Below are 55,451 nucleotides of genomic sequence, written 5' to 3' on the forward strand. Positions count from 1 at the left end.
AACGGGACCATGACCATCGCCAGGAACGACCAGAACATCACCTCCTTGCCCGCGAAGCGCTTCTTGGCGAAGGCGTATCCGGCGAGCGCCGACAGGAACAGCACCGCCACCACGGACACGAGCGAGTAGACGAGGGTGTTGCCGAGCCAGCCGATGAGGTTCTGCCCGCTGAGCACCTGCGCGTACGAGTCGAAGGACAGGTCCCAGGGCAGCAGCGAGCCCGGCAGCTCCACGACCTTCCCCGGCTTCAGGCTCAGCACGACCATGGCGTAGAACGGGAAGAAGCTGAGCACGGCCGCCAGCCCCAGCCAGATCCAGCGCAGGACCACGCCGATCCCGGTCGGCTCCAGGGCGCGGTACGAGCGCGAGCGCACGGGCGCCGGACGGCGGCGCCCGCGGGGCGTCTCGGTGAGGATCTGCTCGGTCGCGGTGGTCATTTCTGCCTTCCGATCACCAGGCGCTGGATGAGCGCGACGACGAGGGTCATGACGAACAGCGCGACGCCGACGGCCGCGGCGTAGCCGTAGTCGAAGTACTTGAAGCCCTGGTCGTACAGGAGGTAGACGAGGGAGTAGCTGGCGTTGGCGGGGCCGCCCTGCGTCATCACGTAGATCACGTCGAAGACCTGGAAGGCGGCCGTGGTCTCGATCACGGCGAGGAAGAAGATCGTGGGCCGAAGGTACGGGAGGATGATCCACCGGAACCGCTGCCAGGCGTTCGCGCCGTCCATCAGCGCGGCCTCCTCCAGCTCCCGCGGGACGTCCTGCATCGCCGCGATCATGATCATCATCCCGTAGCCGAAGCGGGACCAGACGCCCACGACGACGATGGCCGGGAGGACGAGGACCGTGCTGCCGAGCCAGGATCCGCCGAGTCCGAGCGGGGTCATCAGCGCCGACCACGGGCCGTTCGCGGAGAAGATCCACACGAAGATCGATCCGGCCAGGACCAGCGAGGTGATGACGGGGAGGAAGAAGACCGAGCGGAAGAAGCGCGAGCCGCGGAAGCTGCGGCGCACGCCGAGCGCCATCACGGTGGAGAGCACGAGGGCGATCGGGACCGCGAAGACCGTGTAGAGGACGGTCGTGCTGAGCGCCCGCCAGAACAGGGGGTCCGCGACGAGGCGCTGGAAGTTCTCCAGCCCCTTCCACGCGATCTCCCCGGAGATGTCGTACTCGAACAGGCTCAGGGCCACGCCGACGATGGTGGGGCCGAAGCGGAACGCGAGGAACAGCAGGAAGGCCGGCAGCACGAACAGCAGCGCGATGCGCGCCTCGCGGCGGGCGAGCACGCGGGTCACCGCGCCGGCCGGGCGGTCCGTCGCGACGGGCTTCTTCGCGGTCGTCAGCGTCGTCATGGGCACCTCTTCGTCCGTGGTCCGTTCGGGAGGAGGGCGGGGGCGCACGGTCGCGCCCCCGCCCCGGTGACTACTTGATGAGGGGCGCCGCCGCCGCCGCGGCCGCCTTCAGGGCGTCCTCGGGGCTCTTCTGCCCGAGCAGCGCCGCCTGGATCTCCGGGGACAGCACGCCCATGAGCGCGCGCGAGCTCGTCGCGAGCTGGCCGACCGTCGTGTCCGGCACGTACTTCTCCACCTCGCCGAGCAGCGGGTCGTCGGCGTAGATCGGGTCCGTCGTGCTGAGCGCGGAGAAGAAGCCGGACATCTTCAGGTACGGCTGGATCACCTCGGCGCCGGTCGCGTACTCCGCGAACGCGGCGGCGGCCTCGGGGGCCTTGGAGCCCTTCAGCACCGAGAGCGATCCGACCGTGCCGTAGGCGACCGGCTTCTCGTCCTTCAGCGGCGGGAGCACCTTCACGTTCTCGGCGCCCCAGAAGGGCTCGAGCTCGGTGACGGAGTTGTTGAACGTGCACGCGACCTTGCCCTGCGCGACCGCGGTCTGCTCGAGCGGGACGGTGGTGGTCAGCGCCTCGGGGTCGAGCGCCTTCTGCTCGGCCAGGTCCGTGAGGAAGGTCAGCGCCTTCTCGCCCGCCGCGCTGTCGAAGCCGACCTTGCCCTCCTTGTCGTAGACCTCGCCGCCCGCCTGCCACAGCAGCGGGTAGAAGGTGAGGTTGAGGGTGTTCTCCGCCGAGGCGGGGTAGTTCATCAGGTACATCCCCTTCTCCGCGAAGACGGGGGCCAGCTTCTCCATGTCGTCCCAGGTCTCCGGGTACTCCGTGACCCCGGCCTGCTCGAAGACGGAGGCGTTGCACAGCAGCGTCATGGCGCTGGTGAGCAGCGGGGCGCCGAGGATGTCGCCGTCGATCGTGACGGAATCCTTGACGTTGGGCAGCAGGTCCTTCTGCCGCTCGGCGCTGAGCAGATCGTTCAGCGGGGCGATGGACTTCTGGTAGGCGGCGAGCTGGTCCGGGATGAGGTAGACGAGGTCGGGTCCCTTGCCGGCGGCGATCGCCGTCTGGAGGGCCTCGTCGCGGTTCGCCCACGGGAAGATCTCGTAGTCGACCGTGATGTCCTCGTGATCCTTCTCGAACGCCTCGATGGTGTCGTCCCAGAAGCTCTTGTTCGCGGCCTCATCGGCGACGACCGGGTACAGCCACAGGGTGACGTGCTTGTCTCCGCCGGCGGCCTGGCCGCCTCCCGCCGAACATCCGGCCAGGAGGGCCAGGGCGGCGACGCCCGCGGCCACTCCGGTGAACGTGCTGACGCGCATGGTGCTCCTTTGCTTGAACCGTGCAGGGTAGAGCCCATTATGACACCACGGTGTGATAATGAGTCAAGCCCCGATTTCCGATGAACGTCAAGCACAGGTTCGGGATCCGCTCCATGGATCCCCTGACGCTCGCGAATTACGTGAGGTTGCTGTGCTATTTTGAACGCCAACCGGCGACGGCGTCGAAAGGAGCGAAGATGCCCGAGAGGACACCCCCGCCGATCATCGCGCGCTGCGCCGTGCACCTGCGGGACGCGGGCGATGCGACGGTCAACGAGATCGCCCGCACGCTGGAGCTGTCCCGCACCTCCGTCGAGAACGCCGTCTCCGCGCTGACCGACGCGGGAATCGTCGCCGAAGCGGCGGGCGGCGGTTCCGCCGGACGGGCCGGACGCCCGGCCCGTCGCTACGCCTTCGTCGCCGACGCCGGAGCCGTCGTGGGCGTCGACATCGGCGTGGCCAGCGTCCGGGTGCTCGTCGCCGACCTCACCGGCAGGGTGATCCGCCAGCACCGCTTCGAGGGCATCGCCCAGCAGCCCGACGGCGCCGCCAAGCTCGCGGTGGTGATCGCCGACATCCGTGCGGCGCTCGCCGAGGCCGCGGTCCCCGCCTCACGGGTCCGCGCCATCGGCGTCTCCCTCCCCGGCCTCGTCGAGGACTCGGGCCGGGTGATCGCCTCCGTGGTCATCCCCGACTGGTCCGGGGTCGACATCGGCGCCCAGCTGCACCAGGCGTTCGGGTGCCCGGTGTCCGTCGACAACGGCGTCCGTCTGGCGGCCGTCGCGGAGCACCATCTGGGGGTCGCGCAGCTGGTCGACGACGTCGTCTACCTCTCCGTGGGCAACCGCATCGCCATGGGGCTGATCCTCGCCGGGCGACCGCGCCGGGGCGTCCACAACGCCGCCGGCGACATCGGCCGCCTCGCCTTCCGCGGCATCGACGCCGACACCGGGCAGATCCGCTGGCGCACCGCCGACACGGCGGCCGGCGTCTTCGCGCTCGCCCGCGAGGGGCACTCCGGCGCGCAGGAGGAGATCGCCGCGTTCGTCGACGAGCTGGCGCACGGCATCGCGACCCTCGTCATGACCATCGACCCGGCGATGGTCGTGATCGGCGGCGGCCTGTCCGGAGCGCACGGCGCCCTGCTGGATCCGTTGCGCGCCGCCCTGCCCCGCCACATCGGACTGCCCTTCGAGGTCCCGCTCGTGGAGGCCCGGCTCGGCGCCGACGCCGCCGCCCACGGGGCCCTCGTGCACGCCTTCCGCCGGCACGCCGACGCCGTGTACGGCATCGAGGGGATGCCGGTCCCGCCCGTGACGCCGCAGCGCCGCCCCGGCACGTCGTCCGCACCCGCCCCGACCACCGATCCCGTCCCCGTCGCAGAGGAGCATCCATGACCACGTTGACCGTCGGCCTGATCGGCGCGGGAGGGATCTCCCGCGTGCACGCGGACGCCTGGCGCGCCCTCGGCGCGACCGGGTACGTGACGTCCCTCCAGGGTGCGGAGGCGATCGCCGAGGAGTACGGCTTCACCGTGGTCTCCGACGTCGACGCGCTGATCGATCTCGTCGACATCGTGGACATCGTCACGCCCAGCAGCACCCACGCCGACCTGGCGCTGCGGGCGATCGCGCGGGGCCGCGACGTGGTGTGCGAGAAGCCGCTGGCGGCGACGGCGGAGCAGGCGCAGCGGATCGCCCTGGCGGCGGAGCAGGCGGGGGTGCGGCTCTTCCCGGCGCACGTCGTGCGGTACTTCGGCGAGTACGCGGCGATCAAGGCCGCGATCGACGCCGGACGCCTCGGGACGGTCGCCGTGCAGCGGTTCAGCCGCGCCGGGTCCGCGCCGCGGACCCCCTGGTTCTTCGCCGAGAGCACGGGCGGGGGCGTGATCCGCGATCTGATGATCCACGACATCGACCAGGCGATCTGGTTCGCCGGCCCGGTCACGTCGGTGTACGCGGTGCAGAATCCGCCGACGGTGGACGACCGGGTGCCGACGCCGGTCACCGCGCACCTCGTGCTGACGCACCGCAGCGGCGTGATCAGCCACCTGCACGCCAGCTGGGTCGCCGAGGGCATGCCGTTCCGGACCAGCGTCGAGGTCGCAGGATCCGAGGGGCGCATGCGCCATGACAGCGCCGAGGACGCCGCCGTGCGCACGGACGCCGTCCTCGCCGAGGGGAGCACGGACTATCTGCCTCCGATGTCGCCGCAGGAGAGCCCCTACTACGCCGAGATCGCCGACTTCGTCGCCGCGCGGCGGGAGGGGCGCGACGCGCGGATCACCCCCGCCGACGGGATCGAGGCCGTGGCCGTCGCCGAGGCGGCCTACGCCTCGATCGCCGCGGGCGCCCCGGTCGCGCTCGCATCCGCGCCGGCCCCCGCATCCGCCCGTGAGACCGAGGAGGTCGCCCGATGACCACCGCCCCCGCCCCGCTGCGCGTCGCCGTCCTGTCCTTCGCGCACACCCACGCGATCAGCTACGTGCACGCCCTGAAGGCGATGCCCGGCATCGAGCTGATCGCCGCCGACCCGGACGGCGCCGCGGCCCCGGACGACGCGCCCCGGGGCGCGGAGCTGGCCGCGCAGCTCGGCGTCGCCTACGTGGACACCTACGACGAGGCGTTCGCGTGGAAGCCGGACGCCGTGGTCGTCGCCTCCGAGAACTCCCGGCATCGCGCCCTCGTCGAGCGGGCGGCGGCCGCGGGCGCGCACGTGCTGTGCGAGAAGCCCCTCGCGACCACCCCCGCCGACGCCGCCGCGATGCAGGAGGCGTGCGAGCGGGCCGGGGTGATCCTCATGGTCGCCTATCCGGTGCGGTTCGCGCCCGCGTTCCGCGACGTGCTCGCCCGGCTCCGCAGCGGGCGGCTCGGCGCCGTCCTCGGGGTGACCGGGACGAACAACGGCAAGCTGCCGCAGGACCGGGCCTGGTTCACGGATCCGGAGCTCTCCGGCGGCGGCGCCCTCGTCGACCACGTCGTGCACTGCGCCGATCTGCTCGACGAGCTCCTCGGCGAGCGCGTGGCGACCGTGCGGGCGGTCTCGAACCGCATCCTGCACGGTCAGCGGGACCTGACCGTGGAGACCGGCGGGCTCGTCACGCTGCGGTACCCGAGCGGCGTCGTCGCGACGATCGACTGCTCCTGGAGCCAGCCGATGAGCGCCGCCACGTGGGGCGGGCTGACCCTGCAGATCGTCGCCGAGCGCGGCACCGTCACGGTCGCGCCGTTCGCCAAGGGCGTGGCCGGGCACGACGCGCACGGCGAGACCTGGGACCCGGTCGGCGCGGATCTCGACGCGCTGCTCCTCGCGGAGTTCGTCGCCGCGGTGCGCGAGGGCCGCCGGCCGCAGCCCGACGCCGGGGTCGGCGTGCGGACGGTCGAGATCGTCGCCGCGGCCCAGGCCTCCGCCGCCCGCGGCGGCGAGGTCACCCCCCTCCCCTCCCTCTGACCCCCTGCCCTCTCTCCCCTGCCCTCCCCGGTTTGGGGTCCGAATCGGGGCGATCCACCCCCGATCCGGGCCCCGATCCACCGGAACCCGCCCCAAACCCGAGATCAGGAGCACACGATGACGGACCCCGCCGGCAGCGTCGCCGGACACCGCCCCGGCTGGCGCGAGCGCGCGCTCGCGGTGATGCCCGTGGGATCGAGCACGAACTCCAAGGCGCCGCAGCTGCTCCCCGAGGAACCCGAGGTGATCGTGCGCGGCGAGGGCTGCCGGGTCTGGGACGACCGCGGGCGGGTGTTCATCGACTACCGGTGCGCCCTAGGTCCGGTGATCCTCGGCTACGCGGATCCGCGCGTGGACGACGCGATCCGGGCGCAGCTCGCCGACGGCATCCTCTTCGGCCATCCGCATCCGCTGGAGACGACGACGGCCGAGCTCCTGTGCTCGCTCGTCCCCGGCGCGGAGGCGGCGCGGTTCCTCAAGAGCGGCGGCGAGGCGTTGGCCGCCGTGATCCGGATCGCCCGCGCCGCGACCGGCCGCGACCGGGTCGTGCAGATCGGCTACAACGGCTGGCTGAACTCCCTCGCCCCGGGCGCGCGGATCCTCCCCGGCGCCTCGTCCGCCGCGGTCCCCGGCGTCCCGGCCGCGCTGGCCGCCCTGCACCACGCGGTCGAGTGGGAGGACCGCGACGCCCTCACCTCCTTGTTCGCGGAGCACGGGGACGAGATCGCGCTCGTCCTCGTCGCCGCCGACTATCCCGGGCTCCCGGACGCCGCCCGCTTCGCCGCGTTCCTCCGCGGGCTCGCGGACCGGCACGGGGCCCTCCTCGGCTACGACGAGATGGTGACCGGGTTCCGGGTCGCGCTCGGCGGCATGGCGGCGTACACCGGGGTCGTCCCTGACCTCGCCGTGTTCGGCAAGGCGGTGGCGAACGGCATGCCGCTGTCCGTCTACACCGGCCGCCGCGACGTGCTCTCCGTCCTCGACCGCGGCGAGGTGGTCGTCACGTCCACGTACGGCGGCGAGACCCTGTCGCTCGCCGCGGCCACCGCCACCATGACCGCCCTGCGCGACGACGACGTGCTCTCCCGCATCCACCGCCGCGGCGCGCGCCTGCGGGACGGGATCGAGGCGATCCTCACGGGCGCCGGGCTCGACGCCCACCTGCGCGGACACCCCGCCTGTCCGCAGTTCGTCGGGGACGACGAGCATCTCCGCGCGTTCCTGCGCGCGGCCTTCGCCCACGGCGTCTCCCTCTACCGCGTGGTGTACGTGAACGACGCCCACTCCGACGCCGACATCGACGAGACCCTCGCCCGCCTCGCCGACGCCGCCACGGACGCCGCCCGCACGCTCCGCATCCGGGACCACGCATGAGCACGCTCGCGGCGGAGCTTCCGGGGATCGACGCGCACACGCACCTCGACGGCGGCCGCTTCGATCCGGCCGTCCTGGAGCTGGGCGAGCGGCTCGGGATCGGACTGTTCCTGTGCAGCAACCTCGGCGCGTTCCAGCCCCACCCCGGGATGGACGAGGTGAGGGAGATGAACAGCGTCCTGGCCGGGGAGCTGCGCCGGCACCCGGAACGCCTGCGCGGCTACTGCTACGTCAACCCGCGCTTCGGGCGGGAGGCGCTCGACGACCTCCGCCGCAACGTCGAGGAGCGGGGGATGATCGGCGTGAAGCTGTGGATCGCGACCCTCGCCGACGACCCGCTGACGGATCCGATCCTCGAGTACGCCGCGGCGCATCGCCTGATCGTGCTCGCCCACGCCTGGCGCAAGACCGTGCAGCGCTTCCCGTACGAGTCGACCGCCGTCCACATCGCCCGGGCGGCGGCCCGCCACCCCGAGGTGCGGTTCGTGATGGCGCACCTGGGCGGTCAGCCCGAGACCGCGGCGGACGTGGTCCGTCCGCACGCCAACGTGGCCGTGGACACGTCCGGCACCATCATCGGCGCGGGGGAGGTGGCGCTGGCCGTCCGCCGGCTCGGCGCGGACCGCGTCGTCTTCGGATCCGACCTGCACCACATCGACCTCGCCGCGAACGTCGGGAAGGTGCTCGGCGCCGGGCTCGACGCCGAGCAGGAGGAGCGGGTGTTCGGCGGGAACCTGCGGCGCTGGCTCGCGGAGGTCAGGTCGTGACCGCCCGGAGCCGCGCGCTCCTCGACTCCTTCGCGGCGCTCGGGGCCGTGGACACGACCTGCCACCTGGGCGCCTGGCCGTCCCGGCTCGCCGCGTCCGCCGATCCGGACGAGCTCCGCGCGTACGCCGCCCGCCACGGGCTGCGCGCGCTGTGGGTCGGCCACCTCGCGTCCCTGTTCGGGTTCGACACCCGCTCCGGCAACGAGGCGCTGATCGACGCCTGCGGGGCCGATCCCCTGTTCGTCCCGTTCGCGGTGCTCGACGCGGGCTCGCCGACGTGGGCCGCCGAGCTGGACGGGGCGGTCACGGCGGGCTTCCGGGGGATCCGCGTGGCCCCCGCGCACCACGGCACCCCGGTCGGCGCCGTGATCCCGGTGCTGCAGGCGGCGGCGGAGCACGGGCTTCCCGTGCAGCTGCTCGTTCGACTCGACGACGCCCGCGTCCGTCATCCCCTCTCCCCGGTCACGGATCCCGAGCTGCACCGCATCGCCGACCTCATCCGGGCGGCTCCCGTCGCGCCGCTCGTGCTGAGCGGCCTGAACCGCGGCGAGGAGCGCGAGCTGCGCCGGCACTTCGGCGACGATCTTCCCGCGCACGTGCACCTGGACCTGTGGCACGTCAACGGACCGACCTTCGTCGCGGACGCCCTGGCGGAGGAACCCGGTCGCTGGGTGTTCGGGAGCGGCTTCCCGATCCAGACCCCGGAGGCGACGATGCTGCAGCTCGCCGCCGCGGCACTGCCCCCGGAGGACCTGCGCCGGATCACGTCCGGCACCGCGACCTCCCTCCTCCCCTGACGCGTTCGGGGTCCGAAACGGGGTGATTCCACCCCATCCCGGACCCCGAACGACCGGATCCCGCCCCGAACGGCGGGAACACCGATCGGAGCGCGGGAACGCCGATCAGAGCGCGGTCAGCAGATCACGCATCTCCTGGATCTCGGCGGTCTGGGCGTCGACGATCGCCTGCGCGAGCGCGAGCGCCTCGGGACTCTCGCCCTTCGCGAGCTGGTCCTCGGCCATCGCGACCGCGCCTTCGTGATGCACGATCATCTGCTCCAGGAACAGCCGGCTCGCCTCGGGACCCGCGGCGGCCTCGAGCGCGGCCAGGTCGTCCTCGCTCATCATGCCGTCGCCGTGGTCCATCGGGCCGGAGGGCTCCGCCACGCCCCAGTCGGCGAGCCAGCCGCGCAGCTGCTCGATCTCCGGGGCCTGAGCGGCCTTGATCCGTGTCGCGAGGTCGACGACGCGCGGATCGGCGCCGTCTTTGCCGAGCACCAGGTCGCTCATCTCGATGGCCTGCTCGTGGTGGCCGATCATCATGCCGGCGAACATCGCGTCGGCGTCGTTCGCCTCCGTCTCGGACGCCCCGGGGCTCGCCGTGGTCGGCGCCTCGGACATGCCGGGCATGCCCTCGTGGGATCCCGCCTCGGGATCCGCTGCCGTGCAGCCGACGAGGACGCCGACGGCGGCGAGCGAGAGGGCGCCGAGCGCCATGGTGCGGGGAAGCGTGCGAATGGTCATGGTCTCTCCTTGGGTCGTGGATGACGCGTCCGACGGACGTCGGGCGCAAGCGTGCGGCGCGCTCACCGGCGATGCCGGGGAACGGAGCGCGACGCGCGCGGGTCATCTGCGATCGATGCAGAGGAGGAGGAGATCGGGCGGGGCGGCCGGGGGCGCGCCGGCCCGGGGTGGGTCGTCGCCGATCGCACGCGGCGCCGCGACGACCGCGGCCTCCGTCGGCGGGGCGGGCGAGGTCGGATGCGGCGCGGGTCCGAGCACGCAGGACTCCGGGGCGCCGTGCTCGGCGGCGTCGGCCGCGGCGGGCCCGGCGGTCGCGGGAGATCCGGCGGGACCGGCGGGATCGGCGGATGCGGCGGGTACGGCCGGGGCGGCGGATGTGTGGTCGGGAGCGGGCGCATGGGCGGTCGGCGCGGAGGCCGCGGAGGCGGGTCCGTGCGACCCCACGCCGTGGAGGCCGAGGACGTGCATCCCGAACAGCCCGCAGAGCAGGGAGAGGGCGAGGACGATCGCCCCTGGCGTCCCGATCCGCGTGCGCATACGTACCCTTCCCCGGTACAGGATACCCGCCCCGGTCGTTGAGCGAGGAGAGCAGCACCGAGACGAAACGGATCCACCCCCGGGTCACCACGTTTCGACTCGCTGCGCTCGCTCAACGACCGGGAACGGGCACCCGCCCGGGTCACCACGTTTCGACTCGCTGCGCTCGCTCAACGACCGGGAACGGGCACCCCCACCGGTCGTTGAGCGAGGAGCGCAGCGACGAGACGAAACGCGCGGAGCCTACGCCTGGGGGAAGGCGGCGACGACGTCGATCTCGACGAGGATGTTCGCCAGCTGCGAGCCCACCGTGGTACGCACGGGGTACGGCGCGGTGAAGAACTCCTCGTAGGCGGTGTTGAACTCGGCGAAGTCGGCGAGGTCCGCCAGGTGCACGGTCGACTTCACGACGTCATCCATGGTCAGGCCGTGCACGGCCAGCACGGTCTGGATGTTGCGGAGCACCTGCCGGGTCTGGTCGGCGACGTTGTCCGCGATCGCGTGGTCGTTGGCCGGGTCCTGCGGGCCGAAGCCGGCGGTGTGCAGGAAGCCGTTCGCGACCACGCCGTGGCTGTACGGGCCGGCGGGGGTCGGGGCGCCCTCCGCGTAGTATCCGGTCTGAGGCATCTCTCTTTTCCTTCCTATCGGTTGGGGTCATCGGAGGGGCGGTTCCCCTCGGGTCATCCGAGCGCGCGGGCGATCTCCGCCGCGGTCTCCCGCAGCATCGGCACCCGCGTCTCCAGCCGGGACAGCGGCTCGGTCGCGCGCAGGGCGGTGACCGACACCGCCCCGACCACGCCGGCGGGCACGACGATGGGCACGGCGACGCACCCCACGAAGTCCTCGAACTCGGCGTCGTCCACGGCCCAGCCGCGGCGGGCGGCATGGGCGAGGTCCTCGTCCAGCGCGGCGCGGGTGGTGAGCGTGTTCGCCGTGTGGCGCCGCCACTCGACGCGCGCCAGCACCGCGTCGCGACGGTCGTCGGGGAGGGCGGCGAGCACGGCCTTGCCGAGCCCGCTGCAGTACGGCAGCACCGCCGCGCCCACGCGCGAGTACATCCGCACGCCCGCGGCGTCCTCGACCTTGTCGACGTACACGATCTCGTCGCCGATCAACGCGCCCACGTGCACGGTGTTGCCCACGGCCCGGTGCAGGCGCCGGACGTGCGGATACGCGGCCGCGCGCAGGTCGAGCTGCTCGAGCGCGGCGTTGCCGAGCACGGCGAGGCGCAACCCCAGTGCGTACCGGCCGTCGCCCTGCTTCCGCACGAAGCCGACCTCCTCGAGGCTCTGCAGCTCGCGGAACATGGTCGAGCGGTGCACGTCGAACCGCTCCGCCAGGTCGGCGACCGTCTGCGGATCCGCGGCGAGTGACGAGAGGATCAGGGCGGCGCGCGTCACGCTCTGGGACACGATCAGCCCTCCCCCGCGGTGCGGCGCAGGCCCCGGCCCGGTTGCGCGCCGGTCGGCGTGCCGCCGGCGAGCACGGGAACGCCGGCGACGAACACGTCGTCGATGCCGACGGCCACCGACGTCGGTTCCTCGTAGGTGGCGGTGTCGGCGACAGCCTCCGGATCCACGAGCACGAGATCCGCCAGGGCCCCGGGCGTGACGGCTCCGCGCCGCCCCAGACCGAAGCGGCGGACCGGAAGGGCGGAGAGGTGGTGCGCGGCGTCGGCCCAGCTCCACGTGCCGAGCTCGCGGACGTACTCCCGGAGGAAGCGCGCGAACGTGCCCGCCGCGCGCGGATGCGGGTGCGCGCCGATGAAGATGCCGTCCGAGCCGCCGATGTGGCCGGGATGCGCGAAGATGCGCGCGAGCTCGGTGCGCGGCCGCGGATGCCGGACCGCCATGACCGCGCTGCACTCCATCCGGGAGGCGGCGAGCACGTCGAGCGCGAGATCCAGCGGATCCGTGCCCGCCTGCCGCGCCGCCGCGCGCAGGGTGAGCCCGAGCGCCCACCGCCACTCCGGGGCGGCGATGTGCGCGAGGGTGATCATGTCCGGCCAGTCCGGGCCGAGGCTCGGGCTGGAGGCGGCGCGGGCGGCGCCGATCGCCCGCAGCTGCGCGCGCCGGACCGGATCCCGCAGCACCGCGACGGCCTCGCCCGCGGGGAGCGCCGCGACCTCGGGCGGCAGCAGGGGCATGCCGAGCAGGGTGCATCCGCGCACGTAGGGATAAGCGTCGAAGGTCGCGTCCACGCCGGAGGCGGCGAGCGCGCCGAGCTGCGACAGCACGATGTCCGCGTCGGCGTGGAAGTGGGACACGTGCACGGGCAGGGGCGCGCCGGCCTCAGCCCGGGTCCGGTCGGCGATCTCCGCCACCTCCGCGAGCCCCGCCGCCGTGCCCGCCTCGTAGCCGCCCCGCATGTGGGTCACATAGACCCCGCCCGCGCGGGCGACGGGAGCGCACAGCGCGGCGATCTCCTCCGCGTCCTGGAAGATCCCGGGGACGTAGTCGAGTCCGGTGGACAGGCCCAGCGCCCCTTCGGCCATGCCCTGGGCCACCGCGGCGGCCATCCGGCGCACGGCCTCGGGGTCCGCGGGCCCTGCCGCACGGCCGCAGGCCTCGAAGCGGACGGTGCCCGCCGGGATCAGGTAGCCGACGTTCACCGGCGACGACCCGTCCGCCTGCTCCAGGAACGCCCCGATCCCGCCGCCGCGGTACGAGGGATGCGCTCCGTTGATCGCGGCGAAGTAGGCCGTCGCGTAGGCGCCGTCGCCGGGCGCGTACGAGACGCCGTCCTGCCCGGCGATCACCGTCGTCACCCCCTGCCGCAGCAGCGCCGTGGTCACGTCCGGATCCTGCAGCCGTCCGTCGGCGTGCGAGTGCGCGTCCACGAAGCCCGGCAGCACGATCCGCCCCGAGGCGTCCAGGACCGCGTCGCCCTCCTCCGCGGGGACCTCGCCGACGGCCGCGATCTCCTCGCCGACCACGGCCACGTCGGCCCGCGTCACGCCCTCGGGCCCGACCACCGAGCCGCCGCGCAGCACCGTCCGTCTCGACATGGCCGTCCTCAGAAGTAGGTGCGGACGAGCCCGACGACGACGTCGGATCCGGCGGACTCGACGACGGGGACCAGCCGCCACTTGTCGAACGTCGTGCACGGGTGCGAGAGCCCGAAGCGGACGACCGATCCGATCGGCAGGGCGGCGCCGCGCACGTACGAGTGCTGGTCGTTCATCGCCGAGACCGTGGCCTCGACCGGGCTCCAGGGCCCGGCCAGCTCGGCGGCCGTGGCACGGGGGATCGGCAGGCCCTCGTCGTAGGGGAGGTCGCGCTTGCCGGCGTCCACGAGCACGAGGTCCGCCTCCGGCGCGGACACCACACGCGCGATCCCGTGCATGGCGTTGCGGAAGCGCGGGCCGGCGTCGGCCGGGTCCGCGGCACCCTCGTCGAACGGGGAGATGCCGCGGTAGAAGCCGTCGTCGTGCACGATGTACGCCCCCGAGCGCAGCACGAAACGCGTCCGTCCGTCCCGCTCGGCGCCCGCCCACACGTCGGCGACGAGGTCGAAGTACGCGCTGCCGCCCGCCGTGAGATAGAGCTCCCCGTCGTCGTAGAGCGGGGCGAGCGCCCGGTGCAGGTCGAGCTGCGCCTCGAGGTACCCGCGCACCGCCGCGAGCCCGGCTGCGGAGCGGTCGTGCGCGAGGCTGCCCTCGTAGCCGGCGACGCCGGCGAGGCGGAGCACGTCGGAAGCGACGATCCGCTCGGCGATCCGCCGCGCCTCCTCGATCGAGCGCGCTCCCGTGCGCCCGCCGACGGCGCCGAGCTCGACGCAGACGTCGACGGGACGCGGCGTGCCGGCCTCGCGCAGCGGCGCCTCCATGGCCTCGACGGTGGCGACCGAGTCCGCCCAGCAGACGAAGCGGAACCCGGGATCGGCGAGCTCGCCGGCGAGCCAGGCCAGCGATCGCGGGTCCACCGCGGCGTTGGCGAGCATGATCGAATCCAGCCCGAGGCTGCGTCCGGTGCGGACCTGCCCCATGGTCGCGAGCGTGATCCCGAGCGCTCCCGCGTCGGTCTGGCGGGCCCACAGCTCGGGGGCCATGGTCGTCTTGCCGTGCGGCATCAGATCCAGACGACGCTCGGCGCACCAGGCGGCCATCGTCTCGACGTTCGCGCGCATGGCGTCGTCGTCCAGGACGACCAGCGGCGTCCAGAACTCCTCCAGGCGGGGCCCGGTCGCGAGGAACTCCTCGACCGTCATGCCGATGGCCCGCGCCGGCAGCCCCTTGTCCTGTGCGGTCAGCCGCGCGTCATCCATCTCCGTCATCCTTCCGCCTTCCTCCTCGGTTGTGCATATGCCGCAACGGTCATTGCACCATACGCATCACGGGTCGCATCATGGGACCGGCGCCGGCGCGCCGTGTCCTGCCCGGACGGCACCGGCCGGGCGCCGCAGAGAAGCCTCCGGAAGGACCAGAGACCATGACCGACAACACCGCCTTCGACGACCTCTTCGGCAGCGTCCCGCTGATGGCGATCCTGCGCGGCATGGGCGTGGAGCGCACGCTCGCGACCGCCACGCGCGCGTGGGACCTCGGGATCACCGCCGTCGAGGTGCCGGTGCAGAGCCCCAGCGACGTCGAGGCGCTGCGCGTGCTGGCCGCGGCCGCCCGCGAGCGGGGGCTCACGGTGGGAGCGGGCACGGTCGTGTCGGACGAGCACGTGCGCCAGGCCAAGGAGGCCGGCGCCGCGTTCACCGTCAGCCCGGGCCTGGACCTCGACGTCGTGCGCGCCTCCCACGACGCCGGGATGCCGTCGCTCCCCGGCGTGTCGACCGCCACGGAGGTGCAGCGGGCCCTGGGTGCGGGGCTCACCTGGCTCAAGGCCTTCCCCGCGTCGCTGCTCGGGGCCGACTGGTTCCCCGCGATGCGCGGGCCGTTCCCGCAGGCGCGGTTCGTCGCCACCGGCGGCATGGACGCGGGGAACGCCCGGGCCTTCCTGGACGCCGGGGTGCGGGTCGTGGCCGTCGGCTCCGCGCTGGATGACGAGAGCCAGCTCCCCGCGCTCGCACGCCTGCTGGGCTGAGCCCCGGTCCGCCCCCCCGGGCCGCCCTCCCGGCCGCCCTCCGGGGCCCGATCCGAACGCGGATCGGGCCCCGATCCGTCCCGCCGCCGCCCGATCCGCACACCCTGTCCCGATCTGCACAGCCTGTCCCGATCTGCACAGTCGTCGAGCCCATCGATGTGCGGAACGGGACGACGTGTGCAGATCGGGACGGCGCCACAGATCGGGACGACGCCACGGACGGGCGCGCCACGGACGGAGCGGAGGGGGACACGGGTGCTCAGGAGGGGCGGGCCGAGGCGATCTCGTGCAGGCGCCCCGCGCCTTCCACGTCCGGACGGATGGAGGCGACGAGCGTCGCGATGACGCCGACGACGGCGATCACCGCGGCGTACGCCACCACGGGCCAGAACGCCCCTCCCGCCGCCGCGACCAGGGCGGTGCAGATGAGCGGGGCGAGCCCGCCGCCGAGCGTGTTCGACATCTGGTAGCCGATGTTCACCCCGGTCGTGCGCGCCTCCGGATCGAACATCTCGACCAGCATCGTCGACAGCGTGGCCTGCATGGCGACGCCGAAGACGACGAACCCGAGGATCTGTCCGAGCCAGATGAGCCACATGTTCCCCGTGCTGAACAGCATGAACGCGGGGTAGACCATCGCCGCGAAGCCGAGGCAGCCGATGATGTAGACCGTGCGCCGGCCGATCCGGTCCGAGATCGCGCCCCACAGCGGCGCGACCACGATCTGCAGCAGGCCGACCATCATCGTCCCGGCGAAGCCCATCCATGCGGGGAGGTGCTTGTTGGAGACCATGAACGCCAGGCCGTAGGTCAGCACGACGTATCCGGCGATGGACTGCGGCAGGCCGATGAGGATCCCCATGATGGCGTTCTTCGGGTGGCGGAAGACCTCGACGAGGGGGTTCGGCTTCTTGCCGGACGTCTCGATGTGGAGCGTCTGGGTCTGCACGAACTCGTCGGACTCCTCCAGGTGCCGCCGCAGGATGACAGCGACGATCGCGAGCACGATCGACAGCACGAACGGGATCCGCCAGCCCCACTCCAGGAACCACGAGCCGGGGACGAGGCCGAGCGCGGCCATGAGTCCGCCGGAGAAGACGTTCGCGATCCCGGCGCCGCTGATGAGGAAGGCGCCGTAGAGCCCGTGCTTGCCGGTGGGCGCGTTCTCGACGACCATCGTGGCCGCCCCGCCCATCTCGCCGCCGACGAAGAAGCCCTGCAGCAGGCGGAAGAACAGCAGCAGGAGGGGAGCTGCGACGCCGATCGCCTGATCCGAGGGGATCAGTCCGATGCCGGCGGTCGCCACCCCCATGCCGATGACCGTGCTCAGCAGCACGACCTTGCGTCCGACGCGGTCACCGATGATGCCCCAGACGATCCCGCCGACAGGCCGCAGGAAGAAGCCCACGGCGAACGTCGCGAACGAGGAGAGCTGGGCGATCACCGGGTCGTTCGCGGAGAAGAAGACCGCCGGGAACACCGCTGCGGAGGCGAGGCCGTAGAGGTAGTAGTCGTAGTACTCGATGAGGGTGCCGATGGCGCCACCGGCGACGTTTCGGCGCTGCACGCGGGACAGACCGCGCGTCGGGGCGAGGGTGGTCATGGCGAGCCTCCTTGCTCTGCGTGATCCGCCCGGCGGGCGGGAGGAGAGGATCCGGGCCCGATCCGGTCGGATCGGGGGGTGCGCATTCGGGATGGGCGGGGATAAGCTAACAGTCGGATAGACATTCTGTCCAGCACCCAGATTTTTTGTTCAAGCGATGCGGGTTCGGGAGCGACGATGACGACGACACGCACAGCGCCGGAGGAGACCGTGGCCGCCTTCGCCGGCGAACGACGCACGTACGAGAGCGCCGAGCAGGTCCTCGAGGTGTACCGGCCGGTGATGCGCGCCCTGGCCGCAGCGGCCGGCCCCTCCGTCGAGATCGTGCTGCACAACCTCGACGGCGCCGACGTCGACCTCGGGCACACCATCGTGGCGATCGAGAACGGCCACGTCACGGGGCGCGCGGTGGGCGGCCCGTCGACCTCGCTCGGCCTCGACGTGATGAAGGACCGGAAGAAGGACCACGACGCCTACGGGTACACCGGCTTCACGTCGGACGGACGAGAGCTGCGCTGCTCCTCGGTGTACTTCCGCAACGATGCCGGCGACATCATCGCCTCGCTGTGCGTCAACGTGGACCTGAGCCCGCTGAAGAACGCCCGCCAGCTGCTGGACGCGCTGCTGCCTGCCGTCCCGGCCGACGAGAACGCGCCGCGCGAGCACTTCGGCACGGACCTCGTGTCGGTGATGGACTCGATGATCACGGACGCCATCGCCGAGGTCGGCCACCCCGTGACGCAGATGTCGCGCGAGGACAAGATCGCCGTCCTGGAGCGGCTGGACCGGCGCGGCGCCACGCAGATGCGCAAGTCGGTCGAGGCGATCGCGAAGCGCCTCGGGATCTCGCGCGTGACCGCGTACGCCTACCTGGAGGAGGCCCGCTCCCGCGCCTGACCCCGGTCGCCCCACCCGGTCGTCGAGCGAGGAGCGACGCACCGAGACGAAACGCGCACACCCCCGGGTCACCACGTTTCGACTCGCTGCGCTCGCTCAACGACCGAGAAGCACCGGTCGTTGAGCGAGGAGCGCAGCGACGAGACGAAACGCGCACACCCCCGGGTCACGACGTTTCGACTCGCTGCGCTCGCTCAACGACCGAACACCGCCACCACCGGTCGTTGAGCGAGGAGCGCAGCGACGAGACGAAACGCGCCCACCCCGGGTCAGCGGCCGATCGGGCGGACCACGACCCGACGGCGGTCCCGCACCCACACGTCGCCCGTGGCACGGTGCTCGGCCCGCGTCGTGAAGCGGTAGCGGTACGACACCGCCCGCACCCACCGCGGAGGCCGCCCCTCGAACGGATCGCGGGCGAGCAGCCGCAGCGTCGCCGGGTCGGCCTCGAGCAGCCGCCCGAGGAACCGCCCGAACCACTCCTCCAGGGACCACCCCAGCGGCAGGAACCACATCAGCCAGTCCAGCCGCAGGTGGTACGGCGCGAACTGCCGGGGGATCCGCGCCACGTCCCCCGGCTTGCCGCGGAAACCGTACTCCTCCCACCGTGCGGCCTCCGGATCCGGATCCTCGGTCCCCTCGACGACGATCTCGATGCGCACCTTCGTGACCGACCCGAAGGCGCCGTACGCGTTGGCGAGCTGCCAGCGGGTGAACGAGGCGTTCATCTGCTGGTCACGTGAGGCGAGGTTGCGCAGCGCCGGCCACGACAGCACGAGGTACCCGGCTGCGACGATCCCCGTCACGGCGAGCCAGGGCACGGGGATCCCCCCGAACGGTCCGGACCACGCGCGCGCGTCGCCGGAGCCGGGGATCCCGATCGCGGAGCAGGCGAGCACGATCGTCGCGGCGTTCAGCCACGCGAAGTTCCCCGTGAGCACCAGCCAGAGCTGGGTCGCGATGACGATCCCCGCGCCGACCATCCCGACCACGGCGCCGATGCTCGCGAGCGCCGGCGCCGTGTCGCGGAACAGTCCGAGGATCGGCGCGAACAGCAGCCACGGCGCCCCGAGCTGCGCGACGTGGTTCCCGACGACCTCGAGCCGATGGAACCACGCGGGCAGGAGGTGCGCCTGGCGGCTGAGCGGCCCGGGCATCGGCTGGGTCTCGTGGTGGTACATCAGCGCCGTGAGATCGCGCCACTCCCGCCCGCCGCGGATCTTGATCATCCCCGCGCCGAATTCCAGCCGGAACACCAGCCACCAGAACAGCACGATCACGACGGTCGGCGGCGGCTGATCCCCCGACCCGAGGAACGCGGCGAGGAACCCGGCCTCCAGCAGGAGCATCTCCCACCCGAAGCCGTAGAAGGTCTGCCCGATCGACGAGATCGACATGTATCCCAGCCACAGGGCGAGGAAACAGAGCATCGGCGCCCAGGGCGGACCGAGCTGAGGGAGACCGGCGACGACCGCGGAGGAGACGACCATGCCCGCGACGCACAGGGCGACGAGGCGCCGGTCCGTGTACCGGAGGTACCGGAAGAGCGTCGGGCGCAGCAGTCGGGCCCGCTCCTTCCGCTCCCCGATCCACTCCAGTAGCTCGGGGGCCGGCAGCAGGCCCCGTTCGCCCAGGAGCGGGCGGAACTGGTTGAGCGTGGAGAGGAACGCGACGAGGTACAGCGCGGCGATGCCGCGCTGGAGCACCTCGCGCGCAAGGCCGAAGTCGACCGCCGCGAACCCGTCCATGGCGGAAGGCTACGCGCGCCGCGCCGGGGCGGGAACGGGGGTTGCGCTTCCGCCTCCGGAGCCCAGGCCCGAGGATGAGGGCATGACCGCCGACGCGCATCGCCCCCGCCAGCTCCGCCTCATCATCGAGACCGACGACTTCGATCAGGCGCTCCGCTTCTACCGCGACGTCCTCGGCATGCCCGAGCAGCTCGCGTTCGCCACCGAGGGAGACGACCGCGTCGCGATCCTGCACGCCGGGATCGCGACGATCGAGCTCGCGACGCCGACGCACGCGCGGAACGTGGACGAGGTCGAGGGGGCGCCGCATGCCCCCGGCACCCTGCGGATCGCGCTCGAGGTGGCCGACACCGAGCACGCCGTCGCAGTCGCCCGCGAGGCCGGAGCCGACATCCTCGCCCCGCCGGTACGGACACCGTTCCGAAGCCTGAACGCCCGCGTGCAGGGTCCGGCCGGATGGCAGGTGACGTTCTTCCAGGAGCTGGAGTCGATCGAGGAGCGCGCCGCGCGGCCCGGGTTCGCGACCGATGAGGACCGCCCCCGCGGCACCTGACGTCGGCGGCGTGTCACGAGAGGGCTCTGTCTCACTCATGATCGAAGAGGGATTCGAACCTTTTCTCCACAGATCGATTGTCGGACCTGATTTCATCGCAGTTATCTTCTAGGCTGGGGCGATGACGCACCCCTCGGATTCGTATCTCGCTCGCAGCGGCGAGATCGTCGAGCGATGCCGGGAGCTGGATACCCGGATCGCTCGGCTGGAGGCGGAGAAGGCGGAGCTGCTAGGGGAGCGCGTCCGGCTTCTCCTGGAGGAGGTGCCGCCGGGGAGCGCAGGGTTCGAGGCCGCGGAACGATCGATGGTCGCCGAGGTGTCGGCGGGGCTGAACGTGACACGGTTCTCGGCGACGAAGGCGCTGGCCACGGGGTTCGCGCTGAGCGACCGGTTTCCCGCGACGGTGTCGGCGCTTCGGAACGGGGCGATCTCGCGGCGTCATGCGGAGGTGATCGTCGACGGCGCCGCTCCGCTCGGAGCGAGCGCGGCGGACGCACACCATGCGTACGAGGGGCACGTGGTGCCGTACGCGTCCGCGGAGACGCCGGCGCGGACGCAGGCGTACGTGCGGTCGGTGGTCGCCGCCGTGGCGCCCCGCACCGTCGTGGAGAGGCACGCACGGGCCCGTGACGATCGACGAGTGACGGTCCAGGATGTCGAGGACGGCATGAGCTGGCTCTCCATCCTGATGCCCTCCGTGCTCGCGCACGCGGTGCACGAGAGGGTGACGGGGATCAGCCGGGGCATCCGAGCGCTGCGCGCCGCAGACGGCCGAGGCGCGTTCGGGCACGACGAGTCCGGGCACGACGCGTTCGGGCACGACGCGCTGGGAGCCGCCCGGGAGTCCGGGCGCCTTCCGCTGATGGGCGAGGAGGCGTCAGCGGAGGACGAGGTCTTCGCCTTCGAGCAGATCGTCGCCGGTCTCGGAGGACCCCGCGCCGCCGAGCGCTCCCTCGACCGGATCCGTGCCGACGAGCGCACCCTCGACCAGATCCGCGCGGACGTCGTCGCCGACCTCCTCCTCGCCGCCCGCACCGACACCCTCCACGCGACCGGGACCGCGGCGATCAGGCCGACCGTGCAGGTGACGATCGCGGCGACCACCCTCGCCGGAGTCGATGACCGGCCGGCGGAGCTGGACGGTCACGGCCCGGTCCACCCCGACCTGGTCCGAGCGCTCGCCGGCGGGGCGGAGCACTGGGAACGGCTGTTCCTCTCCCCGACGGGGATGATCACCCGCACCGACAGCTACGCCCCGACCGAGCGGATGCGGCGCCACCTCCGGGCGCGCGACCGGCACTGCCGATTCCCCGGCTGCCGGATCCCCGCGCGCGCCAGCCAGATCGACCACAACCACGACCACGCTCGCGGCGGCCCCACGACGATCGACAACCTCGCCCACCTCTGCCCCGCACACCACGCGCTCAAGCACCCCGACCATGCCGACCGCTGGCGATGGACCGCACGACAACGCCACGACGGATCCCTCGTCTGGACCGACCCCACCGGACAGGTCCACACCGACACCGCCCCACCCCGGGTCCAGTTCACCTGAGCCGCCGCACCCCCGGTCGTTGAGCGAGGAGCGCAGCGACGAGACGAAACGCGCCCAGCAGCGGGGTCACCTCAGGGGAGGGCGCTGTCCGCGATCTCCCGGGCGGCCGCGCGCATCAGCGGGACGGCCCGGGCGACGAACGACTCGCCCACGCGGCTGGACGGCCCGGCGACGCAGACGGCGGCCAGGAGATCCGAGTCCGCGCTCACGCCGCCCGCAGGCTCCCCGATGCGTCGCCGGGGCACGGGAACGGCGATGCAGCGCGCGCCCACCTCGGAGCCCCCGCCACGCACCGCGACGCCGTGACGGCGGATCGCGGCGATCTCCAGGAGCAGGCCGAGCTCGCCGCGCGGAGCCGCCGAGGCGCCCCGAGCCTCGTGCTCCCGAACTCCGAGCTCCGGCACCCCGCACCCCCGCGCCTCGTGCCGCAGGGCCTCGCGCTGCAGGATTCGCGCGCACTGCTCACGGTCCAGGTGGGCGAGGATCACCAGTCCGGCGGCGCTTCCGCGCAGGTCGTGCCGGCGTCCGACCTCGGCGTCCATCCTCATGGGGTGCGGAGAGGACACCTGTAGGAGGTGGATCATCCGGTCGCCGTCCAGGACCGCGAGCGAGGCGCTCTCCTCGAGCTCGCTCACGAGGGCCCGCAACACGGATCGCGCCCGCCGGGCGAGGGATCCGTTCGCCGCGTCCCCGAGAACCGCGAGGCGCGCCCCCAGCGCGTATCGGCGATGCGCGACCTGCCGCACGCACCCGGCGTCGACGAGCGCCCGCAGGAGACGGTGTGCCGTGGCGAGCGGCAACCCGCTGACGTCGGCGATCTCACTGATCGCCAGCTCTCCGCCGGCGTCGGCCAGCCGTTCGAGGATCTCGAACGCGCGCTCCGCCGAGCGCATGCCGCGGACCGACGGCATGCGCTCGGCGACGCCGGCGGTCATCGGCTCACCCGACCAGCACCGCGCCCTCCGCTCGACAGGCGCTCAGTCCGGCGTCGAGGGCGGCACGGTCGAGGTTCCGCCCGATGAACACCAGGGTGCTGCGCTCCGGGTGGGGCAGGTCCACGGGGAGCACGTCGTAGAGCTGGTGGATCCCCTGCACCACGTGAGGCAGATCGGCACCGGCGACCCGCAGGATCCCCTTCAGCCGGTAGAGATCGTCCCCGTGCTCCGCGACATGGGCGTCGAGCCAGGCGCGCAGCGCATCGAGCCGGATCTCCCCGTCGACGGTGATCGACTCCGAGGACAGCGTGGGCTCGTGCGTGTGCGCGTCGTCGTGCAGCCAGTCCTGTTCTCCCACGGTGCGGGCGTTGCGGTTGAAGGCGGCGATGCCGAGGATCTTGTCCAGGTCCACGCGTCCGTGCCGCGAGGTGAGGATCCCCGCGGTCTGGTTGATCGTCCGGAGCCGGGCCTCGATCCGCTCGATGTCCTCGGCGGTGACGAGGTCGATCTTGTTGATCACGATCCGGTCCGCGAAGGCGATCTGGTCGCTGGCCTGGTTGCCCACGCCGTCCGTGTGCACCTCGTCCAGGTGCTGCTCGATGTGCTTCGCGTCGACGAGGGTCACGATGGCGTCGAGACGGAAGTGCGCGGCGATGTCGTCGTCGACGAAGAAGGTCTGCGCCACGGGATTGGGATCGGCCATGCCGCTGGTCTCGATGACGATGCGATCGAACTGATCCGCACGATCCCGCAGGGTGTTCAGGATGTCGATGAGGTCGGTGCGCGCGGTGCAGCAAAGGCAGCAGCCGTTGCTCATCTCGATGATCTTCTCGTCCCCGCCGATCACCAGCGCGTTGTCGATGGGCACATCGCCGAACTCGTTCTCGATGACCGCGATCCGCTGGCCGTGCTCGGCCGTGAGCACGTGGTTGACGAGGGTGGTCTTGCCCGATCCCAGGAAGCCGGTGAGCACGGTGACGGGGATCCGCGCGTTCTCCGATCCGCCGCGCGGGACCTTCGGGATGCTCATGTCGATGTTCATGGTGTTCCTTTCTTCACGCTGTCGAGCAGGGCGCTGGCGTCGGCGCGGGCGGCATCGGAGACGTCGATGCGTTCGCCGTGGAAGTCCGGGCCGCGCGTCGCGTCGAGCGCGAGTCGCGAGGTGGTGCCGTCGGCGCCGGACGACGGATCCAGCGGAGAGCCGGGCAGGCCGTCGACGAGGAAGAGGTCGCGGTGGGGCTGGAAATGGGTGGCGAGCGCCCAGAGCACCTCGGAGTCGTCCGTGACATCCACGTCCGCGTCGACCGCCACCACCGTCTTCACGTACGGATCCCACCCGAGCAGTCCGAGCATCACCTGTCTGGCCGCACCGGGACGCTGCGGGCGCAGCGCCACGTAGCAGTGGAAATGGGTACCGGAGGTCGGGTAGTGCAATGCCACCACGTCCGGGAACCGTGCGATGAGCTTGTGCGCCATCTCGGCCTCGCGGGGGATGCGGGCGAGGTTGAGATGCTCGGCGGTGTTGCCGCCGACGACGTCGATGAGCATCGCGTCCCGGCGCCGGAGGATCGCGTCGACGTGCAGGACGTTGTTGGTCGAGCGGTTCGAGGAGTAGCCCGAGAACTCCCCGAACGGCCCTTCGTCCGCGCGCGCGTCGGCGGAGATGGTTCCCTCCAGCACGAGCTCCGCCCACGCGGGGACCTTGATGCCGTGCACCGGGGTGCGCACCACTTCGAGCGGCTCGCCCATCAGCCCGCCCGCGACGTCGCGCTCGTCCTCGTCGTACCCGATCCGGGAGGACGCCGCCAGCATGAAGAGGGGATGGCCTCCGATCACCATGGCCACGGGCATGGCCTCACCGCGGTCGGCGTACCGGCGGAGCATCCGCCACAGATCTCCGCGGGAGTGCAGGCTCGTCGCGAGCTCGGTGCGGGAGTGCACCATCGAGCGGTGGTAGCTCATGTTCCCGACGCCGGTCTCCGGGTCCTCGGCGATGATGATGCCGCTGGTGATGTACGGGGCGCGATCCGAGGCGAAGTGGGTGAGCATCGGCACCGATGCGAGATCCACCTCCGCGCCGGACTCGACGATGTCGAGAACGGGGCCCTCGTCCACGACGACCGGCGGGATCGGTCGACTGGCCCGACGGTGGTACTCCTCGTGGAGCTGCGCGGGACCGACGCCGAGCATGCGCGCGATGCGCGCGCGGGAAGCGAAGACGTTGCTGACCACGGGGACGTCGATGCCGGCGACGTTCCGGCACCGCAGCAACGGGTCGCGACGCTCGGCGGCGAGCTGGTAGATGAGGCCGGTGACCCCCTCGGACGCGGACACCTCGGCGTCGAGGTCGATCACGTCCTCCGGATGGGCCGCACAGTAGGCGTCGAGGAACGCGTGCGCATCCTGCGTCCTCGAGGTCGCGCGGACGGCGGTGACGGTCATACGAGGGCTCCTTGTTCGGCGGAGGAGGGGAGTTGATCGGCGGAGGCGGGGACGCCCGCCCAGCGAGGGAAGAGGTCGTGCGCGATCCCGAACTGATCCAGGACCTTCCCGGTGAGGTGCGCGAGAATGTCCTCGATGCCTCGGGGCCGCTGATAGAAGGCCGGCATGGGCGGAAGGACGACGGCCCCCGCCTCCGTCACGGCCACCATGTTGCGCAGATGCACGAGGCTGAGCGGAGTCTCCCGTGCCACGAGGACGAGGGGGCGGCGTTCCTTGAGGACCACGTCCGCGGCGCGGGTGATCAGGTCGGAGGAGAAGCCGTGGGCGATGCCCGCGAGCGTCTTCATCGAGCACGGCACCACGACCATGCCGAGCGTCGGGAACGATCCGGACGCGATCGTGGCGGCGATGTCGCCGCGTGAGTGCACGACGTCCGCGAGGGCGGCGACCTCAGCTGGACGACGCCCGGTCTCGATCTCGATGGTCCGGTGGGCGGCGGCGGAGATCACCAGGTGGGTCTCCACGGTCCCGAGGTCGCGCAATGACTCCAGGAGGTGGATGCCCAGGTGCGGCGCACTGGCGCCGGTCATGGCGACGATGAGACGTCGGGTCGACGGTGCCACGGCTTCTCCTCTCTCGGCGTTGAGCATGGGACGTGTGATGAATATTGCATGTAATTTCACCCCGGTCAACCCCGAGTATCTCGGCGCTGTGAAGGCGCGACGAAGACAGGCGGCGCCACAGGCCGCCAGATTGCATGCAGATAGACTAGGGGGCGGACGTGCGCCGGAGGCGAATACCCAGCTTCACGATGTGATCCCGTGCCGCCTCCTCGGCCGCCGCGGGGTCTCCGGAACGGATCGCCGCCACGATCCGCCGGTGCTCGTCGAGGGCGATCCGCGCCTGTTCGTCGCCGCCCCACAGGGTGTGCATCGCCGAATGCGACCGGTCGACGATGGACTCCAGGATCCCGCTGAGGTGATGGTTTCCCGCGAGGTCGCGGATCGCACGGTGGAAGCGCGTGTCGAGCTCGATGTGACGCGCCCCCGTGTCGCCGCCGTCCTCCGCCTCGAACAGGCTCTCGTGCTCGGACAGGATGTCGGCGAGCGCGTCCAGCCCGGCCTGATCCGTGACCTCCGTCGCCAGCCGGGCAGCGAGCCCCTCCAGCATCTCGCGCACCACGTACAGGCTCCGCAGCTCCTCGCCGTCCATGCGACTCACGACCGCCCCGCTGTGGGTGACGGCGGTGGCGAGGTGCTCGTGGACCAGCCGCTGAACCGCCTCCCGGACGGGGCTGCGGCTCACCTCCAGCCGTCGAGCGAGCTCCGGGACGCTGAGCGGGGTCCCCGGGGGAAGGTCTCCGGAGAGCACGGCGGCCCGGATGGCCTCGTACGTGCGCTCCGTGAGGTGATCCCGCTCGACCAGCGGTCGCATCGTCGCCAGAGCTTCTCTCGACATGTGTCGCCCCTTCCCCTCGATGACGATACCGGCGGACTCGACCGCCGGCCACGAGGGGGCCCGCCCGGCGGGCGCGGCCCCCTCGCCTTCCGGCCGGGCTACACCAGCGCCCCCGCGCGCGCCTCGATCTCCGCGGGGGACGAGTCGTCCGCCCAGGAGTCAGGCGTGTAGCCGCGGTAGTGGTCCGCGTGACGGTTGTCCGCGGACGCCTGGGGGACGTCACCGCGAAGGTACGCCTCCGCCTCGGCGACGTCCTTGGGCGGGGGCGTCGGCTGGAGACCGAGCAGCTTGGCCATGTTGTTGCCCAGGTAGCCCTCGAGGTCGTCCTCCGAGGTGTTGAGCCCCTGCGGCGGCTGGTGGCACAGCACCTCCAGCTCGCGCGCCCACATGCCGGGCTCGTTGGGCGGGGAGTCCGTCCCGAACACGAGCCGGCTCTTCTTCATCTCCTTGGCGAACTCGACGATGCGCGACTGCAGCAGCCAGCCCGATTCCCCATAGACGTTCGGGGAGTCCTGGATCATCCAGAACGCCTCGAAGCAGTACACCCCGCCGGTCTGGACGCCGAAGTGGCCGATGATGAAGTTCACCTCGGGGAACTCCCGGATGATCGGGTAGAACTGCGTCGGGATCGAGTAGGGGCCGTCGCCGGTGTGGATCAGCACGGTCACTCCGAGCTCCGCGCACTTGCGCATGGCGGGCCGCAGCCAGTCCAGCGCCCGATCCGGGCGGTACGAGTGCATGTTCGCGTGGAGCTTGAGCATCTTGTACCCGTACTCCTTCACGTGGAACTCGAGCTCGGCCGCGCCGTTCTCGGGACCGAATCGCGGGTTGTAGATGAACTGTCCGACGAAGCGGTCCGGGTACTGCTGGGTGAGCGAGGTCACGTAGGCCATGTACTCGCGGATCCCCTCGCGTCCGCTCTTGTTCCCCTCGCGCCACGCCGTGTTCCCCGGAGGGGGCATGATGCACGAGACGTCGACGCGACGCGGCTTGCCGTTGATGAGGAACGGGCCGTCCATCATCTCGATGGCGCGCTCACCGGTGAACGGTGTCCCGGTGTGGCGCCATGCCTCGTCGACCAGATTGGTCGGATGGACATGGGTGTCGATGATCATTGATGTCTCCTCGATCCGTCGTGCAATGGGTCGTCCCCGGCCGCGCGGCACGCACCTACGGGCCCGGCGGGTCTGCCGCCACGACCTCGTGACGCTCGCCGGTGCCAGGGAATCTATCCCCCGCGTTCCGGGGCGTCAAGAGTTTACATGTAATTGATCCCCGAGAGTGAGGCCAGTTGAAGCGGCACTCACCCGGATGACCCCTTGACAACGCCGACCATGAGAGTAAGTTGCATGCAATGTGACACCGACGTCACATCGCAATCCGAGGAGCCCTCCGTGACCGTGACGACCCCCTGTGATGTCCTGATCCGAGCCGGGTGGCTCGTGCCGGCCGACGCGGAGAGCCGCGTGACCTCCGACGCGGCGATCGCCGTGACCGCCGATCGCATCGTCGCCGTCGGCACCCGCGAAGAGCTCGCCCACTGGCGCGCCGCCCGGACGATCGATCTTCCGCACGCCGCACTGATGCCGGGATTCGTCGACGGGCACAACCACCTGTTCCAAGCCCTCGCCCGAGGACTCGGGGAGGGACAGTCGATCTGGCCGTGGCTGTGCGACTTCATGTGGCCGTATGCCATCGCGATGACCCCGTCCGACGCGCGGGCCGCCGCCCGGCTCGGTGCGCTGGAGGCGATCCGCTCCGGCATCACGACCGTCGTCGACAACCACTACGCCCCGACCGACCTGGACACGACGCTCGCGGTGGCCTCCGCCATCCACGATGCGGGGCTTCGCGGTGCCGTCGCCCGCGGCATCCTCGGCCGCCGAAGCGCGATCGGCGTCCGACGGGGACAGCCCGAGCCTCTCTACCGTTACGACACGGCCGACGAGCTGGCCATCACGCGCGAGGCGGCCGCCGTGCATCCCGCCGGCTCCCGCGTGGAGGTGTGGCCGGGCCCGGTGAACCTCAGCTACCTGGACCAGGACCTCATGGCGGCGTCCGTCGAGCTCGCGCGCGATCTCGGCACCCGCTGGCACACGCACTGCTCCGAAGGCTCGAAGGACCCGGATTCCTACCTGGAGGAGTACGGCATCCGCCCGGTGCAATGGCTCGCGCGCGAGGGCCTGCTGGACGAACGCGCGACACTCGCGCATGCGATCTGGCTGGATGACGCCGAGCTCGACGCCATCGCGGCATCCGGCGCGTCCGTCGCCCACAATCCGACGTCGAACGCCTATCTCGCCTCGGGCTCCATCCGACTCGGACAGATGCGCGAACGAGGCATCCCCGTCGCCCTCGGCACGGACGGACCGAGCTGCGGACATCGCCAGGATCCGTTCGAGTGCATGAAACAGGCCATCTTCATCCAGCGGCTGGCGACCCTCGATCCGACGGTCCTGCGCGCGCACGAGTCGTTCGCGCACGGGACCCGGTCCGGCGGGGCCTACACCGGCTACGAGGTCGGGGAGCTCGCCGTGGGCCTGCTCGCCGACATCGTCGCGGTGGACCTCTCGGGAGCGCACCAGCAGCCTGTGCACGATCCGGTCTCCACCCTCGTGTACGCCTCGCGCGGCTCCGACGTCGTGCTCACGATGATCGGCGGCCAGGTCGTGTACTCCGACGGCGTCGTCCACACCATGGACGAGAAGCAGGTGATCGCCGAGGCCGGCGAGGCCGCTCGGCACCTGATCGAACGTCACCCGCAGCTCGCCGCGACGGCGCGCGACCGCGTTCCGGCGTGACGCCCGGCCTGCGCGCCGGCCCCTGAACCTTCCTTGTCCGCGGTCCTCCCCGCACCCGTGGGCGCACAACTGAATCGCACGACGACCCGGCTCCGGGTCACGCTCGCGCCATCCGCGCTCGCTTTCGAATGACTCGATGTGGAGGAACCATGAGGAAGACAAAGATCGACGAGAAGAGCAGGACGAAGGGAAGAGGGAAGAAGAGGAAGGCCGATGCGGTCGACGAGGTCCTGCCCGCCTCCCGCATGATCCCCTTCGCCCTGCAGCACGTGCTGATCTGCTACGGCGGTCTCATCACGACGCCCCTGGTGGTGGGGCTGGCCCTGGGGCTGACCAACGCCGAGCTCGCCACGCTCGTGGCCGCGAATCTCACCGTCGCCGGCCTGGCGACGATCCTGCAGACGGTCGGCGTGTGGAAGGTCGGCGTACGGTATCCCCTGCTGATGGGCGCGTCGTTCACGGCGATCGGGCCCGGCATCATGATCGGGGAGGCCTACGGACTGCCGGCGCTGTACGGGGCGACGATGCTCGCGGGGCTGGTCACGATCGTCGTCGCCCCGTTCTTCGCGAAGCTGCTGCGCTTCTTCCCGCCCGTCGTCACGGGAACCGTGATCGCGATCATCGGCATCTCGCTGATGCCGAAGTCCGCGGCGCTGATCACGGGGCAGCCGGACGACCCGGACTTCGGGTCCCCGACCGGCTACCTGCTCGGCATCATCGCCGTCGTCCTGGTGCTCGTGATCGACCGGGTCGGCCGGGGCCTGTGGAAGCAGCTGTCCATCCTCATCGCCCTCGTCCTCGGCACGATCATCGCCGCGCTCTTCGGGCGCGTCGACTTCTCCGCGGTGGCCGAGGTCTCTCCGGTCCAGGTCCCGCAGCCGCTCATGTTCGGGCCGCCGGAGTTCGTCATCGGCGCGATCATCCCGATCCTCATCGTCCAGTTCGTCTGCCTCGTCGAGTCGACCGGGGACGTCCTCGCCGTCGGGCAGATCGTCGGCCGCAAGACCGGGCCGAAGCAGGTGTCGCGGGCGCTGCTCGCGGACGGCGTCGGCACCGCGGTCGGCGCGCTGCTCTCGCCGTTCTCCCTCACCGCGTTCGCCAACAACGTCGGCCTCGCGCAGGTGACGAAGGTGTACTCGCGCTGGGTCGTCGCGCTCGCCGGGCTGTTCCTCATCCTGTTCGGATTCGTCGCGCCGCTCGGCCAGGTGGCGGCGGCGTTGCCGAAGCCCGTGCTCGGCGGCATCACCGTCGTCATGTTCGGCACCATCGCCGCGGTGGGCGTGAAGATCCTCGCCGCGTCCGATCTGACGAACTCCCGCAACATGTTCATCGTCGGGATCTCCTTCGCGTTCGCGATGATCCCGGTCGGCGTCCCCGACTTCTACGCGAACTTCCCCGAGCTGATGCAGCCCGTCCTGTCCAGCAGCATCGCGGCCGGCGGCATCGCGGCCTTCGTGCTCAACCTGCTCCTCAACGAGCTGTGGGCCAGGAAGGAGCCGCTCACGTCGCCGACGCCGGTGTCCCACTGACCGACGAACGGACGAGGCCCCACGTTCCGCAGGGAACGTGGGGCCTCGTCTCACGCCGCCAAGGGCGGCGCGGATTACTCCGCGATCTCGGTCGGGAAGGCGTCCGGGTACTTCGACACCCACTCGGCCACGGCCTCGGCCTCCTGGCCCTCGTCGTACTGGTTGACCACGAGATCCTCCAGCGCGCCGTACTGCTCGTCGTCGAGCTTGATGCCCTCGATGAGCTCGGCGGCCTCGGGGAACTTCTCGGTGAAGCCCTTGGTGGCGAGGAAGTGCAGCGCCTCCGGGTCGCCCATGGCGCCCTTCGGGTCCTCGAGGTCCTTCACCGGGAAGGCGTCGTTCGCCCAGAACGGACGCCACAGCGTCACGACGATGTCCTTCTGCGCCTCGGTCGCCTTCTTCAGCTCCGTGAGCATGGCGGCCGTCGACGAGGTGACGAGCTCGTACTCGCCCTCCAGGCCGTACTCCGGGAGCATCGACTCCTGCGTCTGCTTGGTCAGGCCCGCGCCCGGCTCGATCCCGATGATCTTGCCGTCGAACTGCGCGGCCTTGCCCTTGAGGTCCTCGATCGAGGTCAGCTCGGAGTACTCCGGCACCGCGATCGTGAGCTTGGCGTTGTCGTAGTAGGCGCCGAGGTCCTCGATGTCCTTGCCGTACTTGTCCATGTAGGACTTGTGGGTCAGCTCGGGCCAGGCCGACGGGTAGATGTCGACGTCGCCCTGGGCGAGACCCGTGTAGAGCGGGCCGGCCTCGGTCAGGGTCTTCATCTCGACGGTGTAGCCGACCTTCTCGAGCTGGTCCTTCAGCAGGTACGCGGTGCTCAGGCCGTCCGTCCAGGAGGGCAGGAATCCGAGCGTGATCGTGCCCTTGTCCCCGCCGGGAGCGCCGTCGGTGCCGCCGCCTCCGCCGGTGCCGCCGGTTCCCCCGCTCGCGCAGCCCGCGAGGGCGAGGGCCGCTGCGGCGGCGAGAGCGGTCAGTGCGGTGAGGTGCCTCTTCTTAGCCATGATGACGTCCTTTTCGTATGTCGTTCACTCGGTTGCAGGGTCGTGGTGCGTCAGTACGTGATGGGTCGGGGATCGGTGCGTCAGGGGATCGGCGCGCGGCGCGGGGAGGCGATCGCCCGCTCGGCCTCCGCCGCCGCCTCCGCGGAGCCGCGGGCGGCCTCCGCGTCGGCCGCCGCGCGGCGCTGCTCGGCTCGGCGCCGGGCGAGGACGCCCAGCAGGGACGAGCGGTTGCCGGCGGTCGTGCCCAGGGCCGCGGTCACCCGGTCGAGGAAGACGGCGATGAGCACGACGCCCAGGCCCGCCTCGACGCCGCGGGGGATGTTGATCGTGGAGATCGCCTCGACGACGAGCTTCCCGAGGCCGTCCGCGCCCGCCATGCCGGCGATGACCGCCATCGACAGCGCCAGCATGATGACCTGGTTCACGCCCGCCATGATCGTCGGCATCGCGAGCGGCAGCTGGATGCCGCCGAGGATCTGCCCCGGCTTCGCGCCGAACGCCTGGCCGGCCTCGACCGTCTCGCCGTCGACCCCGCGGATGCCGAGCTCCGTGAGCCGGACACCCGGCGGCAGGGCGAAGATCACCGTGGCGACGAGCCCCGGCACCACGCCGATGCCGAAGAAGACGATCGCGGGGATGAGGTACACCATCGCCGGCATCGTCTGCATGAAGTCGAGGATCGGCTTCAGGATCGCGCGCACGGTGTCGCTGCGCGCGGACCAGATCCCGAGCGGGATCGAGATCACCACGGCCACCAGTGCCGCGACGAGCACGAGCGCCAGCGTCTGCATGGCCGGGACCCACACGCCCATCCCCACGATGAGGATGAACGACAGCAGCGTGCCGACGGCGAGCTGCCATGAGCGGACCAGCCACGCCAGGAGGGCCGCGATCACGATCACGACGGGGAACTGCACGGAGAGCAGGATCGCGGTGAGGCCGTCCACGAGGAAGGCGAAGAGGAAGGAGATGACATCGAGAACGGCGCCGAGGTTGACCTGGATCCAGTCCACGGCCGCCTCGACCCAGCTCCCGATCGGGATGCGGAAACCGTCCATCAGCGCGCTCCCTCCGGTTCGGCGGCGCCGGCCGCGGGCGCATCACCCAGCACGGCGTCGATCTCGGCCTGCGGCATAGGCGGCAGCGGGATCGTGATCTCCTCGGTCGCGCCCGGGCCGGGGCCGAGCGCCGCGAGCAGCGTGACGCGCGGGATCACCCCGACGAGCCGGTCGTCGTCATCCACCACGGCCAGCGGCAGCGGCGACTCCACCGCGGGGATGAAGAGGTTCATCAGCACCTCGGACTGGTTCACGCTCTGCGGCACCGGCTTGAGGATCGCGCGCAGGTCGCTCTCGCCCTTGCGCAGCTGCTTGACGGCGTCGCGGTCCGTGAGGATCCCGAGCAGGTGCCGGTCCCGGCTGACGACGTAGGTCGCGGACATGTACGCGTCGCGCATCTGGCGCAGCGCGGTGCGCGGTCCCGCAGTCTCGGAGACGACGGGACGCGGCCGCTCCATGACGTTGCCGGCCGTCAGGACGCGCGCGCGGTCCACGTCCTGCACGAACTGCTCGACGTAGTCGTTCGCGGGGTCGGTGAGGATGTCCTCGGGGGTGCCGATCTGCACGATCCGGCCGTCGCGCATGACCGCGATCCGGTCGCCCAGCAGCATGGCCTCGTTGAGGTCGTGGGTGATGAAGACGATCGTCTTCTGCAGCTTCTCCTGGAGCTCCAGCAGCTGCTCCTGCATCTCGCGGCGGATCAGCGGGTCGAGGGCGCTGAAGGCCTCGTCCATGAGCAGGATGTCGGTGTCGGCCGCCAGCGCCCGGGCGATGCCCACGCGCTGCTGCATCCCGCCGGAGAGCTCGGACGGGAGCTTGTCGCCCCAGCCGCCGAGCCCCACGAGGGCCAGGATCTCCTCGGCCTTCGCGAGGCGCTCGGCCTTGTCCACGCCCTTGAGCTCCAGCGGGTACGCGACGTTCGCGGCGACCGTGCGGTGCGGCAGGAGCGCGAAGTGCTGGAACACCATCGACACCCGGTCGCGGCGGACCTCGCGCAGACGCTTCGCCGGGATGCCGGTGATCGGATCGCCCGCGATGGTGACGGATCCGGCCGTCGCGTCGTGCAGGCCGTTGAGCATGCGGATGATGGTGGACTTGCCGGAGCCCGACAGACCCATGATGACGAAGATCTCGCCCCGGTTGACGGTGAAGCTGGCATCGATGACCGCGGCGGTTCCGACGTCGAGCACGTCGTCGCGGGTCTCCCCGGCCTTCAGACGCTTCACCGCCTGCTGCGGGTTCCGACCGAACACCTTGTAGAGATTGCGCGCTTCGAGAGCGGTTTCGGACACGTATCCCCCGTTGGCTCACCTGATGGGGTGAACCCACTTCGGTAACGCCCGGGTGGTGATCACGAGGCCGCTTCGACAACGCTGCACGGACGGCACGGGCGCCGGATTTCGGATCCGGCGCAAAGATCGCCTACCTTACGCCCACGCCTCTTCGTGCACAGCAGATTCGAAAGAAGGACGCGGCCGCGGACTGGTCTTCGGGCTCGCTGGCCCACATTCCAACGTAACGAAATGGCTGATCGGGGGCAAATCCGCCCCTCGGCGACCCCCGCGCTTTCCCCCGTTGAGGCATGGTTTCGCCCGGCGTGTCGGATTCCGGGACGTGGACCGATCTGCACATCCGACCCCGATGCGCACACCGCGATCACCAGAACCTGTGCAGATCGGGACCGAGTGTGCAGATCGGGCGGTATGGGCGGGGAGGGGGAGCCGGTCAGACCCGGACGGACCGGGTCACGGTGAACTTCGGCGTGCGGCGGATCTGCTCCGTCGGCCCGACTTCGGCGGCGAGCGCGCGGCGGTGGTCGAGGTGCGAGTTGAAGACCGTCCACACCTCGCCGCCCGGGCGCACGAGCCGGCCCGCCGCGACGATCAGCCGCCGCCCGGCGCCCTCGTGCACTCCGGCGCCGAGGTGGAACGGCGGGTTGAGCAGGATCAGGTCCGCACTCGCGTCCGGGAGGTCCGATCCCGCGTCGTCGAGGGTCACCCGGACCCGCTCGGCCACACCGTTCGCCGCCATGGTCGCCGCGGCGGAGCGGACGGCGGCCGCGGAGCGATCGGTCGCGATCACCTCCGCGGACCGGTGTCGGAGCGCATACGAGGCGGCGAGCGCGCCCGTGCCGCAGCCGAGATCGATCACCCGGAACGGTGCGGCGGACTCGACGGGAGGCGAGGGGAGCCGGTCCGCCGCCTCCAGCAGCGCCCGGGTGCCGATGTCCAGCCGCTCGCCCGCGAAGGCCCCGCCGAACGCGCACAGGACGAGCGACGCCGCCGGGCCGGGCGTCGGGTCGGCGTGGGTCGCGCGGACGGGGAACGGCGACTCGCCCGCCGGCCGGACCGGCTCGTGCGCGAGGACCAGCCGGGACTTCCGCTCGGCGCGCTGCGGCTGCACCCGGCGGAAGAAGCGGCCGAGCACCTCGTTCTGGGCGACGGTCATGTGCTTCACCCGTCCGCCCGCGACGAGGACCGCGTCCGGGGCGGCGTGGCGCGCGACGGCGTCGGCGATCTCGGTCAGCTCCGCGAGCGCCTTGGGCAGCTGCAGCAGGATCATCCGCGCCCCGCGGAGCAGGTCGGCGCCGAGCTCGTGCGGGACGAACCCGTCGATTCCGAGCTCCGCGGCGTTGCGCACGAGGGCCCGCCGCCCGGTGACGAGGTCCTGGTGCACGCGGATCCCGGCGAGCCCGTCCGCGACGAGCGGCAGGGTGAGGGCGCCGTACGCATCGCCGATGACGACGACCTCCCCGCCGCGGATCCCCGTGGCGGCTCGCGCGATCTCGTTCCGCGCGCGGGCCACGAGCAGCTCGTCCGTCGCATCCCACGCGCGCAGCTCCGGCGCCTCGACGTCGGGGAGGCGGCGCAGGCGCGCGTAGGGGAAGCCGGTCACCCGCTCAGGCTACGGCCTCGCCGGCGGACGCCGCCGCGCACCGGGGCCGGGCCGCGTGCCCCGTTCCGCGCGGGGCCGCCCGCGCCGCTCGGGGCCGCGCGGTGCGGACCCCGATCCGCTCAGCCGCGATCCAGCTCGTCGAGGAGCTGCACCGCGGCGCGCGCGTACTCGCCGATCCAGCGGTCGTGGATCCGTTTGATCGGCAGGGGCGCGAGCGTCAGCCGCCGCTCCCGGCCCTGACGCTCGCCGACGACGAGCTCGGCGCGCTCCAGCACCCGCAGGTGCTGGAGCACGGTGGTGCGGTCGAGCTCGGGGAAGCGCGCGCACAGCTCACCGGTGGTGCACGGCGCGGCCTTGAGCACGTCGAGCATGGCCCGGCGGACGGGCGCCGCGAGCGCCTTGAAGACGAGATCGTCGGCGCTTCCCTCCCTCTCGGACATGTTGTAATCTTACAACATGTCCGAGAACGAAACCACCGGCGCCGCCCCGCTCGGCGCCCTGTCCTTCACCGTCTCCGGCCGGATCGCGCGGCCGCGGGCGGAGGTCTACGAGGCCGTCGCCGATCCGGCGCAGCTCTCCCGCTACTTCGCCACCGCCGGCGCCCGCGGACGCCTCGAGTCCGGCGCCGAGGTCTCCTGGGACTTCGCCGACTTCCCCGGCCGCTTCCCCGTCACCGTGGTCGAAGCCGTCGCCCCGGAGCGGATCGTGATCGAGTGGGACGCGGCCGCCGGGTCGACCGAGGCCGGCACCACCCGCACCACCTTCACGTTCGCGCCGATCGACGACGACACCCGCACGCTCGTCACGATCACCGAGGAGTCCTGGACGCCCACGCCGGTCGGCGCGAAGAGCGCGTTCGGCAACTGCGAGGGGTGGACCGGCATGCTCGCGGCGATGAAGGCCTGGGTCGAGCACGGGATCAACCTCCGCGAGGGCTTCTACGCCTGACCCCCGGGTCGCGGACGGCGGATCGATCCGGGATCGGGGCGAACAGACGCGCCGCCCCGAGACGGCAGAGCGCTGCATGCAGCAGCAGGCATGCGGCGACGAGCAGCCCCGTGAGCACGAGGGGCCAGGCGCCGACGAGCATCCATGCCACCATCCGAGAGGCCCCGCCGTCCGATGCGGCGAGGCGTCGGACAGCGTCGGAGAGCGGGCCACGCAGGAGCACGTCCGCATATGCGAGCAGCGGCATGTGCAGCACGTAGATCGGCAGCGTGCGTCGTCCGAGCCATTGAGCACCCGCCGCGAGACGGGGTGCGACCCGCGGAGCGAGGGCGGAGGCGGCCACGCCGAAAGACACCGCGACGATCGACACCGCCGGGGCGACGCCGGGGACGAGGCGCAGATCGAGGACCGCGGAGACGACGAGCGCAGCCGCGTACCCGCCCGCGAGCATCAGGGCGCCGGGGACCGTCACCCGCGCCGCACCCTTCGCGACCGCCTCCCGGAGACGGAGCCCGGCCAGGAAGAAGAACAGGTTCTGGAAGACCTGCCAGAGGTTGTCCTCCCCCGGCGCGCCGGGCATCCCGACGACCCACAGGACCGGCTCGACGATCTTCGCGCCGGCGATCGCGGACACGACCGCGGCTCCGAGCAGCAGCGGCACCGTCGGGATGCGTCGGGTGAGGCGGGCCACCAGGAAGTACGCGGCCAGCGCGAAGAGGAACCAGAGGTTCGTCGGGCTGATCGTGAGCTGGGCAAGGAAGACGCGCGGCGAGCGCGCATGCGCCGTGCCGAAGTCGTCGATCGGGAGCATCACGACCGTCTGGATCGTCAGCCAGACGGCGTACAGCGCCGCGAACCGGAGGATCCGCGTGCGCAGCAGGACCGGCCACGGACGGGCGACGGCGCCGACGGCGAACATCCCGGAGACGAGGAAGAACAGCGGCATGCGCAGCGGCAGCAGCTGCGCCCCGATCCGGCTCCACGCCTCGGCGACCGGCTGAGCGGCGCTGAGGTCCATCGGCAGGACGTGTTTGGCCGTGACGTGCCACAGCACGACGAGCACGATCGACGCGCCCTTCGCGGTGTCGGCCCAGGGCACGCGTCCCCGCATCCCTTCCCCCTGCAGCCCTTCCCGCCGCCTCCCTTCCCGCCGCCCCGTGCCACGGGCGATCAGCACCGGAGCGCCCCCTGGACGAGGCGGTGCACCAGCTCGTCGTACGCCACGCCCGCCGCCGCGAACATCCGCGGCGCCTGAGACGCCGGGGTGAGCCCCGGCATGGTGTTGATCTCGTTGAACACGGGCCCCTCCTCGGTGAGGAAGAAGTCCACGCGGGCCAGGCCCCGGCAACCGAACGCGTCGAAGGCGGCGAGGGCGGCGGCCTTCAGCGCCGCGGCCTCGCCGGCGCTGAGCGCGGCGGGCACGGTGAAACGCGCCGATCCGTCGTACTTGGTCGCCGTGTCGAACAGCCCGGCGGCGTGGATCTCCAGCGCCGGCGCCGCCCACCGGGTCCCGTCGGCCTCCCGCAGGACCGCGACGTCGATCTCCCGCCCAAGCACCACGGGCTCGACGAGCGCCCGTCCCGGCCCGCTCCCGGCGTCCACGGCGCAAGCGAGGGCGACCGCCTCCACCAGCTGCGCCGCGTCGCGGACCAGGGAGACGCCGTGGCTGGATCCCGAGGACACCGGCTTCACCACCGCGGCCTCTCCCTCGAAGCCCAGCGCGTCGAGGTCGCGCACCGACACCACGCATCCCGGCGCCGTGCGGAGCCCCGCGGCGCGGGCGACCGTCTTGGAAAGGGCCTTGTCCATCGCCACCGCCCCGGCGAGCGTCCCGGAGCCGACCACCGGGACCCCCGTCAGCGCGCCCAACGCCGCGATCACCCCGTCCTCCCCACGAGGTCCGTGCACGGCGGGGAACACCGCGTCCGCCGCCCCGATGACGGCGAGCGCCGCCGACAGCGACTCGGCGGCCGCCGACGGGTGCGCGCGGTCCCCGCTCGTCGCAGGTCCCGCGTCGCCCTCGCCCCGCCAGATCCCGTCGCGACCGATCGTGAGCCGGTCGACGGCGTATCCCCGCCGCTCCAGCGCGTCCGCCACCCCCGCGGCGGACGCCGCCGAGACCTCGTGCTCGACGTTGGCGCCTCCGCCGATCACCGCGATCCTCGTGCTCATGCCCCTGCTCCCTCGCCGTCCGTTCCTCTGCTGCTGCTCTCGACGGCGCGGCCATCCGCGGTCTCGTGCACCAGGGACCGGCGCACTCGGGGACCGATCCCGGTCACGATCTCGTGCGGAATGGTGTCCGCCCAGCGCGCCCAGTCCTGGATGCTCGGCGCCGCCCCTCCGCGCGGTCCCCAGATCGTCGCGAGGGTCCCTCGGGGGAATCTCCGGTCCCGGGTGTCGACCACGATCTGATCCATGGACACGCGACCGACGATGCGGAACCGTTCGCCCCCGATCGCGACCGCCGCCTCCGGGGCGAGGCCGCGGGGGATGCCGTCCGCGTATCCGACCCCGAGGACGGCGAGGTTCGTGGAGCCCGCGGTGGTGTGCCGCCCGCCGTAGCCGACGGGGGTTCCCGCCGGCACGGTCGCGGTGTGCGCGACGGGCGCGGTCAGCCAGGACGCTCCCCGGAGCGCGACGGGATGCGCGGCGTTCGCCTCGGCCGGATCGATCCCCACCAGCCCCGCCCCGATCCGCACGAGATCGTGGTGCGTGGCGGGGTCCGTCAGGGTCGCCGCGGTCGCGCCCAGGTGCACGCGCGCGGGCACGATGCCGGCCGTCCGCAGCATCCGCTCCGCCGACGCGACGGCCCGGATCCCGTGGCGGTTGCGCTCCGGATCGGCCTGATCCGCGTCGGACAGGTGCCCCATGAGCCCACGGATCCGCACGAGCCCGCGCCCCTCGGCCGTCACCGCGAGCCGGGTCAGCGCCGGCCAATCCGCTCGCGGCGCCCCGCCTCGGGCCATGCCGGCGTCCACGTGCAGATGGACGGCGAGCGGACGCAGCGGCCCGCGCCGCCGCTGCCTCAGCCGCGCGGCGGCCGCGGCGACCTCGGCGAGCTCCTCGGATGATGCGACCGCCAGGTCGATCCGGGAGCCCGCCGCGGCCTCCACGTCGATCCCCGCCGGGTGGAGCCACGCGAGCACCGGCGCACCGATCCCGGCGGCCCGGAGCGCCGTCCCCTCCGCGACATCCGTCACGCCGAGCCACGTCGCGCCCGCCGCGAGCGCGGCGCGCGCGACCGGCACCATGCCGTGCCCGAACCCGTCGGCCTTGACGACCGCCATGATCTCGGCGCCCGTGCCCGCCGCGGAGATCCGCCGGGCGATGGTCCGCACGTTCGCCGCGACGGCGCCGACATCGACCCGCAGCGTCGGGCCGGGGCTGCGCGTACCCGGCGCACGCGCGACGCGGATCCCCGTGCCGGCGGCCGACACCGCCAGGGATGCCCGCAGAGGGGCCGCGCTCCCCGCCCTCATCGCTGCATCCTCGGGTCCTCGGCAGCGTCTGCGTACATCTGCGGACAGCCCTGGTCCACGGCCTCCGGGAACAGCTCGAAGTGCCAGGTCTCGTTCTCGTAGGTGCGGCACAGCCCGAACGCGTCGCCCTTCCGGTCGAGCCAGTCGGAGGAGTCGAACGGCCCGATGTCGACGGCCTGCCCCTTCACATGCAGCGAGGTCTCGGGAGTGCCCACCCAGCGCCCCGCCTCCTCGGCCGAGCCGTACTGCTGCACCGCTCGCTCCAACAGCCACGACTGGTACCGCGGCGACCGCCACCCGCTCGCGACCCGGAGCTCCACGCCGTCGTCCGAGGCCGCCGCGGCGGCCGCCAGCAGCGCCTCGCGCAGTGCGGGGTCCAGCCCGGACACGGCGGGCGCGCCGTCGTACAGGGAGATCGTCTCCCCGTCCGCGATGTAGCCGTCGGACGCATCCGGCATCCCCCCGTCCGCCCGGCCGTCCGCCTCCGCGCCCGCCGGAACCGTGCCCGCCGTCGGGCCCTGGACGAGAGCGTTCGCGGACCCGGCCTGCTGCACCGCGGTGACGGCGAGGACTCCGGCCGCGGCGATCGCCGCGACCCCCACCACGACGGCCAGCGCACGTCGCTGCCGGACCGCCCGGGACGGGCCGCGGCGGACGACCGCGGCCGGCGGGCGGTGTTCGGTGATCGTGTTCATGGGCACCAGCCCATCGCGACGCCTGTTGCCCCGCCGTATGCGATTTTCGATACGCCCGCGATATGCGCGGGGACCGCGCCGGCGGGGCCGGACCGCGCCCGCTCGCGCTGACACCCGCCCGAAACGTCCGCGAAACGTCCTCTCCCTAGCCTGACGGCATGAGCGATCTCGCATGGACCGACGGGGCGATGAACTTCCACACCCGCAAGTGGGTCAAGCCGGAGGACCTCAACGCCAACGGCTCCCTGTTCGGCGGCAGCCTGCTGCGCTGGATCGACGAGGAGGCGGCGATCTACGCGATCGTCCAGCTCGGAAACCACCGCGCGGTGACCAAGCACATCTCGGCGATCACGTTCCGCGCCTCGGCGCTCCAGGGCGATCTCATCGAGATGGGCCTGATCGCGACCCGGTTCGGCCGGACCTCGCTGACCATGCGCGCGATCGTCCGGAACATGATCACGCGGAAGACGATCCTCTCGATCGACGAGATCGTCTTCGTGAGCCTCGACGAGAACGGCGTCCCGACGCCGCACGGCTACACGGACATCACCTACCGCCGTGACCGGATGCCCCGCACGCACCCCGAGACGGGCACTGTGCGTCTGCCGTAGCGCGGCGCGGCCCGCGGGCGAGGATGTGGTTTTCGATACACCCGCGATATGCGCCGGTGAATAGGCTTCCCCCATGCGCGTGCTGATCGTGGAGGACGAACCGGATCTCGCCGGCGCCGTCCGCGACGGCCTGCGGCTCGAGGCCATCGCCTCCGACGTCGCCGGCGACGGGGATGCGGCACTGGAGCTGCTCGGGCTGAACGCGTACGACGTGGCGGTGCTCGACCGCGACATCCCCGGCCCCTCCGGCGACGAGGTCGCGCAGGCCATCGTCGAGAGCGGCGCGGGCACGCCGATCCTCATGCTCACCGCCGCCGACCGCCTCGACGACAAGGCCACCGGGTTCGAGATCGGCGCCGACGACTACCTGACCAAGCCGTTCGAGATGCGCGAGCTCGTCCTGCGGATCCGTGCCCTCGCCCGCCGTGCGCCCCGGTCCGCGCCGCCGGTGCGCGAGCTCGCCGGGCTGCGGCTCGACGCGTTCCGGCGCGAGGTGTACCGCGACGGGCGCTACGTCGCCCTCACCCGCAAGCAGTTCGCCGTCCTGGAGGTCCTGATGGATGCCGGCGGCGGGGTGATCAGCGCCGAGGAGCTGCTCGAGCGCGCCTGGGACGAGAACGCCGACCCGTTCACGAACGCCGTCCGGATCACCGTCTCGGCGCTGCGCAAGCGCCTGGGCGAGCCCTGGCTGATCCGGACCGTGCCGGGCGTCGGGTACCGGATCGCCGAGGGGGAGGACGCGGATGACTGACGCGCGCCCGCCCGAGCACGGCGCGGCGCCGCATCGCGAGGCCGCGGCGCCGCGGCGCGAGGGACTGTCGGTGCGGCTGAAGCTGACGCTGAGCTACGCGCTGCTCGTGATCGGCGCGGGCACGGTCCTGCTCGCCGTCGTGGCGCTGTACGTGCTCCGCTACATCCCCGAGGGCAACATCTACGTCCAGGAGGACTCCGGCGGCCTCACCTGGACGGCCGGGCGCACCGACATCATCCGCGCCTTCGTCCCACGCCTCACCCTGGCCTTCGTCGTCCTGATCCTGATCGGCCTCGTCGGCGGGTGGTTCCTCGCGGGACGGATGCTGCGCCCGCTCACCCGGATCGGGGAGGCGGCCCGCCTGGCCGCACAGGGGTCGCTCGACCACCGGATCCGGATGAGCGGGGCCGGGGACGAGTTCCGCCGGCTCGCCGACGTGTTCGACACGATGCTCGACCGGATCCAGTCCGACGTCGAGCGCGAACGCCGCTTCGCCGCCAACGCCTCGCACGAGCTGCGCACCCCGCTGTCCATCTCCCGCGCCCTGATCGAAGTCGCCGAGGAGGACCCGGACCGGGACGTGCCGGAGCTGCTCGCCCGGCTGCACGCCGCGAACGAGCGCGCGATCGCGCTGACCGAGGCCCTGCTGCTGCTCGCCCGGATCGAGGCGCGCCCGCCCGCCCCGACGGACGTCGACCTGTCCCTCGCCGCCGAGGAGGCCGTCGAGATCCTGCACCCCCTCGCCGACCGTCGCGGCGTGCATCTCGAGATCAGCGCGGACCCCGCGACGGTGCGCGGCGACGCGGCCCTGCTGAACCAGCTCGCACTGAACCTCGTGCAGAACGCCGTGGTGCACAACGTCCCGGGCGGCACCGCGTGGGTGCGCACGCGAGTGGACGGCGGCTTCGGCGCGCTGATCGTCGAGAACACGGGCGCGCTGCTGGACCCGGCCGTGGTCGCCGTCCTCGCGGAGCCGTTCCAGCGCGGCGCGCAGCGCACGCACGGCGACGACGCGGGGGGCGCGTCCGGAGCGGAAGCCGGTGAGTCGATCGCGACGGGGTCCAGCGGGACGGGGCTCGGCCTCGCGATCGCCTCGTCGATCGTCGACGCGCTCGGCGGGTCGCTGCACCTTCGCGCGCGCCCGGAGGGCGGGCTGCTCGTGCACGCCGCGTTCCCCCTCGCCACGCCACGCTGACCGCCCCGGGTCACCGCGTTTCGTCTCGTCGCTGCGCTCCTCGCTCAACGACCGGGAGAGCTCCGGTCGTTGAGCGACACTTCGACTCGCTTCGCTCGCTCAGTGCAGGTCTCCGCGAGACGAAACGCGCGCCCCCACCGGTCGTTGAGCGAGCGAAGCGAGACGAAACGTGGTGACCCAGGGTTGACACCCGCCCCGGTCCCATGGTTACTTAGTCGAGTAACTAACCCAACAACCCCGGGAGAGCCAGTGATCGAAGACGGCCGCCCCCTCTTCCTCCAGATCGCGGAGGCCATCGAGGACTCGATCCTCGACGGCTCCCTCGCCGAGGAGTCCCAGGCGCCGTCCACGAACGAACTGGCTGCGTTCTACCGGATCAACCCCGCCACCGCCGCGAAGGGAGTCGCCATGCTCACCGACAAGGGCGTGCTGACCAAACGGCGCGGGATCGGCATGTTCGTCACCGCCGGCGCCCGCGACCTCCTCCTCGGCGAGCGCCGCACGGCGTTCGCCGAGCGCTTCATCGATCCGCTTCTGGCCGAGGCCCGCACGCTCGGGCTCGGCCCCGACGACCTCGCCGCACTCCTGCGCGAACGCGCTGCGACATCCACCGAAGGGAACCCCGCATGACCGCCGTCATCGAGGTGAAGGACCTCGTCAAGACCTACCGTGACACGCTCGCGCTCGACCACGTGTCGCTCGCGATCGAGGAGAACACGATCTACGGCCTCCTGGGCCGCAACGGCGCCGGCAAGACCACGCTCATGTCGATCCTCACCGCCCAGAACTTCGCCACATCCGGCACCGCGCACGTGTTCGGCGAGGAGCCGTACGAGAACGCGCACGTGCTGTCGCGCGTCTGCTTCGTGCGCGAGAGCCAGAAGTACCCCGACGACGCCACGGCCGACCACGCGCTGCGGATCTCCGCGATGTTCTTCCCGCGGTGGGACCAGCAGCTGGCGGACGAGCTCGTCGAGGCCTTCCAGCTCCCGCTGAAGCGGCGGATCAAGAAGCTCTCGCGCGGCCAGCTCTCCGCCGTCGGCGTGATCATCGGCCTCGCGTCCCGCGCCGAGATCACGTTCTTCGACGAGCCGTACCTGGGCCTCGACGCCGTAGCCCGCCAGATCTTCTACGACCGGCTGCTGGAGGACTACGCGGAGCATCCGCGGACGATCATCCTCTCCTCCCACCTGATCGACGAGGTGTCGAACCTGATCGAGCGCGTCATCGTGATCGACGGCGGCCGGATCCTCCTCGACGAGGACACCGACGCCGTGCGCGACCGCGCGGTCACCGTGGTCGGGGACGCCGCGGCGGTGGACGCCTGGGTGGGCGACCGCGAGGTCCTGCACCGGGAGTCGCTGGGCCGCGTCGCGTCGGTGACGGTCCTCGGCCGGCTCTCCGCCGCGGAGCGCGCGGCGGTGGTGGAAGCGGGTCTGGACATCGCGCCGGTCTCGCTCCAGCAGCTCATCGTGCGGCTGACGCAGAACGCGTCCGGCGCCAAGGACGCGGCCGCGGCCGCAGAGAAGGAGGAGGTGCGCTGATGTCCCGCGTCCTCAACGTGGTCCGCCTGCAGCTCGTCAACAAGCAGACGTTCCTGTGGGTCCCGCTCATCGTCCTCGGCGCCTCCGCGGTCGTCTCCATCGTCATCTACGCGATGATCCCGACGGATGCGCCGAAGTACGGCGGAGGCGGCCAGGCGCCGCTGTGGGTCTTCTTCGCCGTCGGGCTGTCCGCCCTCACCATGACCTTCCCCTTCTCCCAGGCGATGAGCATCACCCGCCGCGACTTCTTCGCCGGGACGATGCTCACCGCGGTCCTCGGGTCGCTGGTGATGGCCGCCGTGTTCGTCGTCGGCGGGCTCATCGAGCAGGCCACCGGCGGGTGGGGCGTCAACGGCTACGTGTTCCACCTCCCCTGGGTGTGGGAGGCGGGCCCCGTCGCGGCAGGCCTCACCTATTTCACGCTCGCGCTGTTCTTCTTCGTCGTCGGGTTCACCGGGGCGACCGTGTACAAGCGCTGGGGGGCGACCATCACGACCATGGCGAGCCTCGTACCGGTGGTGATCCTGGTGGGCCTGGCGTTCCTCGTCACGCGGATGGAGCTGTGGGGGAACGTCTGGGAGGGGATCCTGCACCTCGGCGCACTGGGGCTGACCCTGTGGGGGCTCGCGGTGACGGTGCTGCTGTCCGGAGTGGCGTTCCTGGTGCTGCGCCGCGCCATCCCCTGATCCCGGATCCGCGCGTTTCGTCTCGTCGCTGCGCTCCTCGCTCAACGACCGGCGGTCACCCACCCGGTCGTTGAGCGAGCGCAGCGAGACGAAACGTCCCACCCCGGGCTCAGATCGTGTCGTCGGCGGCGATGACGTCGATCTGCCAGACCCGGGTGTCCTCGCCCCCGGCGTCGCCCCGCTCGTGCGCCGCGAGGATCTCGTCCTTCAGCTCGCCGATCCTCGTCATGAACGACTGGAACTCGGCCTCCGTCAGCCGCACGGTCATCTGCGCGAACTCCGCGTGGATCTCGGTCGTCTGTCCGGCCATGTAGGTCGGGGTCCACGCCGCCATCCTCCGGAGGATGTCGTTGTGGTCGTCGATCAGGGCCTGCAGGACGGCGCCGCCGAGGACCGGATCCTCGACCGGATGCTCCGGGCCGCCGATGTTCATCGCGCGCTTCTCTGCCCGCCACACGCGGTCACGGCGGTCGCGGGCCTGCTCGGGCGCCTCGACGAGGAGCCCCGCCTCCGCGAGCACACGCAGGTGGAAGCTCACCTTGTTGGCGGGCATGTCGAGCGCCTCGGCGACATCGGCGGCGCGGCGGAACTCGTGCTTGGCGAACTGCTTCAGGATCTGGCGACGGATCGGGTTCGCGTAGGCCTTGAGGACCGCCGTGGTGGCCGCCCTCGGGCCTCCGCCGTCCTCGGCACGCGCGGACGGCTGCGGCTCCTGTCCCTCGGTCGCCTCAGCCATGCCCCCATCCTACGCAGCATAATTTGCGCAATTTCACTTGCGCAACTTTACTTGCGGGTCTATGGTCGTCGACATGGACGAGACGCGGGCAGGGCTCTGGACCAATCGGCGCTACGTGGCCTGGCTGTTCAGCGACACCGCCAAGGGGCTGGGGACCTCGTTGGCCTCGTTCGCCGTCCCCCTGGTGGCGCTCATCGTGACGAACGACCCTGCGCAGGCCGGGATCATCGGCGGCGTCGGGATGACGGTGCGGCTGGCCCTGACGCTGTTCGGCGGCGTGCTGGCCGACCGCCACCACCGGGTGCGCATGATGCTCGTCGGCGCGGTGTTCGCGACCGTCCTGTCCGTCGGTTTCACGGCGCTGGCGCTGAGCGGCGCACTCAGCTTCGCCGCCCTCCTCGCGGTGCAGGCCCTGCTCGCCGTCCGAGCGGGGGCCTTCGAGCCGGCGAGCGAGAGCGCGGTCAAGGAGATCGTCCCCGACGAGGCGATGGGCAGGGCGCAGGCCGCCAACCAGGGACGCGACGCCGCCCTCCAGCTCACCGCGGGCCCGCTCGGCGGTCTTCTGCTGGGAGTCGGCGCATGGTTCGTCGGCGTGGTGATGACCGCCTGCTACGCGCTCGCGGCGGCCTCCGCGTGGCTGCTCGGCCGTGCGGTCCGCGGTGACGCGGGACCCTCTGCGCATCCGATCGACGACGACGCCGCGCGCTCCCCCCGCGAGGGAGGCCCGACCGAGGGGGCTCCGACGGAGCGCGGTCCGAACGCGCTCCGAGAGATCCGCGAGGGGTTCGCCTGGCTGTTCTCTCGCCCGGACCTGAGCGGCGTGCTGTGGATCTCCACGACGGTCAACCTCGGCTTCAACGCGGCCCTGACGACGGTGATCTACGCGCTCCAGCAGGCCGGGGAGACGGAGCTGACGATCGGCATGGTCTCGGCCGTCCTGGGCGCGACCATGCTCGTCGGCGCGCTCGCGGCCCCGCTCCTCGTGCCTCGGATCGGGGCCGGGGTGCTGATGATCGCGGGCATCGGCGCGGCCAGCGTCGCGGTCGCCGCCCTGACGCTCGCCCACGAGACGGCGACGATCGCCCTCGTGCTCGTGTTCGCGGTCTTCCTCATCCCCACCCTCAACGCCGGGATGATGGGGTACTTCATGGTGGCGACGCCGTCGCGGCTCCTCGGCCGCGCGAACGCCGCGTCGGGGGTGCTCGGGATGGGAGCGATGCCGCTCGCGCCTCTCATCGCCGGCTTCGGCCTCACCTGGGCGGGACGGGACGCCACGCTCCTCGTCTGCGCAGGCTTCTGCGTCGTCTCCCTGCTGCTCGCGGTGACCAACCGCGGGCTCCGCTCCCTCCCGGCCGAGGCGGGCTGGGCCGCCCATGCCCGGACGTTCGACACCGATCCCGCCACCGCCGTGCGTGCTTGACTCGGACGGGGGCTTGACCCTGACACGGTGGAAGACGGGAGAACGGACACATGCTGTCCATCGGAGCCTTCGCGCAGATCGGCCAGGTGACCCACCGGATGCTCCGGCACTGGGACGCCGCCGGTCTGCTCGTCCCCGCCCATGTGGATGAGTCCAGCGGGTACCGTTCCTACGACCCGTCGCAGCTGGACCGGCTGCACCGGATCGTGGCGCTGCGGCATCTCGGGTTCGGCCTGGAGGAGATCGCGGTCATGCTGCAGGAGGGCGTCGAGGTCGAGCTCCTCGCCGCCCGGCTGCGGTCCCGCCGCGCCGAGGTCGAGCGCGAGCACCGGATCGCGACCGCTCGGCTCGTCGACGTGGAGCGGAGGCTCCACCTCATCGAGAAGGAGAACCACATGTCCGCTGTCGAGATCGTCGAGAAGCCCCTGCCCGCCGTACGCCTGGCCGCCCGTACCGCGCTCGTCGCCGAGGGGGTGGAGATGGCCGACGTGGTCGGGCCGGGCTTCGACGCCGTGGCCGCCGTCATCCGCAGCGGCGGCTCCCTCACGACGCCGATCGCGCAGTACGAGCCGGTCGAGGAGGGCATGCGGGTGGTGACCGGATACGCCTATTCCGGACCCGAGCAGGACGGCGTCGAGATCGTCACGTTGCCAGCCGTCACGACCGCGATCTGCGGCGTCCACCTCGGGCCCATGGACAAGATCGGAACCTCGTGGCAGTCGCTGCACGAGGAGATCCTCGCGCGCGGCTTCGTTCCCGAGGGGCCCTGTCGCGAGCTGTACGTCCGGGCGGTCTCGGACGACCAGCGCGACTGGGTGACCGAGCTCCAGCAGCCCGTCGTCCCGGCGTGATCGCGCCGCCGCCTCCGGTCAGTCGCCGGGGGCGGCGGCGCATGCCCTCAGCGCCCGCGCCGGGTAGGGCGAGAGCCGCACGGCGCCCGCGGGACGATTTCCGGGACGCGGGTATCAGGAAGCACTTGCCGTCCTCCTGAAGGGTGTGAGCACAATGGGCACCATGACCGACGCCTCACCCGAGGGCGCTGTCAGCGAGGGCCCGGAGCGGTGGGAGCGCGCGGCCGATCTCTTCGCCGACTGGCGCGCCGGCGACGCACGCGCCATGGACGACCTGGTGCGCCTGATGACCCCCGTGCTCTGGCACGTCGTCCGCGCGTACGGCCTCGAGCGCACGCTGGCGGAGGACGTCGTCCAATCCACCTGGATGGCGCTCGTCCGCCACGCCGACACGATCGCCGACGACCGCGCCGTGTCCCGCTGGCTCACCGTCACGGCGCGGCGAGAGGCCTGGCGGACCACGCGCGTGCACGGCCGCGCGGACTCCACCGCCGACGAGCTGCTCGAACCCCTGCTGCCGCCGGAGCGGTCGACCGAGGCGGTCGTGGCGGCGTCCGACGAGGCAGCGCGGCTCTGGGCCGCCGTCGGCACCCTCACCGAACGCTGCCAGCGGCTGCTGCGCGTCGTGGCCTTCGACGACCGCCCCGACTACACCCGCATCGCGGCGGATCTGGAGATGCCGATCGGGAGCATCGGCCCCACCCGGCAGCGCTGCCTGGCCAAGCTGCGGACGGCCTTGACGGCGCACGGCTTCGGCGACGACGCGAACGGGTCCCGGCAGCGACGGGGATCCGGGACCGGGAAGGACGACCGCCATGACCGACGCTGACGACGCCCTGCTGCGCCGGATCCGAGCGGCGGCCGAACGGTTCGATCCGCCGGCGCCGGATCTCGCCGAACGGATGATCGCCGCGATGGCGGTCGAGGACCTCTCCCGCGACTACGCCCTGCTCACGCTCGTCGAGAGCGGACTCGGCGCCGTCCGCGGCGAGGCCGAGACGACGACGCTGCAGTTCAGCGACGGCCGGATCGGTCTGCTCCTGCACATCAGCCGCACGGCCCGCGACACCCGCCGCATCGACGGATGGGTGGACGCGCAGGTCCGCGAGGTCCGGCTGTCCCAGGGATCGCGCACGCGGAGCGTGCCGCCGGACGCGACGGGGCGGTTCGCCTTCGACGACGTTCCCGCCGGGCTCACCCGTGTGCGTCTGGTCGCCGACGAGGAGACCGGTGACCTGCTCACGCCCCGGTTCGAGGTGTGATCGGAGACGCGGCGGCGCCGCGGGAAGGACGAGCCATGGAACAGCCCCGGGGATGGAGCTGGCAGGACCGCGCTGAGGGGTCGATCCCCCGCGGGACGACGCTGGATCCGGCGATCGATCCCGTCGACGGCGTCCGCGCCTATCCGACCGCGTACCTGCCGGACCGGATGCTGATCACGGAGAATCCGGACGATGTCGAAGGCGCCTACGACCGCGACGTCCGGATCCTGCGGGAGGTCGCCGCATCGTTCGGCTGGGAGCTGGAGATCGGGCAGGACGACCTCGTCCGCACAGGTCTCGCCCCCGAGGTCCTGCCCGGGATCCCGGGAGTGCACCGGGCGCGGCTCACCACGTCCGCCGAGCCGGACCGCGGCGACTCGCCCGTGGCACCGGACGCGTGGCGCGTGCTCCAGCGGGCCCGGCGCGTCGCCGGCGGGCCGATGCCTCGCGCGGGGCTCGAGCACGTGCTGTCCGTGGATCCGGTCGGGCTCAACCCGTTCACGCGCACCAATCCCTTCACACGCACCAATCCCTTCACCCGGACGAACCCCGCCCGCGGCGAGGGCGCCGGAGCGGGCAGCGACGACTACCTCGCGCCCGGGCGGGGCGGACGCCAGCCGGTCGCGTGGATCGGCCCGGCTCCGCGCCGCGGTCCGGACCCCCGGCGAGGACGCCGGGTCGTCGTGGCGGTGCTGGACACCGGGTGCGGCGCGCACGCCTGGCTGCCGGACACCGTCGTGACCACCCGGGTGACGCTGGACGGCGTGCCGATCGGGCTCACCGGAGACGACGACCCCGAACGCTACCCCGACCTCTACGGACAGCTCGACGGCGAGATCGACGCGGTCGCCGGGCACGGCACGTTCATCGCGGGGATCCTCCGGCAGACGGCGCCGGACGCGGACATCCTCGCCATCCGTGTCGCGGGATCGCTCGGGGTGGTGGACGAGAGCACGTTCCTGCGCTCCCTCGCCGCGCTCGTGGAGCTGCAGCGGCGCCACGTGCACCGGATCGACGGCGGACGGCCGATCGACGTGCTCAGCCTGTCCCTCGGCTACTACCACGAGACCCCCGTGGACGGGCAGTTCTCCCGAACGCTGTACGACCTGCTGCGCACCGCCAGGGAGCTCGGCACGGTCGTCGTGTGCTCGGCGGGCAACGACGCGATCGACCGCCCCGCGTTCCCCGCGTCCCTCTGGGCCTGGCCGGGTGCGGACAACGGCATCGAGCCGGACGAGCTGCACCCGCTCGTCTCCGTCGGCGCGCTCAATCCGTCCGCCCGATCCGTCGCGCTGTTCTCGAACGTCGGCCCCTGGGTCCGCACGTACGCACCGGGCGCCGCGGTGGTGAGCACCACTCCGGCCTTCACCGGCGGCGCCCAGGCCGCCACCCGGTGGGACGTCGGCGACCTCGTGCGCGAGACGGTCGATCCGGACGACTACCGGGGCGGATTCGCCGCGTGGAGCGGCACCTCCTTCGCGGCCCCGTACGTGGCGGGGCGGATCGCGGCGGGGCTGGCCGGCGCGGTGGCCGCCGCCGACGTCGCCCCCGCCGCCACGGCGGCCGAGACCGTGACGGAGGTGCTGAAGGCCCTGCCCCCGGACGCGCCGCTCTCCTGATCCGGCCTGTTCCCGATCCGGACTGCACGCGGCCGGAGCCCCGTCTCGCGCGGACCCCGCTGACACGGCATCCTGAGGGGATGGGGAGCCCGGGAACCGCGCCGGCGGCGGCACGCGCGCTGTACGAACGCGGCCTGGCCGCGACGAACGCGCAGCGGTACGTCGAGGGGCGCCGCCTGCTGGATCGCGCCGCGGCGCACCCCGGGGCCGACCCGGACCTGCGGGCCCGCATCGCCGGGACGACCGCCTACCTGCTCGCGCAGACCGGCGAGCCCGCCCGTGCCGAGGAGCTGTGCCGCGCGGCCCTCGACGCCGACGACGCCGGCCCGCACACCCGCGCCGTGCTCGCCGGTCAGCTCGGCGTCCTCTTCACGCGGGCCGGACGACTCGACGAGGCGGACGACATGCTGGGCCGCGCGATCGCGGGTCTGGACGGCGTCGAGCTCGCGAACTGCCTGCTCAACCGCTCGCTCGTGCGCATGCAGCGCCGCGCGTTCGACGCCGCAGCGGAGGACCTGGAGCGGTCCGTCGCGCTCTACCGCGCCGCCGGCGACGAGACCGCCACCGCAGAGGCCGCGCACAACCTCGGGTACGTCGCGCTCCTCCGCGGCGACCTCGTGCTGGCTCTGGAGCTCATGTCCCGCTCGCGCCCGGCGATCGCCGCGGAGTCGGACCTGAGCGCGGCGATGAGCGACCTGGACCGCGCCGAGGTGCTGCGCGACGCGGGGCTGGCGGAGGAGGCCGAGCAGCTGCTGGAGAGCGTCTCGGCGACCTTCGGCCGCGCGCGCATGCGGCAGGCGCGGGCGGAGGCGGAGTTCCACCTCGCCCGCTCCCTCCTCCGGCACGATCCGGTGCGTGCCGAGCGGGTCGCGCGCACCGCCGGACGCCGATTCCGCGCGCTCCGGAGCGGCAGCTGGGCCGCGCGCAGCGACGCCATCCGCCTCGACGCGGTCCTCGCGCAGGGCCGCAGTCCCGGACCCGAGGCGTTCCGCACCGCGGCCGAGGCGCTGGACGCGGCCGGCTTCCGCAGCGAGGCGGCGGCCGTGCGCTTCGGCGCGGCGCTCGACGAGGTGAGACGACGCGGTCCGCGCGACGCCGGAGGGACCGCCCTTCCGCGTCTCCCCCGCGCCGCACCGCTGCCCCTGCGCCTGCGGGCCGCCGAGGTCCGCGCCGAGCGCGCCGCCCGCGAGGGACGCCGCAGCCACGCACGCCGGTACGCGGCGCGCGGCCTGGACCTGCTGACGGGGTGGCAGAGCTCCTTCGGCGCGCTCGACCTCCAGGCCTCCACGGCCGTGCACGGCGAGCAGCTCGTGCGGCAGGGCCTCGCCGCGGCCGTCGCGGACGGGGACCCGCGGACCGTGTTCGACTGGTCCGAGCGCGCGCGGCACCTCAGCCAGCGGATCGCGCCCGTCCGGCCCCCGCACGACGCCGCGCTGGCCGCGGACCTCGGAGAGCTGCGGATGCTGCGCAGCGAGCTCGCGGGTGAGGAGTGGACGCAGGATCCGCGGGTGCGGGCGCTGCGGGATCGTGCCCGCGAGCGGCAGTGGACGGCCACGGGGGCGGGGGATGCCCGTCCGCGCGCCGCGCTGGCGGAGCTGCGGCGCGCCCTCGATGCGGACACCGTCGCCCTCGCGTACGTGTTCACCGGCGACCGGCTCGTCTGCCTCGTGACGACGACCGCGGGCTCACGCCTGGTCCCGCTCCCCTGGGACGCCGTGCAGGAGGACCTGCGCGGCCTCCGCGCGGATCTCGACGTCTCGGCGGCGGTGCGCTCCGGCCCGCTCGCCGCCGTCGTCCGGCGGGCCCTCGACGACCGGCTCCGCCGGCTCGACGCAGCCCTGCTCGCACCGGTGATCGCGGGATCCGGCCCCCGCGTGCGGGCGCTGATCACGGCGCCGGGGGTCCTCGCCGGGGTTCCGTGGGGCATGCTCCCGGCGATGTCGGGGCGCCCCTTCACGCTCGCGACCTCGGCTTCCCGCTGGCTGCACGAACGGCGCACCGCCCCGGCACCCCTCCTACGGGCCGGGTTCGCCGCGGGGCCGCACGTGGCGCGCGCCGAGGAGGAGGTGACGACGGCGGCCGCCGCCTGGGACGCCCCCGTGGTCCTGACCGGCGCCGCGGCCGGCGTCGAGGCGGTCACCGCGCTGGCGGGCGGGTCGGACGTGCTCCACGTCGCCGCGCACGGCCGGCATACGGTGGACAACCCGCTGTTCTCGGGCCTCGAGCTCGCCGACGGGATCCTCTTCGGCTACGACGTGGACCTCGTCCCGCGTCCTCCCGCCGTGGTCCTGCTCTCGGCGTGCGAGCTCGGCCGCTCGTCGGTCCGCGGCGGCGAGGAGGCGCTGGGGATGACCCGGGTGTGGCTGCACGCGGGCACCCGCTGCGTCGTCTCCTCGCCCGTCGTGGTCCCCGACGACGTCGCCTGCGAGCTGCTCGGGGCCGTGCACGGGAGCCTGCGCGCCGGCCTCGATCCGGCGGCCGCGTTGTCCGCCGCGGCGGCGGACACGGGTCACCGGACGCCGTTCCAGTGCCACGGCAGCGGCTTCTGACCGCTCCGACGCCGAGGCGGACACGGCGGGAGAACCTTTTTCTCCATTCGATGTATCAGACCGGCACTCCGGGACTCCTGTTCGTCGGAAGGTGTCATGCGGGGAACTTCCGAGGGAGCCGGGAGCGTGAGGGGACGCGGTCGGAACTGGGGATGCGCGTGCTGGGGACGCGCCGACGGACACGATTCCACGGGGGTGTCGCGCGGGGAGCGCGGCACCCCCTCCTCATGCTCGCCCGAGGACGGGCGACCTGGCCCGGGCAGCCCGGCCTCGGCGACGCGGATCGCTCCGCTCAGTCGGCGAGGAGCACCTCGTAGCCGGCGTCCTGGAAGGCCGTGCGGTACGCGGCCGACAGCCCGGTGTCGGTCAGCAGGGTCGGGAACAGCGACGCGTCCCCGACCGCGGCGAACGCGCTCGCACCGATCTTCCCGGAGTCCGCCACGACGATCGGCCGGCGCGCACGCTCGGCCATGATCCGGTTCACCGCCGCCTCCCGCTCGTCGTGCGTGCTCGCCCCGTCGACCGGATCCATGCCGTTCACCCCGATGAACGCGACGTCGAGCCGGATCCCGCGCAGCAGCTGCTCCACGAACGGCCCCACCAGCTCGTACGTCCTCGAGTGGATCACGCCACCGGTGACGACGACCTTGATGTCGGGCCGGGTGGCGAGCTGGGCGGCGATGTTCACCGCGTTCGTGACGATGGTGAGCGGCTGGTCGGCGAGATCGTCGCGGGCGGCGAGGGCGGCGGCGATCGCCGTGGTGGTCGTCCCCCCGGACAGGCCCACGACGGAACCGGGCGCCACGAGCGCCGAGGCGGCGCGGCCGATCCGATCCTTCTCGTCCGCCCGCAGGTGGCTCTTGTACCGGATGGGCAGCTCGTAGGCGACGGACTGAGCGACGGCTCCGCCGTGCGTCCGGGTCAGCAGGCGCTGCTCGGCGAGGCTGTCCAGATCCCGGCGCGCGGTGGCCGGGGACGCCCCGAACCGGTCGACGAGCTCCTCGACCGTGATCTCGCCCTGGGCCGCGAGGAGGTCCAGGATGGCCGTCAGACGTGCCGTCCGCTTCATTCCGCCCGCCCGTGCTCCTGCGCGCCGGCGAACAGGCGCAGCAGCCGGCCCGCCTCCTCCGCGACCGCCTCGCGCCCCGGCGCGATGTACTTCCGCGAGTCGACGAGACGCTCGTCCGCCGCGAGCCGGGCCCGCACCGCGCGGGTGAAGAAGCCGTTCAGGTGGGTGGACACGTTGATCTTCGTCATCCCCGCACGGATGGCGGCGA

At 72.3% G+C, this 55,451-nt stretch carries 54 protein-coding genes (2 of these 54 cut by a window edge); 25 read left to right on the forward strand and 29 right to left on the reverse strand.

Going from position 1 to position 55,451, the window contains the following annotated elements:
• From V6R91_RS08295 to V6R91_RS08305, 3 genes are all read right to left on the reverse strand, one after another.
• Nucleotides 1-437: the 5' end (the start) of a carbohydrate ABC transporter permease gene (locus V6R91_RS08295; RefSeq protein WP_336395134.1), read on the reverse strand. The gene continues 469 nt to the left of window position 1, outside the view; the window shows 437 of its 906 coding nt (coding positions 1-437); the start codon lies at nt 435-437; its stop codon lies beyond the left edge, outside the window.
• A complete protein-coding gene (locus V6R91_RS08300; RefSeq protein ID WP_217996239.1) occupies nt 434-1,357 on the reverse strand; it encodes a carbohydrate ABC transporter permease in 924 nt (307 codons plus the stop codon). Before V6R91_RS08300 ends, V6R91_RS08295 begins: the two co-directional genes overlap by 4 nt.
• A 70-nt stretch (nt 1,358-1,427) precedes the next feature.
• Nucleotides 1,428-2,666 carry an ABC transporter substrate-binding protein gene (locus V6R91_RS08305; RefSeq protein WP_336395135.1) on the reverse strand — a complete coding sequence of 413 codons (1,239 nt, stop codon included), beginning with the start codon at nt 2,664-2,666 and terminating at the stop codon, nt 1,428-1,430.
• 197 nt (nt 2,667-2,863) lie between these two features.
• Here V6R91_RS08305 and V6R91_RS08310 point away from each other — a divergent pair, with 197 nt between their 5' ends.
• The 6 genes from V6R91_RS08310 to V6R91_RS08335 all read left to right on the forward strand — a co-directional run bounded on the left by V6R91_RS08310 (nt 2,864) and on the right by V6R91_RS08335 (nt 9,054).
• The gene (locus V6R91_RS08310; protein WP_336395136.1) at nt 2,864-4,063 is read left to right on the forward strand and encodes an ROK family transcriptional regulator; all 1,200 of its coding nucleotides are present in this window, start codon (nt 2,864-2,866) and stop codon (nt 4,061-4,063) included.
• Complete coding sequence (locus tag V6R91_RS08315) at nt 4,060-5,085, forward strand: Gfo/Idh/MocA family protein (RefSeq protein WP_336395137.1); 1,026 nt, start codon at nt 4,060-4,062, stop codon at nt 5,083-5,085. Before V6R91_RS08310 ends, V6R91_RS08315 begins: the two co-directional genes overlap by 4 nt.
• A complete protein-coding gene (locus V6R91_RS08320) occupies nt 5,082-6,116 on the forward strand; it encodes a Gfo/Idh/MocA family protein (protein WP_336395138.1) in 1,035 nt (344 codons plus the stop codon). Before V6R91_RS08315 ends, V6R91_RS08320 begins: the two co-directional genes overlap by 4 nt.
• A 117-nt stretch (nt 6,117-6,233) precedes the next feature.
• The gene (locus V6R91_RS08325) at nt 6,234-7,490 is read left to right on the forward strand and encodes an aminotransferase class III-fold pyridoxal phosphate-dependent enzyme (RefSeq protein ID WP_271059389.1); all 1,257 of its coding nucleotides are present in this window, start codon (nt 6,234-6,236) and stop codon (nt 7,488-7,490) included.
• A complete protein-coding gene (locus V6R91_RS08330; RefSeq protein ID WP_336395139.1) occupies nt 7,487-8,257 on the forward strand; it encodes an amidohydrolase family protein in 771 nt (256 codons plus the stop codon). Before V6R91_RS08325 ends, V6R91_RS08330 begins: the two co-directional genes overlap by 4 nt.
• A complete protein-coding gene (locus tag V6R91_RS08335) occupies nt 8,254-9,054 on the forward strand; it encodes an amidohydrolase family protein (protein ID WP_336395140.1) in 801 nt (266 codons plus the stop codon). Before V6R91_RS08330 ends, V6R91_RS08335 begins: the two co-directional genes overlap by 4 nt.
• A 105-nt stretch (nt 9,055-9,159) precedes the next feature.
• Here V6R91_RS08335 and V6R91_RS08340 read toward each other — a convergent pair whose 3' ends face one another.
• The 6 genes from V6R91_RS08340 to V6R91_RS08365 form a co-directional block, all read right to left on the reverse strand.
• Nucleotides 9,160-9,780: a DUF305 domain-containing protein gene (locus V6R91_RS08340; RefSeq protein ID WP_336395141.1), complete on the reverse strand. Its 621-nt coding sequence runs from the start codon at nt 9,778-9,780 to the stop codon at nt 9,160-9,162.
• Nucleotides 9,781-9,882: 102 nt separating this feature from the next.
• On the reverse strand, nt 9,883-10,317 hold the full coding sequence (locus V6R91_RS08345) for a hypothetical protein (RefSeq protein ID WP_271059385.1): 435 nt from the start codon (nt 10,315-10,317) through the stop codon (nt 9,883-9,885).
• A gap of 243 nt (nt 10,318-10,560) precedes the next feature.
• Nucleotides 10,561-10,944, reverse strand: a complete 384-nt coding sequence (locus V6R91_RS08350) for a RidA family protein (protein ID WP_336395142.1) — start codon at nt 10,942-10,944, stop codon at nt 10,561-10,563.
• Nucleotides 10,945-10,997: 53 nt separating this feature from the next.
• The gene (locus V6R91_RS08355; protein ID WP_336395143.1) at nt 10,998-11,729 is read right to left on the reverse strand and encodes an IclR family transcriptional regulator; all 732 of its coding nucleotides are present in this window, start codon (nt 11,727-11,729) and stop codon (nt 10,998-11,000) included.
• A 2-nt stretch (nt 11,730-11,731) separates the two neighbouring features.
• Nucleotides 11,732-13,324 (reverse strand): N-acyl-D-amino-acid deacylase family protein, encoded by a 1,593-nt coding sequence (locus V6R91_RS08360; RefSeq protein ID WP_271059383.1) that lies wholly within the window; start codon nt 13,322-13,324, stop codon nt 11,732-11,734.
• Between the two features lie 8 nt (nt 13,325-13,332).
• On the reverse strand, nt 13,333-14,592 hold the full coding sequence (locus V6R91_RS08365; RefSeq protein WP_336395144.1) for an alanine racemase: 1,260 nt from the start codon (nt 14,590-14,592) through the stop codon (nt 13,333-13,335).
• A 155-nt stretch (nt 14,593-14,747) separates the two neighbouring features.
• Between V6R91_RS08365 and V6R91_RS08370 the strand changes: the two genes are divergently transcribed.
• Nucleotides 14,748-15,350 carry a bifunctional 4-hydroxy-2-oxoglutarate aldolase/2-dehydro-3-deoxy-phosphogluconate aldolase gene (locus tag V6R91_RS08370; RefSeq protein WP_336395145.1) on the forward strand — a complete coding sequence of 201 codons (603 nt, stop codon included), beginning with the start codon at nt 14,748-14,750 and terminating at the stop codon, nt 15,348-15,350.
• Nucleotides 15,351-15,609: 259 nt separating this feature from the next.
• Here the strand turns inward: V6R91_RS08370 and V6R91_RS08375 are convergent, their stop codons facing one another.
• Nucleotides 15,610-16,953, reverse strand: coding sequence for an MFS transporter (locus V6R91_RS08375; RefSeq protein ID WP_336395146.1), 1,344 nt, complete (start codon nt 16,951-16,953; stop codon nt 15,610-15,612).
• 177 nt (nt 16,954-17,130) lie between these two features.
• Between V6R91_RS08375 and V6R91_RS08380 the strand changes: the two genes are divergently transcribed.
• Nucleotides 17,131-17,850, forward strand: a complete 720-nt coding sequence (locus V6R91_RS08380; protein ID WP_336395147.1) for a helix-turn-helix transcriptional regulator — start codon at nt 17,131-17,133, stop codon at nt 17,848-17,850.
• A gap of 269 nt (nt 17,851-18,119) precedes the next feature.
• Here the strand turns inward: V6R91_RS08380 and V6R91_RS08385 are convergent, their stop codons facing one another.
• A complete protein-coding gene (locus tag V6R91_RS08385) occupies nt 18,120-19,598 on the reverse strand; it encodes a lipase maturation factor family protein (protein ID WP_336395148.1) in 1,479 nt (492 codons plus the stop codon).
• Between the two features lie 82 nt (nt 19,599-19,680).
• On the opposite strand from V6R91_RS08385, the gene V6R91_RS08390 reads away from it, so the two are divergent.
• Both V6R91_RS08390 and V6R91_RS08395 read left to right on the forward strand, forming a co-directional pair.
• Nucleotides 19,681-20,151, forward strand: coding sequence for a VOC family protein (locus tag V6R91_RS08390; RefSeq protein WP_336395149.1), 471 nt, complete (start codon nt 19,681-19,683; stop codon nt 20,149-20,151).
• Nucleotides 20,152-20,272: 121 nt separating this feature from the next.
• The gene (locus V6R91_RS08395) at nt 20,273-21,706 is read left to right on the forward strand and encodes an HNH endonuclease signature motif containing protein (RefSeq protein WP_336395150.1); all 1,434 of its coding nucleotides are present in this window, start codon (nt 20,273-20,275) and stop codon (nt 21,704-21,706) included.
• Between the two features lie 71 nt (nt 21,707-21,777).
• Here V6R91_RS08395 and V6R91_RS08400 read toward each other — a convergent pair whose 3' ends face one another.
• The 6 genes from V6R91_RS08400 to V6R91_RS08425 all read right to left on the reverse strand — a co-directional run bounded on the left by V6R91_RS08400 (nt 21,778) and on the right by V6R91_RS08425 (nt 27,656).
• Nucleotides 21,778-22,641, reverse strand: a complete 864-nt coding sequence (locus V6R91_RS08400) for an IclR family transcriptional regulator (protein WP_336395151.1) — start codon at nt 22,639-22,641, stop codon at nt 21,778-21,780.
• A gap of 4 nt (nt 22,642-22,645) precedes the next feature.
• A complete protein-coding gene (locus V6R91_RS08405) occupies nt 22,646-23,683 on the reverse strand; it encodes a CobW family GTP-binding protein (protein WP_336395152.1) in 1,038 nt (345 codons plus the stop codon).
• A complete protein-coding gene (locus V6R91_RS08410; RefSeq protein WP_336395153.1) occupies nt 23,680-25,083 on the reverse strand; it encodes a UbiD family decarboxylase in 1,404 nt (467 codons plus the stop codon). The genes V6R91_RS08405 and V6R91_RS08410 overlap by 4 nt, the downstream gene beginning before the upstream one ends.
• Nucleotides 25,080-25,706, reverse strand: a complete 627-nt coding sequence (locus tag V6R91_RS08415; RefSeq protein ID WP_336395154.1) for a UbiX family flavin prenyltransferase — start codon at nt 25,704-25,706, stop codon at nt 25,080-25,082. The genes V6R91_RS08410 and V6R91_RS08415 overlap by 4 nt, the downstream gene beginning before the upstream one ends.
• A gap of 145 nt (nt 25,707-25,851) precedes the next feature.
• A complete protein-coding gene (locus tag V6R91_RS08420; RefSeq protein WP_231819377.1) occupies nt 25,852-26,541 on the reverse strand; it encodes a GntR family transcriptional regulator in 690 nt (229 codons plus the stop codon).
• A 98-nt stretch (nt 26,542-26,639) separates the two neighbouring features.
• Entirely contained in the window at nt 26,640-27,656 is a 1,017-nt protein-coding gene (locus V6R91_RS08425; RefSeq protein ID WP_231819378.1) for an amidohydrolase family protein, read from the reverse strand.
• A gap of 279 nt (nt 27,657-27,935) precedes the next feature.
• Here V6R91_RS08425 and V6R91_RS08430 point away from each other — a divergent pair, with 279 nt between their 5' ends.
• Together V6R91_RS08430 and V6R91_RS08435 are read left to right on the forward strand one after the other, a co-directional pair.
• Nucleotides 27,936-29,342 (forward strand): amidohydrolase family protein, encoded by a 1,407-nt coding sequence (locus V6R91_RS08430; RefSeq protein WP_336395155.1) that lies wholly within the window; start codon nt 27,936-27,938, stop codon nt 29,340-29,342.
• Nucleotides 29,343-29,491: 149 nt separating this feature from the next.
• Complete coding sequence (locus V6R91_RS08435) at nt 29,492-30,871, forward strand: nucleobase:cation symporter-2 family protein (RefSeq protein ID WP_336395156.1); 1,380 nt, start codon at nt 29,492-29,494, stop codon at nt 30,869-30,871.
• Between the two features lie 74 nt (nt 30,872-30,945).
• Here V6R91_RS08435 and V6R91_RS08440 read toward each other — a convergent pair whose 3' ends face one another.
• The 5 genes from V6R91_RS08440 to V6R91_RS08460 form a co-directional block, all read right to left on the reverse strand.
• Nucleotides 30,946-31,875 (reverse strand): glycine betaine ABC transporter substrate-binding protein, encoded by a 930-nt coding sequence (locus V6R91_RS08440; protein WP_271059377.1) that lies wholly within the window; start codon nt 31,873-31,875, stop codon nt 30,946-30,948.
• An 80-nt stretch (nt 31,876-31,955) separates the two neighbouring features.
• Nucleotides 31,956-32,933 carry an ABC transporter permease gene (locus V6R91_RS08445; protein WP_271059376.1) on the reverse strand — a complete coding sequence of 326 codons (978 nt, stop codon included), beginning with the start codon at nt 32,931-32,933 and terminating at the stop codon, nt 31,956-31,958.
• Nucleotides 32,933-34,225: a quaternary amine ABC transporter ATP-binding protein gene (locus V6R91_RS08450; protein WP_271059375.1), complete on the reverse strand. Its 1,293-nt coding sequence runs from the start codon at nt 34,223-34,225 to the stop codon at nt 32,933-32,935. Before V6R91_RS08450 ends, V6R91_RS08445 begins: the two co-directional genes overlap by 1 nt.
• A gap of 433 nt (nt 34,226-34,658) precedes the next feature.
• A complete protein-coding gene (locus V6R91_RS08455; protein WP_336395157.1) occupies nt 34,659-35,828 on the reverse strand; it encodes a class I SAM-dependent methyltransferase in 1,170 nt (389 codons plus the stop codon).
• 119 nt (nt 35,829-35,947) lie between these two features.
• On the reverse strand, nt 35,948-36,268 hold the full coding sequence (locus tag V6R91_RS08460; protein ID WP_067248505.1) for an ArsR/SmtB family transcription factor: 321 nt from the start codon (nt 36,266-36,268) through the stop codon (nt 35,948-35,950).
• A 16-nt stretch (nt 36,269-36,284) separates the two neighbouring features.
• On the opposite strand from V6R91_RS08460, the gene V6R91_RS08465 reads away from it, so the two are divergent.
• Nucleotides 36,285-36,776 (forward strand): SRPBCC domain-containing protein, encoded by a 492-nt coding sequence (locus V6R91_RS08465; protein ID WP_336395158.1) that lies wholly within the window; start codon nt 36,285-36,287, stop codon nt 36,774-36,776.
• Here V6R91_RS08465 and V6R91_RS08470 read toward each other — a convergent pair.
• The 4 genes from V6R91_RS08470 to V6R91_RS08485 all read right to left on the reverse strand — a co-directional run bounded on the left by V6R91_RS08470 (nt 36,748) and on the right by V6R91_RS08485 (nt 40,950).
• On the reverse strand, nt 36,748-37,875 hold the full coding sequence (locus V6R91_RS08470; protein WP_336395159.1) for an acyltransferase: 1,128 nt from the start codon (nt 37,873-37,875) through the stop codon (nt 36,748-36,750). The genes V6R91_RS08465 and V6R91_RS08470 overlap by 29 nt on opposite strands.
• A gap of 71 nt (nt 37,876-37,946) precedes the next feature.
• Nucleotides 37,947-38,948 carry a D-alanine--D-alanine ligase family protein gene (locus V6R91_RS08475; RefSeq protein WP_336395160.1) on the reverse strand — a complete coding sequence of 334 codons (1,002 nt, stop codon included), beginning with the start codon at nt 38,946-38,948 and terminating at the stop codon, nt 37,947-37,949.
• Nucleotides 38,945-40,255, reverse strand: a complete 1,311-nt coding sequence (gene alr / locus V6R91_RS08480; RefSeq protein ID WP_336395161.1) for an alanine racemase — start codon at nt 40,253-40,255, stop codon at nt 38,945-38,947. The genes V6R91_RS08475 and alr overlap by 4 nt, the downstream gene beginning before the upstream one ends.
• Nucleotides 40,252-40,950 carry a M15 family metallopeptidase gene (locus tag V6R91_RS08485; RefSeq protein WP_336395162.1) on the reverse strand — a complete coding sequence of 233 codons (699 nt, stop codon included), beginning with the start codon at nt 40,948-40,950 and terminating at the stop codon, nt 40,252-40,254. The genes alr and V6R91_RS08485 overlap by 4 nt, the downstream gene beginning before the upstream one ends.
• Nucleotides 40,951-41,108: 158 nt before the next feature.
• Here V6R91_RS08485 and V6R91_RS08490 point away from each other — a divergent pair, with 158 nt between their 5' ends.
• The 6 genes from V6R91_RS08490 to V6R91_RS08515 all read left to right on the forward strand — a co-directional run bounded on the left by V6R91_RS08490 (nt 41,109) and on the right by V6R91_RS08515 (nt 45,737).
• Entirely contained in the window at nt 41,109-41,561 is a 453-nt protein-coding gene (locus tag V6R91_RS08490) for an acyl-CoA thioesterase (protein ID WP_233460148.1), read from the forward strand.
• A 73-nt stretch (nt 41,562-41,634) separates the two neighbouring features.
• Nucleotides 41,635-42,312: a response regulator transcription factor gene (locus tag V6R91_RS08495; protein WP_271059368.1), complete on the forward strand. Its 678-nt coding sequence runs from the start codon at nt 41,635-41,637 to the stop codon at nt 42,310-42,312.
• Nucleotides 42,305-43,507, forward strand: coding sequence for a sensor histidine kinase (locus tag V6R91_RS08500; protein ID WP_336395163.1), 1,203 nt, complete (start codon nt 42,305-42,307; stop codon nt 43,505-43,507). Before V6R91_RS08495 ends, V6R91_RS08500 begins: the two co-directional genes overlap by 8 nt.
• Nucleotides 43,508-43,756: 249 nt before the next feature.
• Nucleotides 43,757-44,137 carry a GntR family transcriptional regulator gene (locus tag V6R91_RS08505; protein ID WP_067248473.1) on the forward strand — a complete coding sequence of 127 codons (381 nt, stop codon included), beginning with the start codon at nt 43,757-43,759 and terminating at the stop codon, nt 44,135-44,137.
• Entirely contained in the window at nt 44,134-45,051 is a 918-nt protein-coding gene (locus V6R91_RS08510) for an ABC transporter ATP-binding protein (protein WP_067248469.1), read from the forward strand. The genes V6R91_RS08505 and V6R91_RS08510 overlap by 4 nt, the downstream gene beginning before the upstream one ends.
• Nucleotides 45,051-45,737: a hypothetical protein gene (locus V6R91_RS08515; protein WP_231819388.1), complete on the forward strand. Its 687-nt coding sequence runs from the start codon at nt 45,051-45,053 to the stop codon at nt 45,735-45,737. The genes V6R91_RS08510 and V6R91_RS08515 overlap by 1 nt, the downstream gene beginning before the upstream one ends.
• 109 nt (nt 45,738-45,846) lie before the next feature.
• Here the strand turns inward: V6R91_RS08515 and V6R91_RS08520 are convergent, their stop codons facing one another.
• On the reverse strand, nt 45,847-46,473 hold the full coding sequence (locus V6R91_RS08520) for an ArsR/SmtB family transcription factor (RefSeq protein WP_219086084.1): 627 nt from the start codon (nt 46,471-46,473) through the stop codon (nt 45,847-45,849).
• Between the two features lie 73 nt (nt 46,474-46,546).
• Here V6R91_RS08520 and V6R91_RS08525 point away from each other — a divergent pair, with 73 nt between their 5' ends.
• From V6R91_RS08525 to V6R91_RS08550, 6 genes are all read left to right on the forward strand, one after another.
• Nucleotides 46,547-47,893 carry an MFS transporter gene (locus tag V6R91_RS08525; RefSeq protein WP_336395164.1) on the forward strand — a complete coding sequence of 449 codons (1,347 nt, stop codon included), beginning with the start codon at nt 46,547-46,549 and terminating at the stop codon, nt 47,891-47,893.
• Between the two features lie 50 nt (nt 47,894-47,943).
• Nucleotides 47,944-48,744, forward strand: a complete 801-nt coding sequence (locus tag V6R91_RS08530; protein ID WP_336395165.1) for a MerR family transcriptional regulator — start codon at nt 47,944-47,946, stop codon at nt 48,742-48,744.
• A gap of 163 nt (nt 48,745-48,907) precedes the next feature.
• Nucleotides 48,908-49,573: an RNA polymerase sigma factor gene (locus tag V6R91_RS08535; protein WP_271059362.1), complete on the forward strand. Its 666-nt coding sequence runs from the start codon at nt 48,908-48,910 to the stop codon at nt 49,571-49,573.
• Nucleotides 49,560-50,006, forward strand: a complete 447-nt coding sequence (locus tag V6R91_RS08540; protein ID WP_271059361.1) for a hypothetical protein — start codon at nt 49,560-49,562, stop codon at nt 50,004-50,006. The genes V6R91_RS08535 and V6R91_RS08540 overlap by 14 nt, the downstream gene beginning before the upstream one ends.
• Before the next feature lie 35 nt (nt 50,007-50,041).
• Nucleotides 50,042-51,625: a S8 family peptidase gene (locus tag V6R91_RS08545; protein WP_336395166.1), complete on the forward strand. Its 1,584-nt coding sequence runs from the start codon at nt 50,042-50,044 to the stop codon at nt 51,623-51,625.
• A gap of 80 nt (nt 51,626-51,705) precedes the next feature.
• A complete protein-coding gene (locus V6R91_RS08550) occupies nt 51,706-54,174 on the forward strand; it encodes a CHAT domain-containing protein (protein ID WP_336395167.1) in 2,469 nt (822 codons plus the stop codon).
• Between the two features lie 292 nt (nt 54,175-54,466).
• On the opposite strand, the gene V6R91_RS08555 is transcribed toward V6R91_RS08550, so the two are convergent.
• Nucleotides 54,467-55,243, reverse strand: coding sequence for a DeoR/GlpR family DNA-binding transcription regulator (locus V6R91_RS08555; RefSeq protein WP_067250784.1), 777 nt, complete (start codon nt 55,241-55,243; stop codon nt 54,467-54,469).
• Nucleotides 55,240-55,451 carry the end of a class II fructose-bisphosphate aldolase gene (locus V6R91_RS08560; protein WP_219086090.1) on the reverse strand. It continues 646 nt past the right edge of the window, so the window shows 212 of its 858 coding nt (coding positions 647-858); its start codon lies off the right edge, out of view — the gene reads right to left on this strand; the stop codon is at nt 55,240-55,242. Before V6R91_RS08560 ends, V6R91_RS08555 begins: the two co-directional genes overlap by 4 nt.

The organism is Microbacterium sp. CCNWLW41, assembly GCF_037083505.1.

Excerpts from the sequence above, each read along its gene's own strand:
- V6R91_RS08300 (WP_217996239.1), bottom strand. The coding sequence starts at position 1,357 with ATGACGACGCTGACGACCGCGAAGAAGCCCGTCGCGACGGACCGCCCG.
- V6R91_RS08305 (WP_336395135.1), bottom strand. The coding sequence starts at position 2,666 with ATGCGCGTCAGCACGTTCACCGGAGTGGCCGCGGGCGTCGCCGCCCTG.
- V6R91_RS08310 (WP_336395136.1), top strand. The coding sequence starts at position 2,864 with ATGCCCGAGAGGACACCCCCGCCGATCATCGCGCGCTGCGCCGTGCAC.
- V6R91_RS08315 (WP_336395137.1), top strand. The coding sequence starts at position 4,060 with ATGACCACGTTGACCGTCGGCCTGATCGGCGCGGGAGGGATCTCCCGC.
- V6R91_RS08320 (WP_336395138.1), top strand. The coding sequence starts at position 5,082 with ATGACCACCGCCCCCGCCCCGCTGCGCGTCGCCGTCCTGTCCTTCGCG.
- V6R91_RS08325 (WP_271059389.1), top strand. The coding sequence starts at position 6,234 with ATGACGGACCCCGCCGGCAGCGTCGCCGGACACCGCCCCGGCTGGCGC.
- V6R91_RS08330 (WP_336395139.1), top strand. The coding sequence starts at position 7,487 with ATGAGCACGCTCGCGGCGGAGCTTCCGGGGATCGACGCGCACACGCAC.
- V6R91_RS08340 (WP_336395141.1), bottom strand. The coding sequence starts at position 9,780 with ATGACCATTCGCACGCTTCCCCGCACCATGGCGCTCGGCGCCCTCTCG.
- V6R91_RS08345 (WP_271059385.1), bottom strand. The coding sequence starts at position 10,317 with ATGCGCACGCGGATCGGGACGCCAGGGGCGATCGTCCTCGCCCTCTCC.
- V6R91_RS08350 (WP_336395142.1), bottom strand. The coding sequence starts at position 10,944 with ATGCCTCAGACCGGATACTACGCGGAGGGCGCCCCGACCCCCGCCGGC.
- V6R91_RS08360 (WP_271059383.1), bottom strand. The coding sequence starts at position 13,324 with ATGTCGAGACGGACGGTGCTGCGCGGCGGCTCGGTGGTCGGGCCCGAG.
- V6R91_RS08365 (WP_336395144.1), bottom strand. The coding sequence starts at position 14,592 with ATGACGGAGATGGATGACGCGCGGCTGACCGCACAGGACAAGGGGCTG.
- V6R91_RS08370 (WP_336395145.1), top strand. The coding sequence starts at position 14,748 with ATGACCGACAACACCGCCTTCGACGACCTCTTCGGCAGCGTCCCGCTG.
- V6R91_RS08375 (WP_336395146.1), bottom strand. The coding sequence starts at position 16,953 with ATGACCACCCTCGCCCCGACGCGCGGTCTGTCCCGCGTGCAGCGCCGA.
- V6R91_RS08380 (WP_336395147.1), top strand. The coding sequence starts at position 17,131 with ATGACGACGACACGCACAGCGCCGGAGGAGACCGTGGCCGCCTTCGCC.
- V6R91_RS08385 (WP_336395148.1), bottom strand. The coding sequence starts at position 19,598 with ATGGACGGGTTCGCGGCGGTCGACTTCGGCCTTGCGCGCGAGGTGCTC.
- V6R91_RS08390 (WP_336395149.1), top strand. The coding sequence starts at position 19,681 with ATGACCGCCGACGCGCATCGCCCCCGCCAGCTCCGCCTCATCATCGAG.
- V6R91_RS08395 (WP_336395150.1), top strand. The coding sequence starts at position 20,273 with ATGACGCACCCCTCGGATTCGTATCTCGCTCGCAGCGGCGAGATCGTC.
- V6R91_RS08400 (WP_336395151.1), bottom strand. The coding sequence starts at position 22,641 with ATGACCGCCGGCGTCGCCGAGCGCATGCCGTCGGTCCGCGGCATGCGC.
- V6R91_RS08405 (WP_336395152.1), bottom strand. The coding sequence starts at position 23,683 with ATGAACATCGACATGAGCATCCCGAAGGTCCCGCGCGGCGGATCGGAG.
- V6R91_RS08410 (WP_336395153.1), bottom strand. The coding sequence starts at position 25,083 with ATGACCGTCACCGCCGTCCGCGCGACCTCGAGGACGCAGGATGCGCAC.
- V6R91_RS08420 (WP_231819377.1), bottom strand. The coding sequence starts at position 26,541 with ATGTCGAGAGAAGCTCTGGCGACGATGCGACCGCTGGTCGAGCGGGAT.
- V6R91_RS08425 (WP_231819378.1), bottom strand. The coding sequence starts at position 27,656 with ATGATCATCGACACCCATGTCCATCCGACCAATCTGGTCGACGAGGCA.
- V6R91_RS08435 (WP_336395156.1), top strand. The coding sequence starts at position 29,492 with ATGAGGAAGACAAAGATCGACGAGAAGAGCAGGACGAAGGGAAGAGGG.
- V6R91_RS08440 (WP_271059377.1), bottom strand. The coding sequence starts at position 31,875 with ATGGCTAAGAAGAGGCACCTCACCGCACTGACCGCTCTCGCCGCCGCA.
- V6R91_RS08445 (WP_271059376.1), bottom strand. The coding sequence starts at position 32,933 with ATGGACGGTTTCCGCATCCCGATCGGGAGCTGGGTCGAGGCGGCCGTG.
- V6R91_RS08460 (WP_067248505.1), bottom strand. The coding sequence starts at position 36,268 with ATGTCCGAGAGGGAGGGAAGCGCCGACGATCTCGTCTTCAAGGCGCTC.
- V6R91_RS08465 (WP_336395158.1), top strand. The coding sequence starts at position 36,285 with ATGTCCGAGAACGAAACCACCGGCGCCGCCCCGCTCGGCGCCCTGTCC.
- V6R91_RS08475 (WP_336395160.1), bottom strand. The coding sequence starts at position 38,948 with ATGAGCACGAGGATCGCGGTGATCGGCGGAGGCGCCAACGTCGAGCAC.
- alr (WP_336395161.1), bottom strand. The coding sequence starts at position 40,255 with ATGAGGGCGGGGAGCGCGGCCCCTCTGCGGGCATCCCTGGCGGTGTCG.
- V6R91_RS08485 (WP_336395162.1), bottom strand. The coding sequence starts at position 40,950 with ATGAACACGATCACCGAACACCGCCCGCCGGCCGCGGTCGTCCGCCGC.
- V6R91_RS08490 (WP_233460148.1), top strand. The coding sequence starts at position 41,109 with ATGAGCGATCTCGCATGGACCGACGGGGCGATGAACTTCCACACCCGC.
- V6R91_RS08495 (WP_271059368.1), top strand. The coding sequence starts at position 41,635 with ATGCGCGTGCTGATCGTGGAGGACGAACCGGATCTCGCCGGCGCCGTC.
- V6R91_RS08500 (WP_336395163.1), top strand. The coding sequence starts at position 42,305 with ATGACTGACGCGCGCCCGCCCGAGCACGGCGCGGCGCCGCATCGCGAG.
- V6R91_RS08510 (WP_067248469.1), top strand. The coding sequence starts at position 44,134 with ATGACCGCCGTCATCGAGGTGAAGGACCTCGTCAAGACCTACCGTGAC.
- V6R91_RS08515 (WP_231819388.1), top strand. The coding sequence starts at position 45,051 with ATGTCCCGCGTCCTCAACGTGGTCCGCCTGCAGCTCGTCAACAAGCAG.
- V6R91_RS08520 (WP_219086084.1), bottom strand. The coding sequence starts at position 46,473 with ATGGCTGAGGCGACCGAGGGACAGGAGCCGCAGCCGTCCGCGCGTGCC.
- V6R91_RS08525 (WP_336395164.1), top strand. The coding sequence starts at position 46,547 with ATGGACGAGACGCGGGCAGGGCTCTGGACCAATCGGCGCTACGTGGCC.
- V6R91_RS08530 (WP_336395165.1), top strand. The coding sequence starts at position 47,944 with ATGCTGTCCATCGGAGCCTTCGCGCAGATCGGCCAGGTGACCCACCGG.
- V6R91_RS08535 (WP_271059362.1), top strand. The coding sequence starts at position 48,908 with ATGACCGACGCCTCACCCGAGGGCGCTGTCAGCGAGGGCCCGGAGCGG.
- V6R91_RS08540 (WP_271059361.1), top strand. The coding sequence starts at position 49,560 with ATGACCGACGCTGACGACGCCCTGCTGCGCCGGATCCGAGCGGCGGCC.
- V6R91_RS08545 (WP_336395166.1), top strand. The coding sequence starts at position 50,042 with ATGGAACAGCCCCGGGGATGGAGCTGGCAGGACCGCGCTGAGGGGTCG.
- V6R91_RS08550 (WP_336395167.1), top strand. The coding sequence starts at position 51,706 with ATGGGGAGCCCGGGAACCGCGCCGGCGGCGGCACGCGCGCTGTACGAA.
- V6R91_RS08555 (WP_067250784.1), bottom strand. The coding sequence starts at position 55,243 with ATGAAGCGGACGGCACGTCTGACGGCCATCCTGGACCTCCTCGCGGCC.